At 66.5% G+C, this 56,721-nt stretch carries 51 protein-coding genes and 2 pseudogenes (1 of these 53 only partly in view); 18 read left to right on the top strand and 35 right to left on the bottom strand.

Annotated elements, in window-relative coordinates; translation table 11 throughout:
• The 4 genes from carB to BSIN_RS07625 all read right to left on the bottom strand — a co-directional run.
• On the bottom strand, nt 1–1,219 hold the 5' portion of the coding sequence (carB, locus tag BSIN_RS07640) for a carbamoyl-phosphate synthase large subunit (RefSeq protein WP_089340046.1). It extends 2,036 nt beyond the left edge of the window; 1,219 of the gene's 3,255 nt are visible here — the first part of the coding sequence; its start codon is at nt 1,217–1,219; its stop codon lies off the left edge, out of view.
• Nucleotides 1,220–1,276: 57 nt separating this feature from the next.
• A complete protein-coding gene (leuE, locus tag BSIN_RS07635; RefSeq protein WP_069234671.1) occupies nt 1,277–1,939 on the bottom strand; it encodes a leucine efflux protein LeuE in 663 nt (220 codons plus the stop codon).
• A gap of 33 nt (nt 1,940–1,972) precedes the next feature.
• The gene (gene carA, locus BSIN_RS07630) at nt 1,973–3,121 is read right to left on the bottom strand and encodes a glutamine-hydrolyzing carbamoyl-phosphate synthase small subunit (RefSeq protein WP_059513866.1); all 1,149 of its coding nucleotides are present in this window, start codon (nt 3,119–3,121) and stop codon (nt 1,973–1,975) included.
• Nucleotides 3,122–3,481: 360 nt separating this feature from the next.
• Nucleotides 3,482–4,522: an AraC family transcriptional regulator gene (locus BSIN_RS07625; protein WP_089340045.1), complete on the bottom strand. Its 1,041-nt coding sequence runs from the start codon at nt 4,520–4,522 to the stop codon at nt 3,482–3,484.
• Nucleotides 4,523–4,706: 184 nt separating this feature from the next.
• On the opposite strand from BSIN_RS07625, the gene BSIN_RS07620 reads away from it, so the two are divergent.
• The 4 genes from BSIN_RS07620 to BSIN_RS07605 all read left to right on the top strand — a co-directional run bounded on the left by BSIN_RS07620 (nt 4,707) and on the right by BSIN_RS07605 (nt 10,401).
• A complete protein-coding gene (locus tag BSIN_RS07620) occupies nt 4,707–5,849 on the top strand; it encodes a DUF6670 family protein (protein ID WP_089340067.1) in 1,143 nt (380 codons plus the stop codon).
• A 231-nt stretch (nt 5,850–6,080) separates the two neighbouring features.
• Nucleotides 6,081–7,364: an SGNH/GDSL hydrolase family protein gene (locus tag BSIN_RS07615; protein WP_089340044.1), complete on the top strand. Its 1,284-nt coding sequence runs from the start codon at nt 6,081–6,083 to the stop codon at nt 7,362–7,364.
• 533 nt (nt 7,365–7,897) lie between these two features.
• Complete coding sequence (locus BSIN_RS07610) at nt 7,898–8,839, top strand: glycosyltransferase family 2 protein (RefSeq protein ID WP_089340043.1); 942 nt, start codon at nt 7,898–7,900, stop codon at nt 8,837–8,839.
• Nucleotides 8,840–9,084: 245 nt separating this feature from the next.
• Complete coding sequence (locus BSIN_RS07605) at nt 9,085–10,401, top strand: SGNH/GDSL hydrolase family protein (protein WP_089340042.1); 1,317 nt, start codon at nt 9,085–9,087, stop codon at nt 10,399–10,401.
• A gap of 60 nt (nt 10,402–10,461) precedes the next feature.
• Here the strand turns inward: BSIN_RS07605 and BSIN_RS07600 are convergent, their stop codons facing one another.
• The 3 genes from BSIN_RS07600 to gloB form a co-directional block, all read right to left on the bottom strand.
• Entirely contained in the window at nt 10,462–11,691 is a 1,230-nt protein-coding gene (locus BSIN_RS07600; protein ID WP_089340041.1) for an MFS transporter, read from the bottom strand.
• A 171-nt stretch (nt 11,692–11,862) separates the two neighbouring features.
• Complete coding sequence (locus BSIN_RS07595) at nt 11,863–13,449, bottom strand: transglycosylase SLT domain-containing protein (protein ID WP_089340040.1); 1,587 nt, start codon at nt 13,447–13,449, stop codon at nt 11,863–11,865.
• A 158-nt stretch (nt 13,450–13,607) separates the two neighbouring features.
• Nucleotides 13,608–14,420: a hydroxyacylglutathione hydrolase gene (gene gloB / locus BSIN_RS07590; protein ID WP_089340039.1), complete on the bottom strand. Its 813-nt coding sequence runs from the start codon at nt 14,418–14,420 to the stop codon at nt 13,608–13,610.
• A 19-nt stretch (nt 14,421–14,439) separates the two neighbouring features.
• On the opposite strand from gloB, the gene BSIN_RS07585 reads away from it, so the two are divergent.
• The 3 genes from BSIN_RS07585 (at nt 14,440) to dnaQ (ending at nt 16,679) form a co-directional block, all read left to right on the top strand.
• On the top strand, nt 14,440–15,252 hold the full coding sequence (locus BSIN_RS07585; protein ID WP_059513890.1) for a class I SAM-dependent methyltransferase: 813 nt from the start codon (nt 14,440–14,442) through the stop codon (nt 15,250–15,252).
• Complete coding sequence (gene rnhA / locus BSIN_RS07580) at nt 15,249–15,695, top strand: ribonuclease HI (protein ID WP_059513893.1); 447 nt, start codon at nt 15,249–15,251, stop codon at nt 15,693–15,695. Before BSIN_RS07585 ends, rnhA begins: the two co-directional genes overlap by 4 nt.
• Before the next feature lie 240 nt (nt 15,696–15,935).
• Nucleotides 15,936–16,679 (top strand): DNA polymerase III subunit epsilon, encoded by a 744-nt coding sequence (gene dnaQ / locus BSIN_RS07570; RefSeq protein ID WP_059513899.1) that lies wholly within the window; start codon nt 15,936–15,938, stop codon nt 16,677–16,679.
• Between the two features lie 272 nt (nt 16,680–16,951).
• Here the strand turns inward: dnaQ and BSIN_RS07565 are convergent, their stop codons facing one another.
• On the bottom strand, nt 16,952–17,284 hold the full coding sequence (locus tag BSIN_RS07565) for a YnfA family protein (protein ID WP_059514174.1): 333 nt from the start codon (nt 17,282–17,284) through the stop codon (nt 16,952–16,954).
• Here BSIN_RS07565 and BSIN_RS07560 point away from each other — a divergent pair.
• Nucleotides 17,283–17,552, top strand: a complete 270-nt coding sequence (locus tag BSIN_RS07560) for a hypothetical protein (protein ID WP_069234680.1) — start codon at nt 17,283–17,285, stop codon at nt 17,550–17,552. The genes BSIN_RS07565 and BSIN_RS07560 overlap by 2 nt on opposite strands.
• Before the next feature lie 269 nt (nt 17,553–17,821).
• Nucleotides 17,822–19,333, top strand: coding sequence for a glycine betaine/L-proline transporter ProP (gene proP / locus BSIN_RS07550; protein ID WP_089340036.1), 1,512 nt, complete (start codon nt 17,822–17,824; stop codon nt 19,331–19,333).
• 338 nt (nt 19,334–19,671) lie between these two features.
• Here proP and BSIN_RS07545 read toward each other — a convergent pair whose 3' ends face one another.
• From BSIN_RS07545 to BSIN_RS07475, 14 genes and pseudogenes are all read right to left on the bottom strand, one after another.
• Nucleotides 19,672–20,544, bottom strand: a complete 873-nt coding sequence (locus BSIN_RS07545; RefSeq protein ID WP_089340035.1) for an alpha/beta hydrolase family protein — start codon at nt 20,542–20,544, stop codon at nt 19,672–19,674.
• A gap of 285 nt (nt 20,545–20,829) precedes the next feature.
• Complete coding sequence (mdcH, locus tag BSIN_RS07535) at nt 20,830–21,765, bottom strand: malonate decarboxylase subunit epsilon (RefSeq protein ID WP_089340033.1); 936 nt, start codon at nt 21,763–21,765, stop codon at nt 20,830–20,832.
• The gene (gene mdcB, locus BSIN_RS07530) at nt 21,762–22,928 is read right to left on the bottom strand and encodes a triphosphoribosyl-dephospho-CoA synthase MdcB (RefSeq protein WP_125910338.1); all 1,167 of its coding nucleotides are present in this window, start codon (nt 22,926–22,928) and stop codon (nt 21,762–21,764) included. The genes mdcH and mdcB overlap by 4 nt, the downstream gene beginning before the upstream one ends.
• A complete protein-coding gene (mdcG, locus tag BSIN_RS07525) occupies nt 22,925–23,770 on the bottom strand; it encodes a malonate decarboxylase holo-[acyl-carrier-protein] synthase (RefSeq protein ID WP_089340032.1) in 846 nt (281 codons plus the stop codon). Before mdcG ends, mdcB begins: the two co-directional genes overlap by 4 nt.
• On the bottom strand, nt 23,745–24,470 hold the full coding sequence (mdcE, locus tag BSIN_RS07520; RefSeq protein WP_059513915.1) for a biotin-independent malonate decarboxylase subunit gamma: 726 nt from the start codon (nt 24,468–24,470) through the stop codon (nt 23,745–23,747). The genes mdcG and mdcE overlap by 26 nt, the downstream gene beginning before the upstream one ends.
• Nucleotides 24,457–25,578 (bottom strand): biotin-independent malonate decarboxylase subunit beta, encoded by a 1,122-nt coding sequence (locus BSIN_RS07515; RefSeq protein ID WP_256583689.1) that lies wholly within the window; start codon nt 25,576–25,578, stop codon nt 24,457–24,459. The genes mdcE and BSIN_RS07515 overlap by 14 nt, the downstream gene beginning before the upstream one ends.
• Complete coding sequence (gene mdcC, locus BSIN_RS07510) at nt 25,575–25,892, bottom strand: malonate decarboxylase acyl carrier protein (protein WP_059513918.1); 318 nt, start codon at nt 25,890–25,892, stop codon at nt 25,575–25,577. Before mdcC ends, BSIN_RS07515 begins: the two co-directional genes overlap by 4 nt.
• A gap of 17 nt (nt 25,893–25,909) precedes the next feature.
• Nucleotides 25,910–27,556, bottom strand: coding sequence for a malonate decarboxylase subunit alpha (gene mdcA / locus BSIN_RS07505; RefSeq protein ID WP_089340031.1), 1,647 nt, complete (start codon nt 27,554–27,556; stop codon nt 25,910–25,912).
• 345 nt (nt 27,557–27,901) lie between these two features.
• A pseudogene (locus BSIN_RS07500) lies at nt 27,902–28,042 on the bottom strand (malonate transporter subunit MadM); the annotation flags it as partial.
• Nucleotides 28,043–28,064: 22 nt separating this feature from the next.
• Nucleotides 28,065–28,988: a 3-hydroxyacyl-CoA dehydrogenase NAD-binding domain-containing protein gene (locus tag BSIN_RS07495; protein ID WP_089340030.1), complete on the bottom strand. Its 924-nt coding sequence runs from the start codon at nt 28,986–28,988 to the stop codon at nt 28,065–28,067.
• 285 nt (nt 28,989–29,273) lie between these two features.
• Nucleotides 29,274–31,139 carry a phosphoenolpyruvate carboxykinase (GTP) gene (locus tag BSIN_RS07490; protein ID WP_089340029.1) on the bottom strand — a complete coding sequence of 622 codons (1,866 nt, stop codon included), beginning with the start codon at nt 31,137–31,139 and terminating at the stop codon, nt 29,274–29,276.
• On the bottom strand, nt 31,139–31,348 hold the full coding sequence (locus BSIN_RS25780; RefSeq protein WP_159935895.1) for a hypothetical protein: 210 nt from the start codon (nt 31,346–31,348) through the stop codon (nt 31,139–31,141). Before BSIN_RS25780 ends, BSIN_RS07490 begins: the two co-directional genes overlap by 1 nt.
• 243 nt (nt 31,349–31,591) lie before the next feature.
• Nucleotides 31,592–32,680 (bottom strand): GSCFA domain-containing protein, encoded by a 1,089-nt coding sequence (locus tag BSIN_RS07480; protein WP_089340027.1) that lies wholly within the window; start codon nt 32,678–32,680, stop codon nt 31,592–31,594.
• Nucleotides 32,677–33,510: a WcbI family polysaccharide biosynthesis putative acetyltransferase gene (locus tag BSIN_RS07475; RefSeq protein WP_159935893.1), complete on the bottom strand. Its 834-nt coding sequence runs from the start codon at nt 33,508–33,510 to the stop codon at nt 32,677–32,679. Before BSIN_RS07475 ends, BSIN_RS07480 begins: the two co-directional genes overlap by 4 nt.
• A 531-nt stretch (nt 33,511–34,041) precedes the next feature.
• On the opposite strand from BSIN_RS07475, the gene BSIN_RS07470 reads away from it, so the two are divergent.
• A complete protein-coding gene (locus BSIN_RS07470; protein ID WP_089340026.1) occupies nt 34,042–35,337 on the top strand; it encodes a DUF2242 domain-containing protein in 1,296 nt (431 codons plus the stop codon).
• Between the two features lie 238 nt (nt 35,338–35,575).
• Here BSIN_RS07470 and BSIN_RS07465 read toward each other — a convergent pair whose 3' ends face one another.
• Nucleotides 35,576–36,349 (bottom strand): SDR family oxidoreductase, encoded by a 774-nt coding sequence (locus BSIN_RS07465; protein ID WP_059513939.1) that lies wholly within the window; start codon nt 36,347–36,349, stop codon nt 35,576–35,578.
• A 144-nt stretch (nt 36,350–36,493) separates the two neighbouring features.
• Between BSIN_RS07465 and BSIN_RS07460 the strand changes: the two genes are divergently transcribed.
• Complete coding sequence (locus tag BSIN_RS07460; protein WP_089340025.1) at nt 36,494–37,396, top strand: LysR family transcriptional regulator; 903 nt, start codon at nt 36,494–36,496, stop codon at nt 37,394–37,396.
• Between the two features lie 108 nt (nt 37,397–37,504).
• Nucleotides 37,505–38,179 carry a DUF2239 family protein gene (locus tag BSIN_RS07455; RefSeq protein ID WP_089340024.1) on the top strand — a complete coding sequence of 225 codons (675 nt, stop codon included), beginning with the start codon at nt 37,505–37,507 and terminating at the stop codon, nt 38,177–38,179.
• A 323-nt stretch (nt 38,180–38,502) separates the two neighbouring features.
• On the opposite strand, the gene BSIN_RS07445 is transcribed toward BSIN_RS07455, so the two are convergent.
• From BSIN_RS07445 to BSIN_RS07430, 3 genes are all read right to left on the bottom strand, one after another.
• Nucleotides 38,503–38,760 carry a hypothetical protein gene (locus tag BSIN_RS07445; protein WP_089340022.1) on the bottom strand — a complete coding sequence of 86 codons (258 nt, stop codon included), beginning with the start codon at nt 38,758–38,760 and terminating at the stop codon, nt 38,503–38,505.
• Complete coding sequence (locus tag BSIN_RS07440; protein ID WP_089340021.1) at nt 38,757–40,193, bottom strand: YeiH family protein; 1,437 nt, start codon at nt 40,191–40,193, stop codon at nt 38,757–38,759. The genes BSIN_RS07445 and BSIN_RS07440 overlap by 4 nt, the downstream gene beginning before the upstream one ends.
• Nucleotides 40,194–40,615: 422 nt before the next feature.
• Nucleotides 40,616–41,347 (bottom strand): SDR family NAD(P)-dependent oxidoreductase, encoded by a 732-nt coding sequence (locus tag BSIN_RS07430; RefSeq protein WP_089340019.1) that lies wholly within the window; start codon nt 41,345–41,347, stop codon nt 40,616–40,618.
• A 459-nt stretch (nt 41,348–41,806) separates the two neighbouring features.
• Between BSIN_RS07430 and BSIN_RS07420 the strand changes: the two genes are divergently transcribed.
• The gene (locus BSIN_RS07420; RefSeq protein WP_089340017.1) at nt 41,807–43,009 is read left to right on the top strand and encodes an MFS transporter; all 1,203 of its coding nucleotides are present in this window, start codon (nt 41,807–41,809) and stop codon (nt 43,007–43,009) included.
• Between the two features lie 223 nt (nt 43,010–43,232).
• Nucleotides 43,233–43,838: a TetR/AcrR family transcriptional regulator gene (locus tag BSIN_RS07415; protein WP_089340064.1), complete on the top strand. Its 606-nt coding sequence runs from the start codon at nt 43,233–43,235 to the stop codon at nt 43,836–43,838.
• Between the two features lie 183 nt (nt 43,839–44,021).
• Here the strand turns inward: BSIN_RS07415 and BSIN_RS07410 are convergent, their stop codons facing one another.
• Nucleotides 44,022–44,312: a putative quinol monooxygenase gene (locus BSIN_RS07410; protein WP_089340016.1), complete on the bottom strand. Its 291-nt coding sequence runs from the start codon at nt 44,310–44,312 to the stop codon at nt 44,022–44,024.
• A gap of 167 nt (nt 44,313–44,479) precedes the next feature.
• Nucleotides 44,480–44,884 carry a hypothetical protein gene (locus BSIN_RS25210; protein ID WP_143757378.1) on the bottom strand — a complete coding sequence of 135 codons (405 nt, stop codon included), beginning with the start codon at nt 44,882–44,884 and terminating at the stop codon, nt 44,480–44,482.
• Between the two features lie 474 nt (nt 44,885–45,358).
• Here BSIN_RS25210 and BSIN_RS07400 point away from each other — a divergent pair, with 474 nt between their 5' ends.
• Both BSIN_RS07400 and BSIN_RS07390 read left to right on the top strand, forming a co-directional pair.
• Entirely contained in the window at nt 45,359–47,737 is a 2,379-nt protein-coding gene (locus tag BSIN_RS07400) for a two-partner secretion domain-containing protein (protein ID WP_369828153.1), read from the top strand.
• 697 nt (nt 47,738–48,434) lie between these two features.
• Nucleotides 48,435–49,208 carry an endonuclease/exonuclease/phosphatase family protein gene (locus BSIN_RS07390; protein ID WP_089340012.1) on the top strand — a complete coding sequence of 258 codons (774 nt, stop codon included), beginning with the start codon at nt 48,435–48,437 and terminating at the stop codon, nt 49,206–49,208.
• Nucleotides 49,209–49,333: 125 nt separating this feature from the next.
• Here BSIN_RS07390 and BSIN_RS07385 read toward each other — a convergent pair whose 3' ends face one another.
• Together BSIN_RS07385 and BSIN_RS07380 are read right to left on the bottom strand one after the other, a co-directional pair.
• Nucleotides 49,334–49,558: a hypothetical protein gene (locus BSIN_RS07385; protein ID WP_059513980.1), complete on the bottom strand. Its 225-nt coding sequence runs from the start codon at nt 49,556–49,558 to the stop codon at nt 49,334–49,336.
• 263 nt (nt 49,559–49,821) lie between these two features.
• A complete protein-coding gene (locus BSIN_RS07380; RefSeq protein WP_089340011.1) occupies nt 49,822–50,163 on the bottom strand; it encodes a DUF1488 family protein in 342 nt (113 codons plus the stop codon).
• 93 nt (nt 50,164–50,256) lie between these two features.
• On the opposite strand from BSIN_RS07380, the gene BSIN_RS25205 reads away from it, so the two are divergent.
• Nucleotides 50,257–50,454: a hypothetical protein gene (locus BSIN_RS25205; RefSeq protein ID WP_143757376.1), complete on the top strand. Its 198-nt coding sequence runs from the start codon at nt 50,257–50,259 to the stop codon at nt 50,452–50,454.
• A 23-nt stretch (nt 50,455–50,477) separates the two neighbouring features.
• Here BSIN_RS25205 and BSIN_RS07375 read toward each other — a convergent pair whose 3' ends face one another.
• The gene (locus tag BSIN_RS07375; protein ID WP_089340063.1) at nt 50,478–50,837 is read right to left on the bottom strand and encodes a DUF3022 domain-containing protein; all 360 of its coding nucleotides are present in this window, start codon (nt 50,835–50,837) and stop codon (nt 50,478–50,480) included.
• A gap of 389 nt (nt 50,838–51,226) precedes the next feature.
• On the opposite strand from BSIN_RS07375, the gene BSIN_RS07370 reads away from it, so the two are divergent.
• Nucleotides 51,227–52,546: a cation:proton antiporter domain-containing protein gene (locus BSIN_RS07370; protein WP_089340010.1), complete on the top strand. Its 1,320-nt coding sequence runs from the start codon at nt 51,227–51,229 to the stop codon at nt 52,544–52,546.
• A gap of 15 nt (nt 52,547–52,561) precedes the next feature.
• Here BSIN_RS07370 and ligD read toward each other — a convergent pair.
• The 4 genes and pseudogenes from ligD to BSIN_RS07350 all read right to left on the bottom strand — a co-directional run.
• Nucleotides 52,562–53,650 (bottom strand): annotated as a pseudogene (ligD, locus tag BSIN_RS07365) (non-homologous end-joining DNA ligase); the annotation flags it as partial.
• Nucleotides 53,651–53,757: 107 nt separating this feature from the next.
• Nucleotides 53,758–55,860, bottom strand: a complete 2,103-nt coding sequence (gene katE, locus BSIN_RS07360) for a catalase HPII (RefSeq protein ID WP_089340008.1) — start codon at nt 55,858–55,860, stop codon at nt 53,758–53,760.
• A gap of 150 nt (nt 55,861–56,010) precedes the next feature.
• Nucleotides 56,011–56,313 carry a DUF3022 domain-containing protein gene (locus tag BSIN_RS07355; protein ID WP_256583687.1) on the bottom strand — a complete coding sequence of 101 codons (303 nt, stop codon included), beginning with the start codon at nt 56,311–56,313 and terminating at the stop codon, nt 56,011–56,013.
• On the bottom strand, nt 56,310–56,471 hold the full coding sequence (locus tag BSIN_RS07350; RefSeq protein WP_069234705.1) for a DUF1328 domain-containing protein: 162 nt from the start codon (nt 56,469–56,471) through the stop codon (nt 56,310–56,312). The genes BSIN_RS07355 and BSIN_RS07350 overlap by 4 nt, the downstream gene beginning before the upstream one ends.
• Nucleotides 56,472–56,721 lie beyond the last annotated feature (250 nt).

Below are 56,721 nucleotides of genomic sequence, written 5' to 3'. Positions count from 1 at the left end.
GCAGCGCCTTCTGGAACGACTCCTGGAACGTGCGGCCGATCGCCATTACCTCGCCGACCGACTTCATCTGCGTGGTCAGCCGAGAATCGGCCTCGCGGAATTTCTCGAATGCGAAACGCGGAATCTTCGTGACCACGTAGTCGATCGTCGGCTCGAACGATGCCGGCGTCTGGCCGCCCGTGATTTCGTTTCTCAGCTCGTCGAGCGTGTAGCCGACCGCGAGCTTCGCGGCGACCTTCGCGATCGGAAAGCCGGTGGCCTTCGACGCAAGCGCCGACGAGCGCGATACGCGCGGATTCATTTCGATCACGACCATCCGGCCATCGCGCGGGTTGATCGCGAACTGCACGTTCGAGCCGCCGGTGTCGACGCCGATCTCGCGCAGCACCGCGAGCGACGCGTTGCGCAGGATCTGATATTCCTTGTCGGTAAGCGTCTGCGCCGGGGCGACCGTGATCGAATCGCCGGTATGCACGCCCATCGGATCGAGGTTTTCGATCGAGCAGACGATGATGCAGTTGTCGGCGCGGTCGCGCACGACCTCCATCTCGTACTCCTTCCAGCCGAGCAGCGATTCCTCGATCAGCAGCTCGTGCGTCGGCGACAGGTCGAGGCCGCGTTTGCAGATTTCCTCGAACTCCTCACGGTTGTACGCAATGCCGCCGCCCGAGCCGCCCAGCGTGAACGACGGCCGGATCACCACCGGATAGCCGCTGCCGCCCGTCGCGGCGGTGATTTCCGCGTGGACTTTCGACGCTTCTTCCATCGAATGCGCGATGCCCGACTTCGCGGAGCCCAAGCCGATCTTCGTCATCGCGTCCTTGAACTTCTGGCGATCCTCGGCCTTGTCGATCGCGGCGGGTGACGCGCCGATCAATTCGACGCCGAATTTCTCGAGCACGCCGTGGTGATGCAGATCGAGCGCGCAATTGAGCGCGGTCTGGCCGCCCATCGTCGGCAGGATCGCATCCGGGCGCTCCTTTTCGATGATGCGCGCGACGACCTCCCACGTGATCGGCTCGATGTAGGTGACATCGGCCGTATTCGGATCGGTCATGATCGTCGCCGGATTGCTATTGACGAGAACGACCTTGTAGCCTTCCTCACGCAATGCCTTGCATGCCTGCGCGCCCGAATAGTCGAACTCGCACGCCTGACCGATGATGATCGGACCGGCGCCGATGATGAGGATGCTGTTGATGTCTGTGCGTTTTGGCATGGCTTTCGGGATTCAAAAAATGATTCGTTAATGCGCGTCTTAGCGTGCGCGCGCCGCTCAGCTCAGCGTCGCGAACGCGAGCTTCACGGAAAAACCGACGAACAAGCCGCCCAGGCCGCCCGTGGCGCTTGCCGCGACCTTGCGGCGGCGGCGAAAGGCGGCGGCAAGGCGTGCGCCGGCGAAGATCAGCGTGCTCAGGTACAGGAAGCTCGCGAGCTGCATGATCGCGCCCAGCACGATGAACGACAGCACCGGATGCGCGTAGCCCGGATCGACGAATTGAATGAAGAACGAGATCAGGAACAGGATCGCCTTCGGATTCAAGAGGCTCACGACCAACGCCTTGCGAAACGGCCGCGCGCCGTCGACGGCGCGCCCGGGCGGCGCACTATCGGCCGCGGCCGGCGCGCGCAGCTTGCGCCACGCGCCGCGCAGCATGCCGATGCCGAGGTACAGCAGGTATGCGGCGCCGCCGTACTTGACGGCCGAAAACAGCAACGGATTCGCTTTCAGCAGCGACGCGACGCCTGCCGCCGACAGCACCATCAGCACCGCGTCGCCGGCAAACACGCCGCACGCGGCGCGATAGCCGAGCTTCACGCCGCGCTGCGCGGCGATCGACAGCACATACATCGAATTCGGCCCCGGCAACAGGACGATGAAGATCACGCCGAACACGTAAGTCCAGAGATCGGTGATGCCGAGTGCGTGGCCTATCATGAGCGCGCCTCCTTGATCGATGCGGCGCCGCCGTCAGGCGGCGCTCTTCGCCTTCGCGGCATCCATCAGCGCGGTGAAGCGATCGAACAGATAGCCGATGTCGTGCGGGCCGGGCGACGCCTCCGGGTGGCCCTGGAAGCAGAACGCGGGCTTGTCGGTCAGCTCGAAGCCCTGCAGCGTGCCGTCGAACAGCGATACGTGCGTCGCACGCGCGTTCGCGGGCAGCGAGTCGGCATCGACCGCGAAACCGTGATTCTGCGACGTGATCACGACGCGCCCGTTCGCGAGATCCTTCACCGGATGATTCGCGCCATGGTGGCCCGTCTTCATCTTGAGCGTCTTCGCGCCCACCGCGAGGCCCATGATCTGATGACCGAGGCAAATGCCGAACGTCGGCACGCCGCGCTCGATGAATTCCTTCGCCGCGGCGATCGCGTAATCGCACGGCTCGGGGTCGCCCGGGCCGTTCGACAGGAAGATGCCGTCCGGATTCAGCGCGAGCGCTTCGGCCGCGCTCGACTGCGCGGGCAGCACGCTCACATGGCAGCCGCGCTCGGCCAGCATGCGCAGGATGTTGTACTTAACGCCGAAGTCATACGCGACGACGCGGTAACGCGGCGTTTCCTGCATGCCGTAGCCGCTGCCGAGACGCCATTCGGTCTGCTTCCATTCGAACGGCTTCGTCGTCGACACGACCTTCGCGAGATCCATCCCGGCCAGGCCCGGAAACGAGCGTGCGAACGCAAGCGCCTTCGCTTCGTCGTCGGAGCCCGTCAGGATGCAGCCGTTTTGCGCGCCCTTGTCGCGCAGGATGCGGGTCAGCTTGCGGGTGTCGATGCCCGCGATCGCGACCACGCCCTCGTCGCGCAAATAGTCGCCGAGCGCGCGCGTGCAGCGGAAGTTCGACGCGAGCGCAGGCAGGTCGCGCACGATGAGGCCGGCCGCATGCACCTTGGTCGCTTCGACGTCCTCGCCGTTCACGCCGACGTTGCCGATGTGCGGGTAGGTCAGCGTGACGATCTGGCGCGCGTAGCTCGGATCAGTGAGGATTTCCTGATAGCCGGTGATCGCGGTGTTGAACACGACTTCGCCGATCGTCTGGCCAGACGCGCCGATCGAATAACCGCGAAAAACCGTGCCGTCGGCAAGTGCGAGCAAAGCGGGAGAAAAAGACGGCAACACGGGAGACTCCTTGGGGGACACCCTTGCCGCCGACCTGTCTTCCTGCCGCGCACTGACTTGCGCGCCGGCGCGCGAGCCGCACGCGGCGGCAGCGCGCTCGCTTACCGGCCGGGGCAAAACGCGAAACCGCGCGGACTCGACGGCGCACGCAGGTTTCGCGGCATCGCCCGCGTCAAGCGGCGTGCGGCGGATGAAGGGGTGATGGAGGTAGGCGCTAGGGTGCGAGGTTGATTAGCACAAACTTTCGAATTATAGCGTGAAACAATCATTATCCTCAATCGCCGGACAGCTTTCCCCCAGCGCCTGCGGATGAAAATTCCGCGTACCCGAACCAGGCCGGCGGCCGACGAAACGCGCGCGTCAAGCGGAGCGCCGGTACGCGAGCGGCGAAACGCCCTTCCAGCGCCGGAACGCCCGCGCAAACGAAGACGGCTCCGCATAGCCGAGCCGCTCCGCCACCGAAGGAATCGGCAACGCCGTCGTCACCAGCAGTTCTCCGGCCAGGCGCTCGCGCATCTCACCGACGATCGTCTCGTAATCCGTCCCCTCATCGGCCAAACGCCGCCGCAACGTGCGCGCGCTCATGCCGAACTCGGCAGCGAGCGCCACCATCGTCAGGCACGGCATTGGATCGCCGGCAACGCGGCTGCGCACACGCTCGGCCCAGCCGTGGCCGCGGCCGTCATCGTCGCCGCGGCTGCGGCGCTCGAGCATGCGGCGGCATTCGTCGTCGCATGCCCGCCACGTCAGCGCGTTGCTTTGCGGCAGTTTCGAGCCCAGACACGGCGCGTCGACCGTCAGCGCGTTTTGCGCCGCGCCGAACTCGGGCATCGCACCGAACAGCGCCGCATAGAGATCCGCGTATGCGGGTCTGCGCATCTTGAGCGCAATGCCCTTGACCGGCAGATTCGCCGGGTCCAGATCGAATTGCAGGGTGATAAGCGCGGCGATCGTCATTTCGACCAGCGTGTCGCGCACATCCGCCGGCAAATCGCGGTCATCGACGATCAGCGCGGGATCACCGCCTCGCACGGCCGGGCGGATGCCGCAGAAGGTCGACGTCAGCCGCAGATGGCGCAGGCCGGTCGCGATCGCGTCGCCGAGCGTCGCGCTGCTGAGCAGCGCCAGGCCCCAGATGCCGTATGCGGTCGCGTGATAGCGCCGGCCGATCTCGATGCCGAGCGGAAAGTCCGGCCCCAGCAGCCGCTTCAGATTGCGCACGATGCGCAACTCTTGCGCCGCCGTCGACGCCACGGCCGGATCGCCCGGACCATCCGGCGCCACGCCGCTGCCCGCCAGGCAATCCCGCGTGCTCAACCCCTGCTGCGCGCCGATGTCGAGCAGCACGTCGATCCGGCCGACCGGAAACGCCGGATTCCAATGTGCACGCGCAGTCGTCATGAGTGGCCTCAAATGTTCGGAATTCGCCCAATTTGCCATTGATCAATGTTACGTTCAATGCGATCTTTCCCTCATCGAACCCGGATCGCGAATTGCGGGCCGTCATGCCAGCGAGCAGCGGCTCCGCGACGGCGATGCCCGTGCATCGCATCGCCGGGCGCATCCGGCCAACACAAGGAAACTCATGGACACCTTCCTCGACACGCGCGATTTCCTCGCTCCGCCAAGCCCGCCGCTGATCGACAGCAGGCGGCGCCCGCATGGCCTGCGCGGCCTGCGCAGCCATCTGATGGGAAAGGCGGCCGAGCTGTTGCTGCGGCCCGTGAAGCCGTCCGTGCGGCCCGCGCCGCCCGCACCGTTGATATTCCCGCCGAACGGCGGCTCGTGCCGCTTCGGCCTCACGCATTACGGTGTGACGATTTCGAATCTGCCAGACCCGCATCAATTTCTCGCTTGCAGAGCAATAATCGGCAACGCCGGCATGCGCGCATTCGACACCGATTTCGCAGCCCAGCCGGGCGACGGCCCGCTGCGCACCGCGACGCTCGTGCATGGCACGGCGGCGGCCGTCGACGGCCACTTCACACGCTATTCGATACCGCAAGACGTGGAATTGCGCGACGACGGCAGCCTGCTGCGCTTCGGCAACGAGCTGCTGCTTGCCGGCCGCTATCCCGATTTCCAATTGAAGAGCCGGCGCGCGGGCTTCGCGGTCGACCTGCGGCTGCACGCGACGGGCGACATCACCTGGCTTGCGAAAGGTCCGCTCTTCGACCATATCGTGCTCGTCACCCGCTATCGCGGCAGGATCGAGCACGAAGGCACGTCAATCGGCGTGGCGGGGCTCTGCACCTACGAATATGCACGCGGCTCGTCACCGTACCTGCTGTACAACCGCTTTCTGCCGAAAGCCGCGAAACTGCCGTGGGACGTGCTCAGCTATCACGTGATCGATCTCGATGCGGAGACGCAACTTCTGCTGTCGCACGTCCAGTTCGACGGTCATCCGACAACCTACGCGCACCTGCGCATCCTGGGCGAATGCGCGCATCGGCTCGATGCCGACGTCCATTTCCGGGTGCTGAGCCTGCAATCCGAGCCGGCCGTCGCGCCCGACGGCTCGACGATGCCGCTGCCCAGGCAGTTCATCTGGACGCTGCGCGATACGCAGGGCAACGACTTGTTCGTGATCGAAGGGACCGTCGATACGCCGATGCTGTTCGGCGTCGGCACCGGCTACGTCGGCGGCTACCGGTGGGAAGGGATGCGCGGCGCAGAGCCGATCAGCGGGCGCGGTTACATCGAGTACGTCGATCAACGTCGATGAGCGGTGCGGCACGGCGCAGCGCTTCGTACCCGGCAGACCCCGGCTCGACGGTGCGAACCGGCCGCGCGCCGCGCCCGCGCTGCCGCCGCAACCCGCCCGGACAATACAGCGGACCGGCGCAGTTTCGCTTGCCCGGTCCGATTGAGACGCCCGACGGCAAAGCCTGCTCCGCAGCACGACGGGAGGCGGCCCGTATATATAATCCGGAATCCTCATCGTAGGGCCCGTCCCATGAAAACGATCACGCAACGGCTCGTCGCGATCGCGTGTTGCATCGCATTCGCCGCATCCGCCGCCGCGCTCGCGCAACGCCACACCGCTTCTGACGCCGCGCCGCATTGGGTCGCCGCATGGGCGAGCGCGCTGCACGCGATTCCGGACCCGTCGTATGGCGCAGTGGATGTCGCGGGCCGCACCGTTCGCGAGATCGTTTACCCGACGCTTTCCGGCCACGCCGCGCGCATTCGCGTGAGCAACGCATACAGCGATACGCCGCTCGTGGTCAACGCGCTGCGCATCGCGCCTTCGACAGGAAGCAGCGCCGCGCTCGCGGCACCCCACTCGGCCGTCGTGACGTTCGGCGGCCGGCGTGCGATCGAACTGCCGCCCGGTCAGGATGCGCAGAGCGATCCGATCGAATTCGACATCGACGCAGGCAAGCCTTACGCGCTCAGCCTGTATGTCGGCGAGCGGCAGACGATGCGCGCATGGCACGGCACCGCCATGCAGGTCAATTACGTGTCCGAGCCGGGCGACCATACATCGGATGCGAATGCGCGCGCCTATCCGACCAGCATCACGAATTCCGCTTGGGTGACGGAACTCGCGGTCGCCGCGCCGCCGTCACGACGCGCCGCGGCGATCGCGGCAGTCGGCGATTCGCTCACGGACGGCCTGCACTCCAGCACGAATCTGAATCGCCGCTGGCCGGACGAGTTTGCCCGGCGCCTCGCACAAGCGGGCGAGCGCGAACTCGGCGTCGTCAATCTCGGCATCAGCGGCAACCGACTGCTCACCGATTCGCGCTGCCTCGGCGTCGCGCTCGAAAAGCGCTTTGCGCGCGACGTACTGGCACGCTCCAGCGTGAAGGTCGCAATCCTGATGATCGGCGTGAACGATATCAACTTCATCGCCGCGCCCGTGCCGCTATCGGGCGTCGATTGCTTCGCCCCGCGCATCAAACCGGATGCCCAGGCGCTGATCGACGGCTATCAGCGCATGATCGCCGCCGCGCACGAGCACGGCATTGCGATATTCGGCGGCACGCTGACACCGACGTCAATGCCGCCCGAACGCGAGGCTGTACGCCAAAAAGTGAACGCGTGGATCCGGAGCTCGGGTGCATTCGACGGAATCGTGGATTTCGACGCCGCGGTGCGCGATCCGGCGAATCCATCGGCACTCCTGCCGAATTACAACAGCGGCGACGACATTCACCCGAACGATGCGGGTTATGCGGCGATGGCCAAGGCCGTGCCGATCGACCCAATCACGGCCCGCGCCGAGGCGCGGTGAACCCCGCGGCGTCATGCGACGCGCGGCAAACGTGCGCGTCGAACGGCCGCCCAAATCGAAACGTCCGGATGGCTCGGCGCACACCGCCCTTGCGCCGCCGCGTCCATGCATGCGCGCGCAACGCGCTCGCCACGCAACCGGTTTTATTCGCCGCGCCATTCAGTCATCCGCGTCTCGTCGATATCGCGCTTTTCATGGATTAGACGCTTACGCTTGTCATTATTTTTTTGACAAGCACGGATGCGGCATCAAGAATCGCCGCATCATGATCGCACGCAGGCCCGACTCCGATCATCCGGCAATTGCGAGCCGCTACAATCGCCTACACTTGCATGGCGAACAGGCAATGGATTCAACGCCCGAGCATGCGTCAAACACCAATTAGATTTTGGCGTCTTTCCGCAAAACCGCCTGTGCCGGTCGGCACGCGAGCCGGCGGCACGGCTCTCCGCGCCTTTCGGCCATCGGCGGCGGTAAACATAGATTTATCCAGTTTATTGGAAAAATAAAATCCACCAAATAATGAGCAGGCCATGCCAGCTTACCCTCGGATATCAGTCATCATTCCGGCATTCAACGCAGCACGCTTTATTGGCGAGGCTGTCGAATCCATTTTGACGCAAACGTACCAAGATTTTGAAGTAATCGTCGTCAATGACGGCTCGACCGACAACACAGCCCATCTACTCAATCAATTTCTCGGCGATCCCCGCGTTCGGGTGATTACCTTTGCAACCAACCAAGGAGAGGCCGTCGCCACCAATGTCGCCATAGCCGCGGCGCGCGGGACGTACATTGCCAGGCTCGATGCCGACGATGTTGCACTGCCGGAGCGCCTGGCCTATCAGGTGGACGTGCTGGATCACAATCCGCACGTCACGCTGACAGGAGGCAACGTGAATATCCTCGGTCAGGATAATCGGTCCAGCGTCATGCTGGCGGATGCGGACATCAAGTGTGCGCTACTCGACGGCGGCGGCCATTTTATTACGTCGACGACCATGTGGCGCCGATGCTGGTTCATGGCGCGGAATATTTGGTGGAATCCGGCCCTGCCGTCCGCTCGCGATCATCGTTTTTGGATCGACGCGATGCTGGCCGGCGCACACTTCGCAAATATCGACCGGGTGCTTGCACTTTACCGGCTGCACGAAACCAACATCAGCCGCGATATAGGCGCGATGCGCATTGCCGTGCATCAAAATAGAGCAGTGATTTTGCATGCCTTTTATCCGGAGCTTACGGAAGCCGAACGCAACACCCTGCTTCCGCTCATTGAATGCCAGCAATATGGCGTCGAGCATTTGACCGATATCCGGCAATTAAATGCATGCATCGAATTGCTGCGGCGCATGCATCGCAAAACGACGTCTTATTATGGAGAAAATCCATCGGCATTGATTATATATATTCAGTATTGGTACGACAGCGCGTGCGCGCGCATCGAAGCGTTGCAGGCGGCCGGATCGAGCTGAATGCCGCCGGCGCGAGCGCCCGAAATGCCGGTCCTCCGCCATCGAAAGCCAACGCCCCCCTCACGCCCGCGAGCGGCGGCAATAAAAGATGAAACGCTGTCGGCGCAGCCTCGTCAAGCTTTCCCAATCCTTTCGGCCTACGAAAAGTTTCATCCCTTTTCGGTTTGAGTAAGCATGCGCACAGAACGGTTGACGCAATCCAATACCCTGAGCGCTCGGTGACCTTTTGTGAGAGGAATAGAAGAATGAAACCGACGGCACACAGGCATGCACTCAGGCATTGGTTCTACTCAGTTGTCTATGGCGTCGGCATTGCGCTAGGCGCATCGCACGCGGCCAGCGCAGCTTCACCGAATACCAACCTACTGGCGCCGCACTGGGTCTCCGCGTGGGCGACCGCACTCGAGCCCATCCCCGATAATTCGCAGGCCATCTTCCCGACGCCCGATGTCGGAGGACGCACGTTCAGACAGATCGTCTACCCGACGCTCTCCGGGCAGGCCGTGCGCATCCGCGTCAGCAACGCCTACAGCAATGCGCCGCTCGTGGTCAAAGCGTTGAGGATCGGCCAGTCGGCGGGCGGCGCTGCGCTCACCGCCAACAGTTCAGTCGCGGCGACGTTCAGCGGCGCGACCGAAGTCACGCTGTCGCCCGGTCAAGAACTGGACACGGACCCCATTCCCTATGCCGTGAAGGCGGGCGTGCCGTATGCGCTCAGTCTGTATCTGGGCGATCAGCAGAAAATGACGGTGTGGCACGGTGTGTCGAACCAGGTCAATTACGTGTCCGACGTCGGCGATCACACGAGCGACACGGCAGCCGACGCCTACCAGAACGGCATCACGCATTACGCATGGATGACGGAGCTGGCGGTGCAAAAGCATCTGCCGTTCGCCTCGACGGTTGCCGCCATCGGCGATTCGCTCACCGACAGCGAAGGCTCGAGCGTGAATCTGAACCGGCGCTGGACCGATGCGTTCGCGGCGCGTCTCGCGAAAGTCGGCGCGCGCGAGATCGGCGTTCTCAACCTCGGCCTCACCGGCAACCGGCTGCTGAACGATTCCGTGTGCTACGGCGCGGCCGTGGAAAACCGCTTCGAACGAGACGTGCTCGCGCACCCCGGCGTCAAGGTGGTGATCCTGCAAGCCGGCGATAACGATATCGGCTTCGCGGCAGCGCAGCCGCAGCCTGGGCTCGATTGCCTCGCGCCGCACAAGCAGGGCGACTTCCAATCATTGGTCGACGGCTATCAACGGATCATCGCCGTCGCGCACCAGCACGGCATCTCGGTGATCGGCGCAACGCTCGCGCCGGCGTTGCTGTCGCCCGCGCCGCTCGAGCAAACCCGCCAACAGGTGAATACATGGATCCGGACGTCGGGCGCGTTCGACGGCGTCGCGGACTTCGACGCCGCGTTGCGCGATCCCGCCAATCCGTCGGTCATTCAGGCGCGCTATCTCAGCAGCGACGGCCTGCATCCGAATGATGCGGGCTATGCGGCAGTGGCCAATGCCGTGCCCCTCTGGGAAGTGATCATTCAATCGTTGCGCTATCGCCGTTAAGCCATTGGGCCCGGCCGCCGGCGCGCGCCGCGGCCGGGCCCGCGGCCGGTCACCCGATCCTCACACGACCTCGCGCGCCGGCTTGGCGGGCGTGCGATCCGGCAATGCATACCAGACCGCGCTTGCGAGTTGCAGCGCGATCAGCAAACCCCACGCAGTCAAATGCGCGTGCACCGGATAGTGCGCCGCCTGCGTCGGCCACTGCGACAGCACCGCGCCGACGCCGATTTGAAACCCGAAAATCAACACGAAAATGACCAATGTGAGCGTCGTATTCGCACGGCCGATCAAGTGCGCCGGAAAATATTCGGCGAGCACCGCATAGCTGAGGATGCCGACTCCGCCGAACACGCCATATGCCGACCACAGCAGCGCGGCGGGTAACGGCGCGCGCAGCATGATCGCGAGCTGGGTCGCGACGAACAGCATCATTCCGATCCCGCAGAACGCATACAGCGACACGCCGCGCCGCTCAAGGCCACGCGCAGCCGCGCCGAAACCGACGCACCCCGCCATCATCGCGAAGCCGAGCACCGACACGAGCGCGGCCGCATCGTGCGGCGCATACCCGCCGACGTCGCGCAGATACGCACCGACCCACAGTGACTGCATCGCATAAAACACGCCTTGCGTGACGACCGAGAACGACGCGATTTTCCAAAACGCACGATTCGTGATGATCCGCCAAGTGCCGACGAACTGGCTTGCAATACCCGCATCGCGGCGCTCCTGGTTCGCATCGGGTGCGAACACCCACAGTGCCGCGGCCACCGCGACAGTCATCACGCCGAGCCCTACGCATACCGCACGCCAGCCGGAAAAGCTCAACAACCACGACAGCGGCGAGCCGACCACCACGCCGCCCAAACCGCCCACCGCCATCACGAAGCCGTTCATAAGCGGCAGCCGCGCGATCGGGAAATGCTGCGCGAGCGCCTTGAACGCGCCGCCCAGGCATACCGATACACCGATGCCGATCATCAGCCGCCCGGCCATCATCGCGCCGACACTGTGCGCGGCCCCGAACACCCACGCGCCCGCCGCCGCGACCAACAGCAGCGCGGCGCAGACGCGGCGCGGGCCATAACGGTCGAGCAACACGCCCGCTGGAATCTGCGCGAGCGCGAAACCCAGGAAATAGAGGCTCGTCAACAGCCCGAGATCGGCGGCCGACAGGCCGAGATCACGGGTAATCAAAGGCGCGAAACCGAGATTCACGCCCCGATAGACATAGGAAACGAAATAGCCGATCGCGAACAACGCGAATACGCGGAACTGCACGAAGGACATGGTGGTCACCGACGCAAAAACGCCGGGCCGACGGCGCTCGGCGCAAGAGCGGACACAAGCACGGCGGCCGGGCGCAAACAAAAACGCCGTCACCCAGGTGACGGCGTTTTCCGATGATAGTCGACGCTTGGCCGCGGCGCCGAAAGCCCCTGCCGCGCGCGCCCTTTCGTCTTACTTTTTCTTGCCCTTGCGGCCCGTCGCCTTCGCGGGCGCAGCTTTCACCGCAGCCTTGGCCGAGCTTCTGGCCGGCGCCTTCGCTTCAGCCTTGCGGCCTCGGCCCGTCGCACGGCCGCCGGTATGCAGGCTCGCACGCTCGATCCGGCCGCCCGACGCCGCCGTCGCGATCCGCTGCGGCCCAGGCTCGGCCGGCACCGCGCGGCCGACCGGCACGTGCAGCACGAGCGTCTGGCCCGGCATCACGACCGAGCGGCGGGTGCGGTTCCACGCATGCAATTGCGCGACCGACACGCCGTAGCGGCTCGCCACCATCTCCATCGACTGCTTGCGCCGCACGCGAATCAGCATCTTGCGCGTATCCGGCACATCCGGCTCGATCGCGAGCACACCGTTTTCCGCGACATCGGCGCTGATGTCCTCGTCATCGTCGTCGCCGCGCGGCACGACGATCGTCGAGCCCGGCTTCAGCCGCATGCCGGCCGGAATCTTGTTCACCTGCATCAGCGTGTCCGCGTCGACGCCTATCTTCTCCGCGAGCGCGGCCGGCCGCTCGCGCTCGGTTACGGTGTACGTGGTCCAACTCGACAATTGACCGTCATACGACTTGAGGTTCTTGCCGAACGCGGCGGCGTTGTCGAACGGCAGCAGGATCTGCGGCTGCGTCGCGCCGAGGATCACCGGCTTCGAGAACGAAGGATTGAGCGACTTGAATTCGTCGAGCGGCAGGTTCGCGAGTTTCGCCGCCACCTTCACGTCGATGTCGCGCGACGTCGTCACGGTTACGAAATACGGGTGATTCGGAATCTCGGGCAGCGTGAGACCGTATTGCTTCGGGTTCATCACGATGTTCTTCACCGCCTGCAGCTTCGGCACATAGTTGCGCGTCTCGTTCGGCATCCGCAGGCTCTGATAATCGGTCGGCAGGCCCGCTGCCTGATTGCGCGCGATCGCGCGCTGCACGTTGCCCTCGCCCCAGTTGTAGGCGGCAAGCGCGAGATACCAGTCGCCGAACATGTCGTGCAACCTAGACAGGTAGTCGAGCGCGGCGCTCGTCGAGGCCAGCACGTCGCGCCGCTCGTCCTGCCACATGTTCTGCCGCAAGTTGTACGTGCGGCCCGTGCCCGGCACGAATTGCCACATCCCCGCGGCTTTCGCAACCGACAGCGCCTGCGGGTTGTACGCGGATTCGATGAACGGCAGCAGCGCAAGCTCGGTCGGCATGTGGCGCGATTCGAGCTCCTCGACGATGTGATACAGATACTTCTGCGAGCGCTCGGTCATCCGCTGCACGTAGTCGGGACGCTGCGCATACCACTGCGCCTGCATGTCGACGAGGTCGGTCTGGAGATCGGGAATCTGGAAACCGCGGCGGATGCGCGCCCAGAGATCGCTGTCGGAAGTCGTCAGATCGCCGACCGATTGTTTGTCGACGTCGACGGTTTCTTTCGCGGTGGCGGACTTGCGGATGAAATTCGACGCGGCCTGCGCATCGGACGCTGCCGCCGGACCTTGAGCGGTAGGCCCCGTGCCCGCGCACGCGGCGAGCATCAGAACCAACAGCGCGCTAATGAAGAATCGCATGAAAAATCTCGGCTTCCAACTGCTGGAAATTGCAGGCGATAGTACGAAAGTGCGCCGTTCGCGTCAATAAAAACACCGAAAAAACCTGCTAATTCGGATATTTGGGGCCGATTCTCTAGATTTCGGATGAGCATCCCCCCACTCGAAAGTAGGTTGGATTACCGAAACCGGTTTTTCCACTCGCGCATCAAGGTGAACGCGGTGAGCCGGTCCGGCACGGGCTCGTGCAACTCGGCCGCGAGCGTCGCGCGGATCGACGCGCTGTCCGCGCGCAGGAACGGATTGACGGCACGCTCGTGGGCGATCGTGGTCGGCAACGTAGGCGCGCCGCGCGCGCGGCGCGCGAGCGCGTCGTCGCGCCAGGCCGCGAGCGCGGCGTTGTCCGGCTCGCAGGCGAGCGCGAATCGGATGTTCGACAGCGTGTATTCGTGCGCGCAATGCACGCGGGTGTCGCCCGGTAGTGCGGCGAGCGCGTCGAGCGACGCGAGCATCTGCGCGGGCGTGCCCTCGAAAAGGCGCCCGCAGCCGCACGAGAACAGCGTATCGCCGCAAAAGAGGTGCGGCGCGGCATTCGCCGGCCCCGCCGGCTGGAAATACGCGATGTGCCCGCGCGTATGGCCCGGCACGTCGATCACGTCGAACTCGACGGCCGCACCCGACGCGAGCCCGACCCGCACACGCTCGCCGCCCGCGACGCGCCGCGTCACGTGCTCTATCGCTTCGTTCGCGGGCGCAAACACGGCGATTTCGCGATCTCGAGCGAGCGCGCTCAACTCGGCCACTCCGCCGACATGGTCGCCGTGGTGGTGCGTGAGTAAAATAGCGCTTAGCCGCCAGCCTCGAGCGTCGAGATAGCGGCGCACCGGCTCGGCTTCGCCCGGATCGACGACGAGCGCATCGCGGCCGTCGGATACGACCCAGACGTAGTTGTCGTCGAATGCCGGCACCGGCACGTATTCCAGCTCGTTCATGGGCGCGCACTCACCATATATGTCTGACCGTTCGATTATAGACTGGCCCGCCTGGAGTGCCTCTCCGCCCGGACGCTACGTGCTGGGCTGGGAGCAGGCGCAACTCGACCGCATGGTGTCCGACGTGTTCGGCTTCCACGCGCTGCAGCTCGGGCTGCCGCAACTGGACGCGCTGCGCGAGAACCGGATGCCGTACCGCGGGCTCGTGCTCGACCCTGCCAGCGGCGCGAGCGCGCCGTACCACTACCCGTGGGCGCGCGAAGCGCATAGCCCGGAGCACGCGCCCGCCGGACGCAGCACGGTCTGGTGCGATCTGCTCGATCTGCCGTTCGAATCGCAAAGCGTCGATCTCGTGGTGATGCCGCATACGCTCGAGTTCACCTCCGATCCGCACCGGCTGCTGCGCGAGGTCGAACGCGTGCTGATGCCGGAAGGCCAGCTCGTGATCACGGGCTTCAATTCGTTGAGCCTCTGGGGCGCAAGGCAGTCGGTCGGCAAGATGACGAACCGGCCGTTCGTGCCCGCGACGCTCGAGCGGATCACGTTCATCCGGCTGAAGGACTGGATCAAACTGCTTGGCTTCGATCTCGAACGCGGCCGCTTCGGCTGCTACCGGCCGCCGCTGTCGACCGACAAGTGGCTCAACCGCTACGCATTCATGGAGGCCGCGGGCGACCGCTGGTGGCCGATTTTCGGCGCCGTCTACATGGTGACGGCGATCAAGCGCGTGCGGGGAATGCGGCTCGTCGGCCCGATCAAGGTCAAGAAACCGGTGCTGAAGCCGGGCCTCGCGCCCGCGGCCACCCCGACCACCCACCAAGAACATTCATGACGCAGCAAATTATCGACATTTATACCGACGGCGCCTGCAAAGGCAATCCTGGCCCCGGCGGCTGGGGCGCACTGCTGCGCCACGGCACGCAGGAGAAGGAGCTTTTCGGCGGCGAAGCCGGCACGACCAACAACCGGATGGAACTCACCGCGGTCATCGCCGCGCTCGAAGCGCTCAAGCGGCCGTGCAAGGTGATCGTCCACACCGATTCGCAGTACGTGCAAAAAGGCATCAGCGAATGGATTCACGGCTGGAAGAAAAAAGGCTGGGTGACGGCCGCGAAGACGCCGGTGAAAAATGCCGACCTCTGGCAGAAACTCGACGCGCTCGTCGCGCGGCACGACGTGGAGTGGCGCTGGGTGAAGGGCCATGCCGGCCATCCGGAAAACGAACGCGCGGACGCGCTCGCGAACCGCGGTGTCGCATCGCTCGAATCGGCATGAACCCGGCTGGCCGCGCTGCGCGCCTCGCCGCCGGCTGCCGCCGGCCGTCCCTGCCGCGCCCGGGCGCCGGCCGGTTCGCGCGCCGCGGCCGCCTGCCGAGCGCGGCATGCGCACGAGCGGCCCGGCCGCGCACCGCCACGCCGGCGGCCCAGCGCGCGAGCGATCCGCTGACGGCCTAAGCCGTTCGCAAACCGCTCGCGCGCCCTTGCTTTCACGATTAACCCGAACCTCGCTTCCTCCATGCGCCAGATCATCATCGATACCGAAACCACCGGCCTGAACCCGCGCGCCGGCGACCGCATCCTCGAAGTCGGCTGCGTCGAGCTGCTGAACCGGCGGCTCACCGGCAATAACCTGCACTTCTACATCAACCCCGAGCGCGACAGCGATCCCGCCGCGCTCGCGGTGCACGGGCTGACGACCGAATTCCTGAGGGACAAGCCGAAATTCGCCGAGATCGTCGATGCGCTGCGCGACTTCATCCGCGGCGCCGAACTCATCATCCACAACGCGCCGTTCGACATCGGCTTTTTCAACGCCGAATTCGACCGGCTCAGCCTGCCGCCGATCACCGAAGACTGCGCGGGCGTCATCGACACGCTCGTGCAGGCCAAGCAGATGTTCCCCGGCAAGCGTAATTCGCTCGACGCACTCTGCGACCGCTTCGGAATCAACAACTCGCACCGTACGCTGCATGGCGCGCTGCTCGACTCGGAACTGCTCGCCGAGGTCTATCTCGCGATGACGCGGGGCCAGGAAAGTCTCGTCATTGATATGCTCGACGAAGGCAGTCACGCGCAACACAACGGCAACGCGCCGCGCGTGACGTTCAGCGGACTCGATCTGCCGGTGCTCGCGGCGACGGCGGACGAACTCGCCGAACACGACGCGCAGCTCGATGCGCTCGACAAGGCCGTCAAGGGCGCCTGCATCTGGCGCAGCGCGGCAGCGGCCGGCGACGCGGCGGCAAGCAGCGACGCATAAAATCGCGCGCGGGCCTGCTGGCCTGCTTCCCTGCCAATAGCGGCCAGCAGGCGGCCCGGCAAGCCGCGGCATCCGGCTCATCCGCTCTACCCTGGCCGTTCGGACTATTCGAGCCCGCCAGGGCCGCCCTGCGAACGCGCTCGGGCACACGTTCGCGCGCGTAAGTCAACCGGCGTTTTGTTACCGTGCTCTTCGGCTCTTCGGCTCGCCAGCCGCCGCCCTAACCAGCAGCGCAAGCCTCGCGCAAGCCGCGCGGCCTCTGCGCATGCTTTTCAGCCTCGCGGCTGCAACGCGATCACCGACATCCCGGCAAGCGCAAGCGCCGCGCCAGCGACATCCCAGCGCGACAGCGGCACGCCGTCGACGAGCCGCAGCCACGCAAGCGCCACCGCAATATAAACGCCGCCATACGCCGCATAGGTACGCGCGGCGGCAGCCGGATGCAGCGTCAGCAGCCACGCGAACAGCGCGAGCGACAGTGCGGCGGGCGCAAGCAGCCACGCCGGCTTGCCCGACTTCAGCACGAGCCAAGGCAGGTAGCAGCCGGCGATTTCAGCAAGCGCGGTCAGCACGAAAAGCACGGCGATTTTCACGATCGAAAGCATGGCGCAAGCGCGCGAAGCGCGCGTCGAAAACGCCGCGAAACGCCACGGCAACGAGCGCGATTATGCCCGACGCAACGCCCGCGCGGCTGGGGCTATTCCGGCAATTTGCACGATCCTCAGCCATCGTGCTATCATGTCGCATCTTTCAACAGGCTATTGCCGTCATTTCATTTCGACCGCCGAGGCATACTGTCGCCTGCCGGCCCTCGAAATTTCGTTCACAAGAAAGCGCGCCTCCGCGCTGCTTTTTTCGTTTCAACGCCCTTGATTAGGGCATACCGCCGGCCGCAAACACCACGCGATGCGCCGGTGCGCCGTCCGTCCCGCGAGATGCGCGACGGACTTCTCTCGAGTGCGAGCGTGCGACGGCATCGACCGGTTCGCGCCAGATCCGCTGCGCCGCGAAGCGAGCGCCGCCGCGTCTGTTGTGCTCATGCGCGTCGATTGGCGTCGATCTCGCCCCGCACTCGTCGGCAAACCGTGGCAAAACGCGCGAATCACCGCGCGATTTGGCCGCCGTCACAGGAGCTTTCGACCTTGACCGCAACATCCGCCAATTCGTCTTCCAGTCCGTCTCCCAGTCGATTCGCCGCGCCGGCTCACGACGCGGCAACGTCCGAGCGCTCCGAGATCACCGTCGTCGATCGCAGCCTGTTGAAGCGCGCCGTCGGCGCGATGGCACTCGGCAACGCAATGGAATGGTTCGACTTTGGCGTCTACAGCTACATCGCCGTCACGCTCGGCCAGGTATTCTTCCCGTCCAGCAGCCCGTCCGCGCAATTGCTCGCGACCTTCGGCACGTTCGCCGCCGCGTTTCTCGTGCGCCCGCTCGGCGGCATGGTGTTCGGCCCGCTGGGCGACCGGATCGGCCGCCAGCGCGTGCTCGCGATGACGATGATCATGATGGCGGCGGGCACGCTGGCGATCGGCCTGATCCCGAGCTACGACTCCATCGGCATCATGGCACCCGTGCTGCTGCTCGTCGCCCGCCTCGTGCAGGGCTTCTCGACGGGCGGCGAATATGGCGGCGCGGCAACGTTCATCGCCGAATTCTCGACCGACAAGCGCCGCGGTTTCATGGGCAGCTTCCTCGAGTTCGGCACGCTGATCGGCTACGTGATGGGCGCGGGCGTCGTCGCGCTGCTGACAGCCACGCTGTCGCGCGACGCGCTGCTGTCGTGGGGCTGGCGCGTGCCGTTTCTGATCGCGGGCCCGCTCGGCCTGATCGGCCTCTACATCCGCACGAGGCTCGAGGAAACGCCTGCGTTCAAGCGCGAGGCCGAAGCCCGCGAAGCGCAGGACAAGGCCGTGCCGAAGACGCACTTTCGCCGCGAGCTGATGCGCCACTGGCGCGCGCTGCTGCTGTGCGTCGGTCTCGTGCTGATCTTCAACGTCACCGACTACATGGCGCTGTCGTATCTGCCGAGCTATCTGTCGTCGACGCTGCATTTCGACGAAGCGCACGGCCTCGCGCTGATCCTGATCGTGATGATCCTGATGATGCCGATGACGCTCGCGGCAGGCCGTCTGTCCGACGCGGTCGGCCGCCGGCCGGTGATGATGGCGGGTTGCATCGGGCTTTTCGCGCTGTCGATCCCCGCGCTTACGCTGATCCGCACCGGCGACGCGATGCTCGTGTTCAGCGGCCTGCTGATGCTCGGCGCGCTGCTGTCGTGCTTCACGGGCGTGATGCCGTCGACGCTGCCCGCGCTGTTTCCGACCAAGATCCGCTATGGCGCGCTCGCGATCGGCTTCAACGTGTCGGTGTCGCTGTTCGGCGGCACGACGCCGCTCGCGGCCGCTTGGCTCGTCGACCGAACGGGCGATCTGATGATGCCCGCGTACTACCTGATGGGCGCCGCCGTAATCGGTGCGATTTCGGTGTTCGCGCTGCCGGAGAGCGCGCGCCGGCCGCTCAACGGATCGCCGCCCGCGGTCGCGTCACATGACGAGGCGCGTGCGCTGGCGCGCGAACTCGAACGCGAGCGCCACGCGCGCAAGCAGGATGACGATGGAAGGTACGCTGCGGCGGCGACACTGCGGGCATAAATCGTTATCGGAATCGGCGGGGCCGTGCCGGCACGGAACGGGCGCACTCGACCAGCTCGACTGTCCCGACCGGCTCGGCGGCCGATCGATCCGCCGGTTCGGCAATCGGGCCGGCTCTGCCAGCCGGCTCGCCGATCTGTTTCTTATCGGCTCATCCCCGCCGATGTCAGCGCCAAACCCGGTCACTCTCCACCGCGACCGCCACGCGCCATCCTGCGCCGCACGCTCGAATTCCGGCAACGCGCCAGCCCGTAAGCGCAGCGCGGCGACCGCCGGACAGCGCGCCGAATCGATACGCGCGACGGCACGGCATATCCTTCTCTACGCCGCGCGACGCATCACTGCTCGCACAACCAAGCCGCACCGAGCGGCCACAGCCCTTGGTTGTCGTCGCGGAAATAACCGAAGTGGCCGATCGGTCGCTGCCCGTCGGACGGATCGATCTCCCGGAATTCGATCTGTGCGCTCGAATAAAAGCGATGCAGCGCTTGCACCGCGGTAGGCGGCGCAATCCAATCGTCGTTCACCGTGTAGGCGAGGATGCGTCCACGATAGCCGCGAAAATGATCGCGCAACGGGAAGCCGCCGCTATCGACGAGGTAGTCGGGATGACGGCACCAGCGCGCCCATTCGTGTGCGACACCCGACGGCAGCGAGCAAAGCGCGGCGAGCCCCGGATGACGTCCCGGCCGAACCGGCAGTAGCGCGCCGAACGCACACGCGGCGCCGAGCCACAGCGGCGCCATCATCAGACGCCGCGGCCACGTCCAATGCCCCCAGTAGCCGCTCCCGCAACACACCGACAGCAGCGCCGCCGCGCGGCCGTTGTTGTGCGCGAGGCCGAACATCTGCCCGCCTGCGCCATGGCCGACCGCGACGAGCCGCCTGGCCGGCGTGCGCTGCGCAAGATGATCGAGCGCGGCGGGCAAATCGGCCTCGCCCCAGTCGCGCAACGTCGCGGTGTCGGCGGTGCGCGAACGCAGGCGCGAATCGCCGATGCCGCGATAATCGTAGGTCAGCACTGTGAAACCGGCGGCGGCGAGAAAGCGCGCATATCGCTCGTAGTAAGCGCGCGGCACGCCGAGCGCGCCATTCACGAGCACGCTGCGGCCGTTACTGGCCGCCGGCAAATAGAAAGTCCCAGTCAGCAATCTGCCGTCCAGCGCCGCAAAGCGTGTCGTTTCGGCGGTGATTGGCTGTCGTTCGTGCATGCACCATCCTTTTGTCTTACGGTTATTGTGCAAGCGAATATGTTTGTTCGCCAGCAGCACGGTACTTGGATGGTCGGAGGTTCCCCACGTTCGATGAGAAAAGATGCCGCGAAAAGATATCGCAGCATGGACGTGGCGGCGCCCGCCTGGCGATGGCGCGAACCGCCCGGTCGTCTGCCGGATCGTCCGGGCGATCAATGTGATGGCCGGGGCGGCCGGTTCTGCCACCGGCGCTGTACCGCTATCGTGCGGCTTGCGGCAATCGAATCAATTCCCGGGCGAACGCTAAACGAAATCGACGCGCGCGAGCCACGCTTGCACGCCGTCCCACGACCGGAAATCGGCAAGGCTGCGCGCCGGCAGCGCCGGATACGCCGCGGCGGCCATCTGCGCGAGTGCGCGCCCGGGCCCGAGTTCGACGAACGCGCGCGCGCCCGCCTCCACGCACCCCGCAACGCATGCGGCCCAGTCGATCGGCTCGGCAATCTGACGCGCGAGCTTGTCGAGACCGGCGCCGACGTCGAGCATGGGCGAGCCGTCGAGCCCGCCCAGCAGCCGCGTGCCGGCTGTCGGCGAGCGCGCGACTCGTGCGTGCGCGAGCGCCGCGCGAAAACGCGGCACGGCGTCGGCAAGCCAGCGGGTATGGGACGCCACGCGAACGTCGAGGGACGTGACGCGCTGCGCGTGCTCGGCGCGCGCCGCGCGCGCGAGCGCATCGAGCGCCGCGGGCGAACCGGCCAGCACGTAGGCGTCGCCTGGGTTGACGATCGCCACGGCGGCGGCGTGCGCGGCGCACAGCGCGTCGATCGCGTCGCGCCGCAGGCCGCGCACGAACAACATCCGCGCATCGGCATGGCTCGCGGCGTCCATCGCGCGGGCGCGGGCCGCGGCGAGATCGAGCGCCGCGCGCGCGTCGATCAACCCCGCGACGCTCCAGGCCGCCACTTCGCCGACGCTATAGCCTGCCACGCAACGCCGGCGCGGCAGCAGCGCATCGAGCCGGGTCATCGCGCTCACGGCCTGCAGCGTGCAGACGAGTTGGGCGGCAAAATTTCCGTGCAGCGCCTCAGCGTCGGCGTGACGCACCCAGACACGCGGATCGACACCGAACAAGTTCGCCGCGTGCGCGAACAGCGGCGCCGCTTGCGGCAGGTCCGCCGTCAATTCGAACATGTCCGCGCACTGCCCGCCCTGTCCGGCGCAGAGAATCGCGATCGTCACCGCGAAGGCTCCGTGCGCCGTTGCGGCCGCCGCCGATCCGCACTGACTTCGGCCTGCACGCCCCGCGCCCGATCCGGCGGCGTGCGAACCGTCGCGCTGCGTTCAGGCTGCCGTCGATTCGCGCGGGTTGGCCATGGAGGCTCGATGGGCGGCGCCGCCCGCAAACGGCTGCCATCATAAGCGGCGACGAACAGGCTCATCGCCAGCAGATCGGCCGCGCCGCCCGGGCTCAGGCGGCGCGCGACGAACGCGCGGTGGGCGGCCACCGCGCGCGAATGCCAATCGATCGCCCCCACGCCGCCGCGCGCCAGAAAATCGCGTGCGGTGCGCTGCGCGAAGACGAGTCCGTCAAGGCCGCCGCGATGCAGCAGATTCGTATCGTCGATGCCGGCAATCAACACGAAGCATGCGTGCACGCGCGCTGCCTCGGGGTTGCCGGGCGCCAGTTGCGCGGCGTCGGCGAGCGCGTGCACGCCGAGCGTATAGACGCTCGGAAAACCGCCCGCCGCCTCCGCCCGCGCACCGCCGACGCCATAGCGGCGGCTCGCGCATTCGCCGTGGCTGTCGAGCGCGCGCGGCCCGCGCACAATTGCGGCGCCCCAGCGCTCGGCCACGATCGCGCCGAGCGTCGCGGCGGCGCGATGCGGCACATGGGATGCGGCACGCAAGCCCGCCGCCGCGCACAACAGGCCGAGCCCAAAGATCGCGCCGCGATGCGTGTTCACGCCATGGGTCGCGTCGAGCATCGCAGACTCCGCGCGCAAGCCGATCCGGCGCAGCGCGGCCATGTTCGCGTCGCGCGCGCCCGCGTCGGCCAGCTCGGCGAAGAATGGGCGTAACGCCGCCGCGCTGCGGCGGAATGTATCGGCACTCATGTCGTCGTGACTGCCGGAGTCGACATGGCTCACGAGGCCGGGCTTCGGCCATGTGTCGATTTCGACGAGCAGGCAGCGTGTCGCCTGCGCGGCGATTTCCGCTGAAACGGACGCGGTTGCCGCAAGCGGGCGTTGCGGCGCGTCGCGCAATGCGGCGGCCGGGCTCGACGGGCTCGTCAGCGCATACGCGCTGCCCGCGCCGTCAAGCGGCTGCGTTGCCGGCATCCGGTCCGGCTGCGTGTCGTGCAAACGGACCCCGGCATGCGCCGAGCATCGGCATGCGCTCATCGCCACGTCTCCAGAAAAACGTCCGGCGCGCACAATACGACACCGTCCGCCGTTTTCACCGCGATCTCGCGCGCGCGCGCATGCAGCTCGCGCCAGTTCACACCTGCGCCGTCGGCCCGTAACAGCTCGCCGTCTATGCGCATCGGCGCGCGCGTATCGAGGTCGGCGAGCGCCGCGACGAGTGCCGCGATCGATGCGCCGGTCTCAGCGCAATCCGCCCAATCCGACGACTCCTGCGACTCCCCCGCCGATGCGTCACGCCCGCACGCCGCCTCGGCATCGTCTGCCGGCCACCCCGATTCCCGCCCGCGGCCCGGCCCGTCGCACGCGATCCGTGCCGCCGCGTCGCGCGCCGTGTCGCACGCGCGCCGTGCCGCGCGCGGCGTCAGCACGATATCGAGATCCGATTGCCCGTGCAGATAACGCAGTCCCGTGAGCGCCTGCCACCCAAGGCTGCCGAACACGCGGCAATCGACCCAATGCGCGTCGGCAAGTATGCGCAAATTCGCGAGCGTCGGCCGCCACGCAGGCGGCGCATCGCGTTCGACCTCCGTGAGCGTCGGCAACGCGCGGATGGCGGCGATCTGCGCGGGCGCCGCGGCCAGCGCGATACGCCGCTTGCCCGCCGACGGCGGCAACGGCAATCCGAGCGCAACGCCCGCCTCGCCCGGCATGCCGCGCCGCACGATCAGCGGCCAGCCGCGCGCGGCCCAGTGCCGCACATCAGGCAGATGCGCCGCGTCGCCGTGCGCGGCAAGCAAGCCGGGCCACGCATCGGCGCGCACGCGCACGAGCGTATGGCGGCGCAGCGGCGCGTCAGCCGCCGGCGCGCGCCAGCTCATACACGCGTTGCGCGACGTCGGCCGCAACCGGCCGGCCGCCGCGTTCGCGGCCCACTCTGCCGCGCCGGTCCGTGCGATCCACGGGCCGCGCGATCAGTTCGGCCAGCTGCTCGGCCAGCGAACGCGACGGATCGAGCACCTCGTCAATCGCGCCCGTCTTCGCGAAGTTGTCGAGCCCCGGTGCGAACACCGCCGTCGAGCGGGCCTTGTCGCTCAATACGTCCAACGGCAGCTTCGTCACCCGCGCCATCGCCTGCAAATCCATCACCTCGGGCTGGGCACCCGGCAGCGCCACCAATGTGCGGGTCGCCAGCGCGGTCGCGATGAACGCGCCTGCGGCCGCATGCCCGTAAAGCAGTCCGATCGTCCGATGGCCGAGTGCGTCCGCGCGCTGCAGGCATTTCGCGAGATGCGCGAGATATTCGTTCAGGCCGAGCAGTTCGTCGCGTCGGCTCATGCGCTGGCTGTCGCCGTCGACGAGCACGAGAATCGGCGTGGCGCCGCCGCGCGCGATCGTCGCGAGCACGTGCGCGGCGAGCTTGAGCGCGCCGTGCACGCCCAGCGCCGCGCCTTGCGTGACGCCGATCACGTCGATCGCGCCGAACGCGGCCGCGCCGCGCCCGGACAGCAGACCGTGCGCATCGACATCGATATCGTGGCCGGCCGGAAACAGCGACGCCAGCACGTCATCGAGCACCATCGCTCACCTCCGAGAGTCGATCGGCAAGCGCCGTGAACGCCGGGTAATCGAGTGCGGGAATCGAGGCCGCGTCGCTCGCGCCGAGCGCGTGCCACATATCGAGCGCGTCGTGGCAGCCGCGAAAGCGCTCGATGCGCTTCGCGAGGCGCGCGTGTTCCGCCTCGAGCGTCGCGATGTCGAATGCGACGGCGCTCGTCTGCGCCACGAGTTCGATCGCCGCGTGGCGAAACGCGTCGATGGTATCGTCGACGAAACGCTCGGCGCCGCCGCTCAAGCGCCGATGCTTGCCGCCCATCGTGCGCCACACGAGCGCGCGGTCGCGCGAATCGAATTCGTCGACGCCGTGCCGGCTTTCGATCACCTCCGGCCCGGACACGCCGATGCGCCCGGCCTCCGACACCGCAAGCGCCGAGCAGCACGCGGCGATGATGCCGCCGCCGCCATAGCAGCCCGCGCGCCCGCCGACGAGCCCGACGACGCTCACGCCCACCGCACGTGCATCGAGCATCGCGCGGATGATCTCGGAGACCGCGATTTCGCCCGCATTCGCTTCCTGCAGCCGCACGCCGCCGGTATCGAACAGGATCACGACGGGCTGCCGCACGTCCCGCGCGGCGCGTAGCAACCCGGTCAGCTTCGCGCCGTGCACTTCGCCGAACGCGCCGCCCATGAAACGGCCTTCCTGCGCGGCGACCAGCATCGGCTGGCCCGCAAGCCGCGCGCGGCCGACGATCATGCCATCGTCGAATTGTCCAGGCAGCTCGAACAGCGGCAGATGCGGGCTCGTCATACGCTCGCGCGGGCCGACAAACTCGCTGAACGTGCCCGTGTCGACCAACCCCGCGAGACGCTGCCGCGCCGATGCTTCATACCAGCTCGTGCCGGCGGCCAAGCGCCCGGCATTGGCCGAACCGATTGGCGGACGGGTTGCGGCGTTTGCGGGCGGATCGGCCGTCGCGCCCGTTGCGGCGCCTGCCGGCACGCCTGCCATATCTGCCGCAACACTCGCCGGCGCGCCCGCCGCCCGGCTTACCGTGCCGCCGGCGCCACCCGTGGCCGGCTCGTCCGCCGCTTCGAGCGTTGCCCCACCCGCCGTGCCGATCCTCATCGCTCGCCTCCCTCGATCGCGCGTACCGCCTGTGCGAGCCGCAGCGACACCATGTCCGGCCGCGCGCCGCCGTCGTTGACGGACAGCCGCAGCCCGCCCGGCGAGCGGCGCTCGACAAAATCAGCGACCACTGCCCGCCAGACCTCGCCGAAGCCCTCGGCGGCGGTCCGGATGTCGACCTCGCATTCGGTGTCGGGCAGCACGCGCTCGACGAGCACCTCCAGATTGCCCGACGCGACCACGCCGACGATCGCCCACGGGGCATCACCCTTGGCCCGTTCGCGTGCCGCATGGCGGTAATAAAGCTGTTCCATCGCTCCCCTGCTCCTCTTCACCAATTACGGAATCGGGACGGCGGCGCATACAGCCCGCCCGACCAGTGAACCAGATCCTTGATCGAGCGTGCGGCGAGCAGGCGCCGGTCGGCGTCGAGCGGATCGATGTCCAGATCCTCGGGGCGCACGATCACCCCGCGCTCGCGCAAGCACTCGACCAGCTTGCGATCGCGCCCGCGGCCGATCTCGGTATAGCCCGCGACGCCGCGGATCGCGTGCTCGCGCTCGTCGGCGTCGCGGCACATCAGCAGGTTCGCGATGCCTTCCTCGGTCACGATGTGCGTGACATCGTCGCCGTATACCATCACCGGCGCGAGATCGAGCGACAACTGGTCGGCCAGACGCAGCGCGTCGAGCCGCTCGACGAACATCGGCGCGTTCTTCTCGCCGAACGTCTCGCCGATCTGCACGACGAGCTTGCGCCCGCGCCGCAACGCGGCGGGCGTGGCCGGATCGGCCTGCGCGCCCGCCGCGAGCCACGGCCCGCTCGGATGGCGCCGGCCGCGCGCATCGCTGCCCATGTTGGGCGCGCCGCCGAAGCCCGCGATCCGCTCGGCCGTCACCGTCGACGAGTGGCCCGCGAGATCGATCTGCAGCGTCGAGCCGATGAACATGTCGCACGCATAGAGGCCCGCCATCTGGCAGAACGCGCGGTTCGAGCGCAGCGAGCCGTCCGCGCCCGTGAAAAAGACATTGGAACGTGCGCGGATGTAGTCGTCCATCCCGACTTCGGAGCCGAAGCAATGGATTTGCTCGACCCAACCCGCTTCGATCGCCGGGATCAGCGTCGGATGCGGATTCAGCGCCCAGTGCGTGCAGACCCGGCCCTTCAGGCCGAGCCGCTCTCCGTAGGTGGGCAGCAGCAATTCGATCGCCGCCGTGTTGAAGCCGATGCCGTGATTCAGCCGCTTCACGCCATAGTGCGCATAAATGCCCTTGATCGCGAGCATCGCGGTCAGGATTTGCGTTTCGGTGATGCCCGCCGGATCGCGCGTGAAAAGCGGCTCGACATGAAACGGCCGGCCCGCGTCGACCACGAAATGCACGCGATCGCCTGGAATGTCCACGCGCGGCACGCGCTCGACGATACGCTCGACCTGCGCGATCACGATGCCGTCCTTGAACGCGGTGGCCTCGACGATGGTCGGGGTGTCCTCGGTGTTCGGGCCGGTGTACAGATTGCCGTCGGCGTCGGCGCTCACCGCGGCGACGAGCGCGACATTCGGCGTGAGATCGACGAAGTAACGCGCGAACAGCTCGAGATACGTATGCACCGCGCCCAGCTCGATCTTGCCGCCGAACAGCAGCTTGGCGATGCGCTGCGACTGCGGGCCCGAGTACGCGTAATCGAGCCGTTTGGCGATGCCGCGCTCGAATACGTCGAGATGCTCGGGCAGCACGACGCCCGACTGGACCATATGCAGATCATGCACCTTCGTGCGGTCGACGGCGGCGAGCGCCGCGGCGAGCAAGTCCGCCTGCTTCTGGTTGTCGCCCTCGATGCAGACGCGGTCGCCCGGGCGCAGCACTGCCTCGAGCAGCGCGGTCGCATCGCGCGCGTCGACCCGCTTGCGCCGCGCCAGCGGCGCGGCCTCGGCAACGCGCGCGGCGCGCGCCGCGCGGGCATAGTTCCATCCCGTCATACGGAGTCTCCTGCGTCGAACCGTTCGATGGAGTTTGCAGCATTGTAAGCCGGAGCGTCGCGGCAATTGATGATATTGCGCGATATGACTCAGTGATGCAGGCGATGAACAGCGCGTTCGCACGCAGGCCGCGTTGCCGAGCCAGTGTCGGTCGACGCGGGCAAGCGCCGCATCCCGCGAACAGGCCGCGCCGCCTGCCGCAACGCAGCCGCTGCGTTCGGCCGCTTATGGCTGCGGGATGCAGGGTTCACGCCTCGCGCGCCGGTCAGGCCGAGGGCACCCGCGCGTGGGCGAAATCCGGCAAGCACCCGGCATCGCGCGCCCTCCGCCATCGCGCCGCCCCACTTAGCCACCGACCACTGCGCCCGTCGCGAAACACCGCAGCGACAATGGCCTGAGCAGGCAACCCACGCCGGAATGAAACGTCACGATCAGCGCGCCGTATGGCACGAGCCGCCGGCCGGCCGCCGCGAGGCCCGCAACCACCGCATCGCGTAACGCAACGCCCTCACGGCAAAAAGCTCTTGCGCCGCGCTTCGATCAACTCGACGAGCAGGCGGTCACGTTCCGCGCCGAGCGCCTCAATCGAGCGCTCGCCCTGGATCTCGCGCAGCGCGTCGATCAGCTTGCGATCGACGTCCGGCGAAAACGACGGCGTGCCGAGATCGTCCCACCATGTCGTCATCGGCCCGGACAGATGTTCGAGGAAATGAGCGATTCCGCCGTCGCCGCCGCCGAGATGGTAGATGAGGCTCTGCCCCATCAACGCCCAGCGCAGGCCCGGCCCCCATGACACCGCCTTGTCCGCGTCCTCGACGCTGACCACGCCCTCGCCCTCGCCCACCAGGTAATACACCTCGCGAAACAGCGCCGCCGCGAGCCGGTTTGCGACGTGGCCCGCCATCTCCTTGTTGAGCACGATCGTGACCTTGCCCAGTTCGTCGTAGAAGCGCTTCGCCCGTGCGATTGCATCGGCGGACGTCGCCGCGCCGCCGGCCAGCTCGACGAGCGGAATCAGATGCGGCGGATTGAACGGATGAGCGATCAGGCAGCGCTGCGGATGCCGCTCGCACGCGCCCTGGATGTCCGACATCTTGAGCCCCGACGAACTCGACGCGACAAGCACATGCGCCGGCAGCCGCGCGTCGATCCGGCGATACAACTCGCGCTTGACGTCGAGCCGCTCCGGGCCGCTCTCCTGCACGAAATCGGCGTCGTCGAGCGCCGCATCGAGTTGCGGCTCGAATGCAAGCCGCGCGGCGAATTCGGCGGCGCGCTCGCCGGCAAACCTCGCCAGCGCGGCATCGAGCCGCGCGCGGGCATCGGGGGCGGGGTCGGTCACGGTCACGTCGAAGCCTTTGGACAAATAAAACGCCGTCCAGCTTGCGCCGATCACGCCCGCGCCGATCACGGCGATCCGTTGTGCGTCCATCTTGAGGTCTCCTTTGATTTGATTCGATTCGATTCAAGCCGGCGAACCGCCCAGCCGTCATGACGCGGCTGACTGCACCCGGCAAATGCGCACGCCACGCCACCACAATAGCGGCCCCGAGCGATTCCGCATCGAATCGCGGTCCTGCGCCTGAGCGTCGGCACGCGCGCACCCGACGCAAAAACGCCGCATCCGCGCCAATCGCGTGATGCGGCGTTGCCGCTGATCCGGCTGCGGCGCCGGCGCTTCGCGCACAGCACCGCCCGCGTACTGGCCCGGCCAGTATCAGCGCGCGAAGCGCGCGTCGAGCTTCGCCTTCGTCTCGGCAAGCGCACGCGGCAACCGCGCGCCCAGCTTGTCGAACCACTGCGCATGCAGCGCAAGCTCGTCGCGCCATTCGTCCGCGTCGATCGACGTCACCTGCTCGAACCGCTCAGGCGAGAACGCCAGGCCGTCCCAATGCAGATCCTCATAGCGCGGCGTGACGCCGAACGCATGCTCGACGCCCGCGCCGCGGCCGTCGATCCGCTCGAGCATCCACTTCAGCACCCGCATGTTCTCGCCGAAGCCCGGCCATACGAACTTGCCGTTCGCATCTTTGCGGAACCAGTTCACGCAATAGATCTTCGGCAGCGATGCGCCCGCCGCCGCGAGTTTCTCGCCAAGCGCGAGCCAGTGCGCGAAGTAGTCGCCCATGTTGTAGCCGCAAAACGGCAGCATCGCGAACGGGTCGCGCCGCACCACGCCCTGCTGGCCCACCGCCGCCGCGGTGGTCTCCGAGCCCATCGTCGCCGCCATATAGACGCCTTCCACCCAATCGCGCGCCTCGGTCACGAGCGGCACCGTGTTCGAGCGGCGGCCGCCGAAGATGAACGCGTCGATCGGCACGCCGGCCGGGTTCTCCCAATCGGCGTCGATCGACGGACATTGCGACGCGCTCGCCGTGAAGCGCGAGTTCGGATGCGCGGCCTTCCTGCCGGTTTGCCTGCCGATCTCGGGCGTCCACGGGTTGCCTTGCCAATCGGTGAGCTTCGCGGGTGGCGTGTCGGTCAGCCCTTCCCACCAGACGTCGCCGTCTTCGGTCAACGCGACGTTGGTGAAAATCACGCCTTCCTTGAGCGTGGCGATCGCATTCGGGTTGGTTTTCTCGCCGGTACCCGGCGCGACGCCGAAGAAGCCGGCCTCGGGATTGATCGCATACAGGCGCCCGTCGCGGCCGGGTTTGAGCCATGCGATATCGTCGCCGATCGTCGTGACCTTCCAGCCTTCGAAGCCCTGCGGCGGGATCAGCATCGCGAAGTTGGTCTTCCCGCACGCGGACGGGAACGCGGCGGCGACGTGATACTTGCGCCCCTCGGGCGAACTTACGCCGAGAATCAGCATGTGCTCGGCCAGCCAGCCTTGGTCGCGGCCCATCGTCGACGCGATGCGCAGCGCGAAGCACTTCTTGCCGAGCAGCGCGTTGCCGCCGTAGCCGGAGCCGAAGCTCCAGATCTCGCGCGATTCGGGAAAATGCACGATGTACTTGGTCGGATTGCACGGCCACGGCACGTCCTTCTCGCCGGCGGCCAGCGGTTTGCCGACGCTGTGCACGCACGGCACGTAATCGCCGTGCTCGCCGAGCGCGGCAAGCACGTCGCGGCCCATGCGCGTCATGATCCGCATGTTCACCGCGACATAGGGACTATCGGACAGCTCGACGCCGATATGCGCAATCGGCGAGCCGAGCGGCCCCATCGAGAACGGCACCACGTACAGCGTGCGGCCGCGCATCGCGCCGCGAAACAGGCCGTCGAGCGTCGCACGCATTTCGGCGGGCGCGATCCAGTGATTGGTCGGCCCGGCGTCGTCGCGCGATTCGCTGCAGATGAACGTGCGGTCCTCGACGCGCGCGACGTCCGACGGATCGGACAGCGCGAGAAACGAGTTCGGCCGCTTCGCGGGGTTCAGCCGGATCATCGTGCGCTGCGCGACCATCTCGTCGCATAAGCGATCGTATTCCTGCTGCGAGCCGTCGCACCAGACGACGCGCTCGGGCTCGGTCAGCTCGGCGATGCGCGCGACCCAGTCGATCAGGCCGCGATGTTTGACGTATTCGGGTACATCGAGCGAAACGGTGCGCGTGGCCGCGACCACGTTGCTTCGGGTCATTAGCGTGTCTCCAGGTTGTTGAATCGGAATATCGTGTTCGGTGCGCCGCCGCAACGGGAGCGGGGCCGCAGGCGGGACGCGCGCGCGGCGGGCAGCGCGCCCGCCATTTCGGCGCCGAAGCATTCGCATTCGTTCTTCTTAGAGTAATGGAACAACGGCTCCGACATGCTTGCTGATACGCCTGCCATACGATCAAGGTAATCCAGCATACCATCGCCACGCATGCCGCTCGCGCTGCGCCGCAGCAACGCGCGGCCCGGCAGGCCGGGCACGCGAGCCCGACGTGACAGGCTTGTGGCGGCGCATTCACGATCCGCAATGGGTGCAATCCAGCATCGGCGGACTGCTCGAAGCCGAGGGTTTTCACCGACGCCTGTGTGCGATCGCGGCGGCCCAAGCATGGCTTAACCGGATGCGCGCGCCGGAGCTGCCGGCGCGCGCACGGCCACCGGTCAGCGGGAAACCCGCTCGATCAATTCCTCGTCGCAGATGACGCTGCCGATCGACGGCGCCGCGTGCGCGTCGTCGAGCGGCGCATCCGGGAGCGCCGGCTGCACGGCTTGCGCGAACTCCGCGGCGGGCCGTGCGCCGCTCGTCGTGTAGTGCTTGAGAAAACAGCGCATCGCGTGGCTCACGCCGAGGTTGTTGACTTCGCGCAGATCGCTTTCGTAGTAGCGCCCGGCGTTGTAGTGGCCGGTGATGATTTCGTAGGAAGGGAAATAGTCGACCCAGTCGAACTCGTTGCATGCCGTCTGCGCGGCGACTCTCAGCACCGATTTGCTATAGGTGGTCGCGACGAGCACGTTCTGGTTCTCGTAGGTGGCGATGAGCGGCACCGGCGAGACCGTCAGCAGCACGTTGACGCGAGGGTTCACCTGCTTGAGCTGAAGCAGGAACGAGCGCAGATCGCTCATCACGTCGAACACGGTCAAGTTCGTGAAGCGGTATGCGGCTTCGTCGTAAGCGCCGCCGGCCACGCCCGGCGCGAGCGGAAACACCTCGCCGTGCGCGCGATTGGACCAGCTCTCGGTCAACCCGAGCGTAAATACGAAAACGTCCATCTCGGTGAACATCTTCCTCACATGCGGCAGATGCTCGGCACGCGCGGCCAGCACCGCGTCCGGGCTGCCGTAGCCTTCCGGTGTGACCGCCGGGCGGAACGCATCGACGTACCGTCCGTCCGGCCGCCGCCAAACGGTTTCGGTCTTCGTGCGCCGTCCCATCGATTCCTCGAACAGCTGCAACAGCTGCCGCACGGTATAAAGGTTGCCGAACCGCGCGGAAAATACGCCGTAGCCAAGGCGCTTGCGCTCGCTTTCTGAAAAATCGGCGCCCGATTCCGGCACGAAATAATTGAATCCGATTCCGGCCAGACGCCGCGAAATATGCTGGGCGAAGCAACTGCCCGCGGTGCCGACCTTCTGCTGCGCGCTGATCGTGAATTTGGGCGCGACCACCGGATCGAACGCGTGCATCTCGGTGTTGGCGACGGCCTTGCGCCAAAACTGATGCGCGGGAAGATGCTTGTAGGGATTCGTCATAGTTCGCCCCCGATCATTTGCAAGGCTCGGGTGAGATGCGGGCTGTTTCCGTACAGTTCGCTCTTGCCGAAGTTCGCATATGCGGCGAACGACGCTTCGATGAATTCGTCGAGCGTCAGCAAATCGTAATCGGCGCCCTTGAACAGATAGCTGCCGTGCTCGACGCCGAAACGCTCGGCCAGCTCCGGGAAGATCGGAAACACGGGCAGCCGCACGAGCGTGTCGTGAGGAACGATGCCCGACTCGACCACCGCATCGCCCGCCACCTTCTTCGCGACTTTCAACGCGACGTCATGCAGCGCATGCGCCTTCGGATGATTGACGCTGTGCATGAACGCGCCGGCGCGCGTCCATCTGCTCAGTTCGGGCGAGAAATCGAGGTCGTACTCGGCATATCGGTCGAGGAAGTCTTTTTTCTCGCGCTCCCACTGGGAAAAGTAACAAAGCGCGTCGTAGGTTTTTTCGTTGAAGAGCGCCTTGGTCCGGGCCACCGAGCACCCATGCTGGTACGCGGCAAAAACGATCGTCGAATGATAATCGTCGAGCGGGCTTTTAACCGGCTTGCCGGCGTGAAACACGTATTGCAGATCGGGATGGTATGCGCGGAAGTAGACCGCGGGCATCATGAGCACGTTCGGCATCGCTTCGAGATCCACGATGCCGAGGCGCTGAAATTCGGGAATCGCAATAATATGATCGTAAACGCGAATATGCTGGCGCCAGAAATCGGCGCTGTGCTGAAAACCCCAATAATCACATGATTCGACTTTCGCGTGAGGACAGATCAGCGATAGCGAATGAGTCATCCCCGCAACTTGGCAATTCGACATGACCAGCCATCTTTCTTTCACGGTCATTTCATTCTCGATTGAAATATTGTTAATGAATCAATCTATCTGGCTGCGCATAGCGTAGCAGAAAGATAATCAGTTTTTACAAAAATCGCCAGAATGCGGATAGAAGCATCGATCGGGAATCAATTCAAATGGAATCGCTCCCAGCGCGCCCATCCGGAACAAATTTCCCTGGCAATCGCGGTATTCGTCTGCCTTGCAGGTAATTTTTTCTAAAGCACGGAACCGCAATCATTCATCGCCTCGAAGCGCCAATGATCACATTTATAAGATTTAAATTCCGGAAGATTGAAAATCCCAAGAAAACATTCAACAAATATTCTCTCGAATAATCACTGCGATTGACGAAATGCCGTAATTTAGGAATTTTCCGATTCCGCCGCGCGGCAGGCGGCGTGACTGCACGGCGGCGCGTGATGCTGCCCTGCACCAGGAAAAACTATAATGACCGGCTTGCCACGCGATATCCGGCGCCCGACACGGCGGGCGCCCCCTTTGACTGACGCCATGCAGAATCGAATCCGACCGTTCCCCGCTGCGTGCGCCATGGCGACCGCAGCCTTGCTCTGCGCGTGCTCGAGCACGCAGAAACCGCTGTATCAGCAGGAGCAGTTCGACGCGGCCGCCAGCCCATATGCGCGCACGTTCCACGACAAATCGGCCGCCACGTGCGAGGCCGCGCGCCGCGCGCTGCTCAGCCAAGGCTATATGGCGAGCGCGACGCGCCCCGACGCGATCGACGGGAGCAAGAACTTCCAGCCGAGCAACGATTCACACGTCGTCATCGAATTCCATGTCGTGTGCGCGGACGCCGATGCAGACGGCGCATCGAGCGTCGCCTACGTGAACGCGGTTCAGGATCGCTATTCGCTGAAGAAAACCAACACGTCCGCGAGCGTCGGCTTGAGCGTGTTCGGCTCGCTGTCGCTGCCGATCGGCTCGAGCGACGACGCGATGGTCAAGATCGCGAGCGAAACCATTCCGGCCGGTATGTTCTATGAGCGCTTCTTCAATCTGGTCGATCATTTCCTGAAGATCGACCCGACGCGGCGCGACAAGGCCACGGTCGCCGCGGCGCAGAAAGAACGCGTCGCGCCGCTGCCCGAGCCCGCCGCGACGGCCGATGAAACGCCGATGAAGTTGAACACGCCGAGCCCGCCGCCTGCTGCAACGGGCTCGAACGAGCCAGCGTCGGACGCCGCGGCAAACGCCGCGCCGGCGGCTGCGGCGTCCACGCCGGCCGCCACGCCGGCGCCGGCGTCGCCGAATACTCTGACGCATCCGCCCGCGCCAGCCTCGACGCTTACCCCGGCGCCCGCGCCGCCGCCGGCGTCGATGCGTGCGGCGCCGCCCACGCCGATGCCCGCTGCCGTTTTCGCGCCCGGGTCGAAACCGGCGCCCGATGCGGCCTCCATGCCGGCTGCGCCGCGAGCCTCGACGCCACGCGTCGACGCGGCACCGTCGGCCGCGCCTGCGTCATCGTCATCGCCCGCGCCATCGCCTGCGCCCGCTCCATCGCAATCCCCCGCGCCGGCTTCGCCGGCGTCCGCCCCTTCGTCGCAAGCCCTGCCGTCGGCTGGCGTCGCCGCGTCGATGTCGGCGACAGCGCCAGCCAACCCGCGCGCACCGATTTCGATGCCCCCGGCGCGCCAACCCGCCACGAGCGCTCCGGTCTCGGCGGTCTCGTCAGGCTTGCCGGTCTCGCCCGACGCCAACGCGGCAATATCGTTGCCGGGCACTCGGCTGCAAGCGGATACGGCCAGCGACATCGCGGGCCGGCCGGCTACCGGCGACTGGCATTGACCGCCCGCTCCGGTCTTTCGCCATCGCGCCCCCGCTGCGCCGCCACGGCCGCTCGCGTGAAAACAAAAAAACGCGCCCGGAATGATCGTCGCCGATCACTCCGGGCGCGCCACTGGACCATAACCCGGGCGAATACTGCGGCAAGCTGCCCGGCGATGATTTTTGCGCTGACGGTTGACGAATGGCGCCCTTACGTGGCCACCAATCCGGCCACCTATCCAACCGCTGATTCGATCGCTTATTTGGTCGTATATCCGCCGTTGATCAAAATCGTCTGCCCGGTCACCCACCAGCCATCGCTGACGAGATGCCGAATGAACGGCACGACATCCTCGATATCGGTCAGCCCAGTCTTCGAAAACGGCGACAGCGCCGCGGCCGTCTTGTGATACGCGACGGCATCCTCGCCTTCGGCCGGATAGAAGAACGGCGTATCCATCGGCCCCGGCCCGACTGCCGTCACCGAGATTCCGCGCGCGCCCAGTTCCTTCGCCGCGGCGCGCGTGAAGTGCTCGACCGGCGCCTTCATCCCCGCATACGCCGCGTAGAACGGCGTGAACGCGCCAAGCAGCGACGTCACCAGCGTCAGGATCTTGCCGTTGTCGTTCACGTGCTTGCCCGCCTCCTTCAGGAAGAAAAACGCGGCCTTCGAATTGACCGCCGACATCTCGTCGTACTCCGCCTCGCTGATCTGCGCCATCGGCTTCTTCAACACCTTGCCCACCGTGTTGATCGCGATATCCGGACGGCCAAACGCGGCCACCGCATCGGCGAACAGCTTTTCGACCGCGCCGGCCGTCGTCAGATCCGCCTGCAGCGCCACGGCCTGCGCGCCCTTCGCCTTCACGTCGGCCACGGTTTTTTCGGCGTCCGCCTTCGAGCTCGCGCTGTTGTAGTGAACCACCACCGCCTTCGCGCCATGCGCGGCAAGATCGCGCGCGATCAGTCCGCCCAGATTCTTCGCGCCGCCCGCGATCACGACAGTCTTGCCCTGGATGCTGTGGTCAGCCATGAAGGCCCTCCCTTTTGTTGGACAGAAGCGGCCCAGTGCCGCCTCTTGCATCTTCGGATGATATATTCCAAAAAATCTCCATAAAGCCATGTTCTCTGACATCAGTCGTCAGAATTTCTGGACAATCACGTCGCGCCCAAGGTCATGGACCGGATCGATTTGTTTCGCGTTTTCGCACGCGTCGTCGAATGCGCGAACTTCACGCGCGCCGCCGATACGCTCGGCCTGCCCCGCTCGTCGGTATCGGCCGCCGTGCAGGAACTCGAAGGCCGCCTCGGCGCGCGCCTGCTCAACCGGACCACGCGCCGGGTCACCGTGACACAGGACGGCGCGGCGCTTTACGAACGCTGCCTGCGCCTGATCGCCGACGTCGAGGAAGCCGAGAACCTGTTTCGCCATACGAGCATCGGGCCGAGCGGCACGCTGCGCGTGGACATGCCGGGCCGCATCGGCCGCCTGATCGTCGCGCCGGCGCTGCCCGCCTTCCTCGACCGGTATCCGCAGATCAACATCGATCTCGGCGTCACCGACCGCGCGGTGAACCTGATCGAGGAGCGCGTCGACTGCGTGCTGCGAGTCGGCACGCTGAGCGATTCCGGGCTGATCGCACGCACCATCGGCAATTTGCCGCTGATCAACGTCGCGAGCCCCGCGTATCTCGCGCGCCACGGCATACCCGCCACGCCCGCCGATCTCGAGCATCATCAGCCGATCAACTACGCATCGCCATCCAACGGGCGGATCGCCCCGTGGGAATGGGTCGAGCACAACGAAGTCAAGCGCCTGTCGCGGCGCGGGCGTGTCACCGTCAACAGCGCGGAGGCGTATATCGCGTGCTGCGTCGCGGGACTCGGGCTGATCCAGGTTCCCGCATACGATGTGGCCGCGCATTTGCGCGCGGGCGAACTGGTCGAGGTGATGCCGGACTATCGCGCCGCACCGATGCCGATGGCGCTGCTGTATCCGCACCGGCAGCATCTGTCGCGGCGCTTCCAGGTGTTTGCGGAATGGCTCGACGCATTGCTGCGCGAACAGGTGTTGCTGTAGCGCTGGCGGGCATCCGCCGCATGGCCGCACAATTATTACCCGGATATTATTGACGTTCTATTTATATCCGGGTATAAATTCGCATTCTCCCGCCATTCGACACATGCGATGACACATCTTCCTCTTCCTTCTCACACGGCTTTTGACGGCTATCGGCTGCTTGCGTCGGGCTCGCTGCAAAGCGTCGCGCTGGCAGTCAAACGCGCGGCCGACAACCCGTCGGCCGGCCCGATCCTGATCTTCGACAATGCGACCGGCCGCTCGATCGACATCGACACCCGAGGCTCGGACGACGACATTGCCGCGCGCTTTGCCCGCGTGCAGCCCGCGCCTGCCGGCGCATCCCGTGCCGGCAAGGGTACGGACCCGGCGTCTGAGACGCCCGATATGCACGGGGGCGGCGCGGGCGCGGCGCACGGCTCGAACACCGGCGGCGCCGAGCCGCGCGGGCGCGGCCGGCCCAAGCTCGGCGTGATCGCGCGCGAGGTCACGCTGCTACCGCGTCACTGGGAATGGCTGTCGACGCAGCCTGGCGGCGCGTCGGTCGCGTTGCGAAAGCTCGTCGACGAAGCGCGGCGCACCCATGCGCAGCAAGATCTGAACCGCCAGGCCCAGGAGCGCGCTTATCACTTCATGTCGGCTATCGCGGGCGATTTGCCCGGCTTCGAGGAAGCAGCGCGCGCGCTCTTCGCGAACGATGCGGACCGTCTGCACGCATCGATCACCTCGTGGCCCGACGACGTGCGCAGCCATACGATCGCGCTCGCATACGGCCATGAGTAGACGGGCGGTGCCTCGCGTCACGGCGCTTGATCGGCATGCCGGTGCGCTCGCGCCCGCTTGTGTGCAGGATCGGCGTCGCCCGAGCTGCACGCGACGGGCGCGATGACGAGCAAGTTCGACCGCGTGCCGGGACACAACGGCACGATCCGCCACGCGGCCGCTTCGAACGCAGCAGCGGACCGCCCGGCTGCGCCCATGCCGCGACGCCGCATGCGATCTCGTTTGGCGGTGGCCACGCGGCGGGCTCGGGTTACCGGGTTACCGGTTGTGCCTGTCGTCCGCGCCGGCCACTCGTGATCGGCTGGTCGTATTCGCCGGCCGCATCAGCGAGCGTCGCCCAAGCCGCCGACTTCGATCGGACTGAACGCCCGGCAACCGTCGCCGGGCGATACGATCCGCTCGCAGCGTCTGCATAGCCGGCTCTCGGCCACGCTCGCTCCATAAGCCGAGCCGAGCGCGCCCAGCCCGGCGATCGCCGCTTCGAGGCCGCCGCGCGCCGCGTCCCAATATCGGCATTGCGCGCAACGGCCCGGCGGATCGCCGCCGTCGGCGTGCGCGCGCGACGATGGCATTGCGCTCATTGTCCAAGGCTCGCCCAGTAGCCGCCGAACACATAGACCGACAGCAAATAGCCGACGATCACGTTGACGGCCACGCCGGCGGTGAACGCGGCAAACGGCCTCGCACCGGTTGCCGACAACGCCTTGAGCCGCGTCGTCAGGCCGATCGAGAAAAAGCAGAAAATAAATGCCCAGGTGCGCAATACGGTGATCGGCGCAACAAGCTCTGGCGTGACGATCTTTCGGTAATCCGCGAGCGTGTAATGGCTCGCGACCCACGTGACGAACGCCGACGCCACGACAAAACCGATCACGAACTTCGGAAAGCGCGCCCAGATCTCGCTTGCGCGCGGCTGCGCGCGCACGCCGTCCACGCGTTCCCAACGCGTCGTCGCGACGATCGCGAGCGCGAATGCCCAAATGCCGATCCAGATATCGCGGCCGACCACCTTCATCAACGTGAACGCCTGCAGCGCCGCCTCCGGCGCACCGGCGATCGCGCCCGCGCCGTGTTTGGCGAAATCGCCATAAGCCTGCGCGGCGGCAAGCCCCGCCGCATCGGCAAACTCCGACGTGCCGATCCAGGCGCCCGCGATGCCGGTCGGCAGGCCGAGCGCGCGCGACGCGAACGGCAACGCGAAAATCATCACGATCGCCCACAGAATCACGAGCGTGATCGAGATCGCCGCGTCCTCGCGCCTCGCGCGCACCGCGCCCGCAATCGCAATCGACGCCGACACGCCGCACACCGCGCCGCCCGCGCCGAGCACCGCGGCAAACCGTTTGTCGAGTCCGAGCGCCCCCGCCACCGCGAAGATCGTGAAGAACGTAACGAGCGACACGAGGCTCGCCTGCACGACGGCGATCGGGCCGGCCCAGACGAGCAGCGTGAAAGGCAGCGTCGCGCCGAGCAGCACGATGCCGACCTTGATATAGAACTCGACGCGCAGCCCGGCGCGGAACCACTCGGGCAACGCAAACGCGTTCGACAACACGAGCCCCAGCGCCAGCGCGACCAGCGGCGGCTCGAGGTTGTACTTCGCGGCGTCGGACCACGCGCCGAGCGCATAGATCAACGCCGATGCGACGAACACGATCGCAAACGACGGCACGAAATGCGCGAGCTTCTGGCCAAGCGCTGCGACGCTGATCGAAAACAGCACGCCGAACACTGCGAACAACGCGACGTAGCGCGTCAAATGCGTGCCGAGATCGCGCGCGGCTTGGCCGACGTCCGACCATTTCGCCGGCGCAACCGCCAAGCCCTTGATGCTGCCGCCGAACGCGAACAGCAAATAGGCGGCCAGCACCAGGCCGAGCCCGATCCAGATTGACCACCAGTCTTCATTCGAAATCAGCGCACGCCACCAGCCGGACCGCGCCGGACGATGGCCGTCGGCACCCCGTTTGTCCAGCGCGCCCGCAGGCGTCGTACCCCGTTGTGATCCGCCCATGAACCCTCCTCCTTGCGAAGCCATCCCGAACGCCTGCCGCCGAGCACGCGACGGCGACGGTTTTTTATTATTGGCAACGGCTTCGCAAATGGAAAGGTCGCTTTCGACTATGCATATCACGTCAATCGCGCAAGATTCGCGCGCCGCCGCCGCGGACACTGGCGCGACGCCCGCCGGCCGGACTTCGCGCGCGTGCTCGGCGTGCGGTGCGGGCAAATCGGGCGGCCCGATCGTTTCGCCCGCCGTCGCGTTATTTCGCACAGCCCGCGCGCTCGGCGCGCGGCGAACCGCCCGGCGAACATTGATTCGATATCCGAAGCAAATGGCCTCGCCGCTTACGGTTGCGTGAACCGCAACCGGCTCGCGAAACGCACGCGGCAAGCGCGATCGGCGCGCTGCGTCGATTCAGGCGGCGCGTGGCGCTAGCTCATGTACCAGCCGCCGTTCGCGTTGAAAGTCTGCCCTGTGATGTAGCCGTTTCCCGCCAGCAGCACGGCGATATCGGCCACTTCGTTCGGCTTGCCGAAACGGCCGACGGGAATCAGTTCCTTGCTGACATTCGGATTGCCTGCGAGCATTCCGGTGTCGATCAACGCGGGCGCGATGGTGTTGACCGTCACGCCCGTCTTCGCCAGCGCCGACGCATAACCATGCGCAAGGCCGATCAAGCCCGCTTTCGATGCGGCGTAATGCGGCCCAACCACGCCGCCCAACTGCGCCGCGACAGACGACAGCATAATGACGCGCCCCCACTGCCGCGCCGCCATGCCCGGAACCAGCGCCTTGGTCACGAGAAACGCCGACGAGAGATTCGTCGCGATGACATTGTTCCAATCGTCGACCGTCAGATCCTGCCACGGCTTCGGCAGCGTGATACCGGCATTGTTCACCACGACGTCGACCTGCCCGAACGCGGCATGCGCCTGCTCGATCATGCCGGCGATGCTCGATTCACGTGAGACGTCCACCTGTAATGCCTGCGCGTGGCCGCCCAGCGCCTCGATCATGCCCACGACCTTGTCGGCCGATGCCTTGTCGCGCATATAGGTGAGCGCGACCTTCATGCCCTGCGCGCCGTATGCAAGCGCAATCGCGCGGCCGATGCCCTTGCTGCCGCCCGTGACGAGCGCCACTTTTCCGTTCAACCGTTCCATTTCTCCGCTCTCCGATAGGGTAAGGTCAGGCCCGCGCCGCCCGTGCGGGCCTCATGCCGGCATTCGCCCCGGCGACGCGCGGTCCGCGTCGTGAAAATCGAACGGCGGCGATGCGAAATGCTCTTCCGGCCTCGCCACGCGGCGCGTTCTCGCAATGACGGCAACGTGCTCGGACGCACCCGCACGCTGCGCACGCAGAGAACGCCTTGACGCACTTGCGCACGAGATCGAACGCTTCTTACCGCTCGTTTGCCGCTCGTCTGCCATCGCACGGATCGATGCGGACATGCACCGGCATGTTCGCGACGCCCCGCGCGGCGGGCCCGATGGATCATATCGTAGATTGCACTGCACAGTGCAGTATAAAATTATCCGCACGTCCTTCCCGCCGAACCGCGCGCATCGCCGCCACGTCCCGCGTTCCGCCGGCTCAATCGGCCTTCACATTCAGGAAACGTCATGCCAGAAAACCGGCCGTCCAGCGCCTCCCCCGCGGCCATCCCCACGATGGCCGCCGCTTGCGCGATCACCGTCGCCAACGTGTACCTCTGTCAGCCGCTGCTCTCGGCGATGGCGGACAGCTTTCACACCACGCCGTCCGCCGCGGCCAGGGTCGCGTCCGCCGCGCAGATCGGCTATGCGCTCGGCATCCTGCTCGTCGTCCCAAGCGCCGACCGGGCGGACCCGAAGCGACTCGTGCGCGGCTTGCTCGCGCTCACCACGCTCGCACTCGCGCTCGCCGCCGTCAGCCCGTCGATGCAATGGCTCGCGCTGATGTCGCTGCTGGTGACGATGGCAACCGTCGTGCCCCAAGTGTTGATTCCCGTTGCGGTGTCGCTCGCGCCGCCGGACCAATCCGGCCGTGTCGTCGGAACGATGCAGACCGGGCTGATTGCCGGCATTCTGCTGTCGCGCACCGCGTCGGGCGCGATTGGGCAATGGAGCGGTTCGTGGCGCGCGCCCTATGCGGCGGCCGCCGTGCTGACCGGCGCGTTGCTGTTGATCCTGCCTCGCTTCGTGCCGAGCCGCGCGCATGCCGCACCAGGCGCACCGAAGGCCTACGCTGCGCTGCTCGGCTCGCTGCCGCGGCTTTTGCTGACCTGGCGCGATCTGCGCTTTTCAGCGTGCCTCGGCGCGGCGATGTTCGGTGCGTTTTCCGCGTTCTGGGCAACGCTCGTGTTTCACGTCGCCCAACCGCCGTTCGGTCTGGGTCCGGCGCAGGCCGGCCTGTTCGGCGTGTGGGGAGCGGCCGGCGCGCTCGTCGCGCCTCGCTGCGGCCGCCTGTCGGACCGTTTCGGCCCGACCTTCGTCAACGGCCTGTCGATATGCGCTGCCACACTGGCGTTCCTCGTCTTCCTCATCGCCGGCGACACCTCCGCGCTGGCGCTCGTGGCCGGCGTGAATTTGCTCGACTTCGGCAATCAGGCCGGGCAGATTGCCAATCAGGCGCGCATCTTCCGGCTCGATCCGGCCGCGCGGGCGCGGCTGAACACTGTCTACATGGTATCGACATTCGCGGGCGGCGCGCTCGGCACCGCCGCGTGGAGCATCCACGGATGGCGCGGCGTATGCATGACGGGATTTGCACTGCTCGGCGTCGCAGGCGGCTTGTTGTTGAGCCGATCGCTGATCCGGCGCCGCGCCCCGGCGAGCGCGAATTGACGGGATGCCGCGACGCAAACGGACACGAAAACGGCCGCATATGACCGCATGCCGCCGCGTGCGAGGCGCGATTGCGTACAATCGGACGCTGAGTATTTTCCGGGATACGCCGATCATCGTGGCAAAGACAGCCCATACCCCTACCGCTCGAAAAAAAACCCGTCCCGCTGCGGCGCGCGCCCGCTCCCGCGCGCGGGACGATCTCGCGCAAAACAATGCGGCGATGCCGTCCAAACGCGATCAGATTCTCGACGCGGCAACCCGCGTGTTCCTGCAATACGGATACGAAGGCACCAGCATGGATCGCGTCGCGGCCGAATCCAGCGCGGCGCGGCGCACGCTGTACAACCAGTTCGAAAGCAAGGAGGCGCTGTTCGAAGCGATGATCGCCAGAATCTGGGCGAGCTTTCCCGTCTTCGACATCACCCGCGACGAAGAATCGCTTCATGATCCGCGGCTGGGGCTCACACGGCTGGGTCACGCGGTCTCCGAATTCTGGATTCCGCCGTCGGCCGTCGCGTTTCTGCGGATGGTGATCGCGGAAGGCCCCAGATTTCCGGGCTTGACGAACACGTTCTTCGAAAAGGGCAAGGCGCCCGCGATGGGCGCCGTGGCCGATTACATCGGCGCATTGGCCAAGCGCGGGCTGATTTCGGTCAAGAACCCGAAACTCGCCGCCAGACAATTTCTCGGGCTCATCGACGAGCCGCTGCTGTGGGTGCGCGTCGTCGGCCTGGAGGAGACCTATACCCGGCAGGAACGCGATCTCGTGGTCCAAAACGCCGTCGACATGTTTCTCGGCTTCTATCTGGTCAAACGGCCCGCCTAACGTCCTTTTCGCCGGTCGCGCGCGAACGGCGAAAAGGACGGCAACGCGCGCGCCATTCGGCAAGCGCCGCAAGCCGCCGCGTCTAGACCGTGCCGACGCGCGGGGCTGCATTGCGCGTATCGGCTCGAACGCCGCGGAGCGTCACCGCAGGCGCCGCTCGCGCGGCGCAGTCGCGCGGTTCAGTCACGCAAGCTCGTCCCACAATTCGAAGTTCAAAGCCACATCGTTGGCCTGCACCCATGCGACGAACGAGCGCGTGTGCGCGTACTCGAGATGCGCATCGAATGCGTCGCGATTCTGAAATTTCTCGTACACCACAAACCGATTGGCGATTTGCGCATGCCGATGCGCGGTAAAGGCCAAGCAGCCCGGTTCCGCGCGGGTGGCCGGCACCAGTTCGCACAATCGCTCGAACAGCGCCGCTTCGGTGCCGATCGGCGCACTCAAAAACGCAACGACAGTAACTGACTTCATAACCGATTCCTCGATCGTAGCGCCTCACGCAACGGGCGCTATAAATGGAAGAGACCCGGAACGCCCGCGAACCCGCAAATCGCATTCGCCGACGTGCGTGGCCTCGTATGCGTGAATTGCACTGCACTGTGCAATGCACGCGAGTTTAGGCATCGGACATCGCGCCGTCAATCAGGCTTCGCATTATTTTCAGCACTCACACAGGCCGCGCCGTCTGCAACGCGCACGCCCGCCATCGCGCTCGGCCAAGCAAGCCACGGCGAATGTCGCACGGCATGTGCGGATAACGCCCCTCTTCTCTTTTCAACAATCCCGCATTGAGGACAATGCGATACGAGATGCTGCACGATCGCACGACCGGCGCGCAGAGCGTGCGAAACGAATGGACCAACAAACCGCCAACAACCTACGGCAACAAAAAACGCCGCGCGGCTCGATGCCATTGCGGCATCCGATTTTGCGAAACCCTCTGTCTGAAATTCACGAACGCAAACCGACGGCAATACGTATAACCCCGCATCCGTCGCCAGGTGCGATGTGAAAGAGAAAATGGAAAAAGGCAGGCGTCGCATGAACGCTTGCCACCTTTCATCGCGCCAAAGCGCAATATAAACATCGCCTCGGATAACAATCGAATCGATTTCGCGCTAATTGGTGAATCGGCAGTTACCGACGCTGATGAATCAATAAGCGCCGCTATTATTCGATTTAAATCGCCAAATGATGCAAGCCCGAGCGGCGGCGCAATACATCATCAAAGTGTGAGCATTCGCACATTCGCCCCGGGTGCGACTTATTACGCTGCATAGCGCAGTAAGCGTTCGCGTGAAATTGCCGCAGAGAAGCAGACTTCAGTTTTGGGGAAAAACGGCATTGTCCCGCGCTCCGATTTCGCGAGCGCTTCACGATGAGCCTGCGTTTCCGTTCGACTGAAGCAAGAAGTCAAACCTTCCGTCCTTCTCTTTTGCTCACGCCTCCCATTCGCATATCCTGACTATTCCGGGGGGGAAGTCATGTCGTTTTATATATCGTCGTCACGCGTGCCCGTGCCTAAAACCCTTTCAATGCTGGTTGCGCTCGCGTGCTCGCTCGCCTATACCGGCACCGCATGCGCTCAATCGGCGCTGCCTGCCGGCGGCGCGTTCGTGTCGGGCACCGGCGCGATCTTCGGCGGCGGCACGTCGTTGACGGTCAATCAAAGTTCGGCGCGCGGCGTGATCGATTGGCGCAGCTTCTCGATCGGCAGCGGCCGCAGCGTGACGATCAACAACGGCGCCGGTGCAACGCTCAACCGCGTGACGGGCGGCGATCCGTCGGTGATCCTCGGCTCGCTCAAGGCAACCGGCAGCGTTTATCTGCTGAACCCGCAGGGCGTGCTGATCGGGCCGGGCGGCGTGGTGTCCACGGGCGGACGCTTCGTCGCCTCGGCGCTGAACATCGACAAGGATGCATTCATGCAGGGCGCGCCGCTGACGCTGTCCGGCGCAGGCAACGGCGCGATCGTCAACCTCGGGCAGATCAGCTCGACGGGCGGTGACGTGTTGCTGGTATCGCGCACGCAGGTGTCGAACCAAGGCAGCATCAATGCGCCGAAGGGCACGGCCGAACTGGCCGCGGGCCAACAAGTGCTGTTGCAGGATTCGGCGACGGGGCCGCAGGTGTTCGTGCAAGCGGGCAGCGGCGGCAGCGTGCTGAACGCGGGGACGATCCGCGCCGCGCAAGCGAACCTGCAAGCGGCGGACGGCAACATCTACGCGCTGGCGGGCAACAACGCGGCGATTCGCGCGACCGGCACGGCGGTGCGCGACGGCCATGTGTGGCTGGTCGCGGATCAAGGCAGCGTACAGGCGCACGGCGTGATCTCGGCGGCCAACGCGAACGGCGCGGGCGCCGTGGTGGAAACGCGCGGCCAGTCGCTGAACGTGTCGGGCGCGACGGTGCAGGCGGGGCAGTGGACACTCGGTGCGCCGGCGTTCACGCTGGACGGCGCGAACGCGAGCACGGTCGCGGACAATTTGAGCGCGGGCACGCCGGTGACGGTCGAGGCGAACGGGGCGAACGGAGATCTGACGGTCGGCTCGAGCGTGCGCTGGAACGGCAATGCGCCGCTCACGCTCAGTGCCGCGCATAGCGTGGCAATCGCGCCGAACACGATAATCGGCAACACGGGCGGCGCGAACCTGACGTTGCGCGCGGATGCGGGTGGCGTGAACAATGGCGGCAGCGTGGTGAACGGCGGCACGATCGATTGGTCGTCGAGCACGGGCCTGGTCAATGCGTTCTACGACATGAACGGCCAGTACAGCGCCGGGACGATTCTGACCAACAGCGGCTGGAGCGCGGCGCCGTTCAGCGGGCTCGTGACGCAGGCAACGGCATACAAGCTGGTCAACACGCTGACGGATCTGCAAAACGTATCGCACGATCTGACGGCGAACTACGCGCTCGGCCGCGACATCGACGCATCGTCGACGTCGGGCGCGGCGGCATTCCAGCCGATCGGCGCGGGCTCCGATGCGCCGTTCGCCGGGCAGTTCGACGGCTTCGGACACCTGATCAACCACCTGACGGTCAATGCGCCGGCCGGCGCAACGCAGAATACCTACGTCGGGCTATTCGGCCTGGTCGGCGCGACGGGCGTGATACGCAACGTCGTGCTGACGGACGAAATCGTGAGCGGCGCGCACGGCACGCTCGGCGCGATCGCCGGCCGCAACGACGGGCAAATCGCCAATGCGTCGATCGCGGGCTACAACAGCCGCATCGGCCCGATCGCGCAAGACCCGGCAACCGGCGGCTGGACGACGGCGGAATTCGCCGGCGGACTGGTGGGCATCAACAACGGTACGATCGATCGCTCGTCGACTTATCAAACCTCCGTTTCGGCCTACCAGATGGCGGGCGGATTGGCGGCCGTCAACAACGGCACGATCCGCCAATCGGTCGCCTGGTCCACGTCGGCCGGCTCACTGCCGCCCTGCTGCAGCGCCGGGCTCGTCGGCATCAACAACGGTCTGATTGCCCAATCGTATGCGACGGGCTCGGCCCTTTCGGGCGGGGGTCTCGTGTTCCAGAACAATGCAAGCGGCGTGATCGATCAATCGTATGCGAATGTGCAGATCGCAAGCAGGGGCATCGGCATGGGCGGCAATGTCGCTTACAGCAACACCGGCGTGATCGCCAATAACGTGTACTGGAATGCGCAAATGTCGGGATTGACCTATGGGATGCCCGCGGTCACGTCAGGCTCCGGTGCGCAACCGCCGCTCGCGAACGGGTTGAACAACGCGCAGATGGCCCAGTCGTCGAATTTCGCTTCTTGGAATTTCGGCCCGAACGGAACCTGGGCGATGCCGGCGGGCGCGACGTCGCCCATGCTGGCGTGGCAGCTCAATTCGCAAGCGTGGAAAACCGGCTCGCATTGACGTGAACCTTTTCGGCCGCATACGGTTGGCGTGATGCGCGTGCGGCGCTGATGTTTTCGAATACGGCTCCGCACTGCCGGATGCGATTGTATCAGCGCTCGTCGCGCCGGATGCCGGATCGGCACACGCGCGATCCATCGTCGCCGGCCGAACAGTCGCAGCCGCTGGAACGGGGCAGGTCGCGCACGACGCGCGCGCGTGCGTCTACCCCCGCACGTTGCCCCCCGATGTGCGGCGATCGTCACGCCGCGTCGCGCCGCGCAGGCGGCACCGATCTCGCAGTCGCGATATGTGGCGCGCACGTGGGCGTCTGAGTCTGATCGAGGTTGCACGATGTCCTCCCGTGCGCATCTGCCGATGACGATGTAAAAGGCGCGTGACATGAATCCGCTGCGCGTCCGCATTTGCATTCGTTGTCGCATCCCCAGTATCCGCGCCTCGCCGCATTGCCATTTGCCTCATCCCCACCCGCCTCTACATCCACCCGCACTTACACACTAACGACGCCCAGTCCCGGCCGGCTCGGCACGCGGCTTGCGCCGCCGTCCCCGGCTCGTCCGCCGAGCCCTCACTGATTACCCATGCGAAACCGTCACATGTACGCCATGTTCAAACACTTCAGGCGGCTTTTGCGCTTCGTGCCCGCCTCGCGGCCCGGCCCGCCGGCGTTGCTCGCGAGCGCGCCCGGACGATGACCATGACGACGAGCCGGTATGCGCCTTCGCCCGAAGTCGTGATGGCCGACGAGCCGCCCGATGGGCGTGGGTTGCGAATCGCCACCTACAACGTGCACGGCGGCCGCCGCGTCTGGTCGGCACGGGCGGTCGAGCGCATCGTAGCGGTGGTCGGCGAACTCGATGCGGACGTCATCGCGTTGCAGGAGGTGCCGCTCGGCGGCACGCGCACGCCCGACGTGCTCGCACCGCTGCGCGCGGCATTGGGCATGCACATGGCGGTAGGCGCGACGATCGACACGCCCGAACGCCGCCAAGGCAATGCGGTGCTATCGCGCTGGCCGATCCGCGCGGCGCGCGCACTGGACTTATCGCTTCGCAAGCGCGAGCGGCGCGGCGCACTCGACGTCGACATCGACTGCCGCGCGGGCTGCATTCGCGTGGTCACGGCCCACCTCGGGCCGTGCGTGATCGAGCGCAGCGCGCAGGTGCAGCGGCTGCTCGCGGCATTCGATACCGGCGCGTCGCCGGTGATCCTGCTGGGAGACATCAACGAGCGATGCGTGCACGGCCGCGCGCTGCAAGCGCTTGTCACGGGGTTCCGGCGCGCCCCGGCGCCGCGCACGTTCCCTACGCTGTGCCCGGCGCTCTCGTCAGAGCGGATCTGGGTTCATCCCGGCGAGCTGCTGATCGACGCGCTCGTGCATCGCAGCGCCCGTGCGCGGCAAGCGTCGAACCACTATCCGCTCGTCGCCCGGATACGAACGGCGTTGGAGCCGGGCGTGAAGCGATCGTGACGCAATGTGCCGGAGCCTCGGCCGACGAGGCGGCGGGCCCGGTGCGCCCCGCGACCCCGGCTGCGCACGGCGCTATCGCGCAGGCGCGTGCGAACGCGCGCGTCGACGGCGCTCTTCCGTCGCGCTCACCCGTCGCTGTCGCGCAGCGGGCCATCGTCGTTGCGTTGCATGCATTGCAGGATCGACAGGCCGTCGTCCGTGAGCGCGGGCCGGTTCTCGCCCGCCGCGTCGCATCGCATCACGATGAGGCGCCGTTCGAACAGCGCGACGACATCGTCGCGATCGAGCTGGATCTGTTCCGGCGCGCGATGGATCAGGAACAGCGCGGCAAATTCATGAGCGCTCAGCATAGTCGTTTCCCCGTTGAAGGCTTGGCGCAATACGGCGGTGGCACGGACGCATCCGGCGCTGCACGCGAGAACGAAGACGCGTGCACGGAACATGCCAAAGCGGGCCGGCCGCCGCGCACACCGGCGGCGCACGGCGCGGGCCGACGATGTGCCGTGCGCCCGCCTGGTCGCGCGCCCGTTTTGCTTGGAAAGTTTTCAATCGCATGTAAAGCCGGATGCCGCCCCTGGACGGACGATGCGGCAACGGCATTGCGCGCGAGCGGTCATCGCCGACGCGGCTCGACGGCGCGCGCCTTCGCGAGCGCGGCCACCGCACGGTCCCGGCTGCGGAAATAGCCGCTGTGCAGCACCACGCCGCCGTTGTCGTGCGCGAGCACGTCCGCGCACGCGGCGCGGATGCGCTCGCGGCCGCGCTCGAACGCGGCGCGCAGATCGCCTTCCAGCGCGCCACGCGCACCGAAATGATCTTCGAGCGCCTCGGCCGTGATCGCGCAAGGCACGCGTCGACCGTCGACGTCGGCCCAAAAGCGCAACAGCAGTGCAGCGCCGTCGAATTCGGGTGGCTCGCCCATCAAGCGCACGCGCGCAACGGATTCAGCCGGCATCGGTCAATGTCTCCTGCTCGTCAGCGCCGTTGGCCGGCGCGCCGTCGAACGCGCCGAGCGTGAGCGGCACGCGGCGCGCATCGCCATGACGCCATGCGCCGATTGATCGCTCATCCCCTTCTCCTGATGCATCGCGGCACGGAACGCGCCGCCATCGTCACGTCACCCATCCCGCGCCTCGCGAAAACAACATGCGTGACACTGCCCGAAGTGAACCGGCCGGCGCGGCTTGGCGCCGATGGCAACCGCGCAACGCCGCGCGGCGTCTGTAAAGATTTCAACGGCATGTAAGCGCGCGCCGCGCCCGCCGCCCGTCACTGCAAACGGCGGACCGCATCGAGCATCGCATCGCTCAGCTCGACGCTCAGCGTCTGCGCTTGCCCCTCGGGCAGGCGCTCGAGCTTTTGCTGCACGGTTTCGTGCAGCATCGCGTGCACGCGGCGCCGAGCGCCGTCATCGAGATCCGCGTAGCGCGCCATCGTGCTGCAGTCGAGCGTGAGCACGACCGAGTGGTGCGTCGACACAGGCGGCGCATCGGCCGCCACGGCCCACGCCGCATGAAAGATGATCCTGCCTGTTTCCACATCGAGATGAACGGTCGTATCGAAACCGCCGTCGTCCACACCGTCGTCGATCTCGGCCTGTGCAAGCCGGGACTGGAAACTCGATTGCATGGTGTTCTCCTGGATGAGGGCCGCGCGCCCATCGGCAAGCGCGGGCCACGGTGCCGTGCCGGTGCGCCGGCGCGAGCATCGATAGCCAACCGGCGAGCCGGGCCGCTCGACGCCGGTGTCGCTCATGAAAACCGATGAATTGCGCCGTTTTTCAGCAAACGCCATTCCGGCGCGCGGCCGGACCGGACCTGACTGGACCGGGCGGCGCGGACGCTGCACGCGGCACGTGCATTGCGGCGCGGCTTTTCGTCGGCCATTCATCGGCGTTGTTTCATCGATGTGCAGCACGCGCGCGGCCGAGGCATTCGCGTTGCCCGCGTCGCGGTACGGCGGCGACGTCGAAGCCGGAGTCTGCCGCGTTGCGCACCCTTCCGCCCCGGCTTGTTCTCATGCACGAAATTCTTTGGTATTTGACCGTCGGCACGGTGTTGATGGGCATGGGCATCGTGGCATCGGCGCTGCGGCACCTGCCCATCAGCGCCGCCATGATCTATCTGGCGCTCGGCGCTGCGCTCGGCCCGGCCGGCATCGGACTGCTGCGGCTCGACATCGAACGCGACGCGCGCCTGCTGCGCATCGTCGTCGAGATCGCGCTGCTCGTGTCGCTGTTCGCGATCGGGCTGCGGCTGCGCGTGCCGCTGTCAGACCGGCTCTGGCTCGTGCCGTGCCGCCTCGGCTTGCTCGCCATGGCCCTCACCGTGCCGCTGCTCGCGGCCTGCGCGATGCTCGCGCTCGGGCTCGGCTGGGGCCCGGCGCTGCTGCTGGCCGCGATCCTCGCGCCGACCGATCCCGTGCTCGCGCACGACGTGCAGGTCCGCGATCCGGGCGACCGCGACCTGGTGCGCTTCGCGCTGTCGGGCGAAGGCGGCATGAACGACGGCATCGCGCTGCCGTTCGCGCTCGCCGGTCTCGCGCTGTGCGGCGCGCCGGCCGCCACGCACGGGCTGCCGCCGCTGTCGGCCGCGTTCGGACTCGCCGTGCTATGGGGCATCGCCGGGGCCGCCGCGATCGGCGGCGGTCTCGGCTGGTCGGCAACGAAAATGATCGGCTGGCTGCGCACGCGGCACGCACAAGCGCTCGGCCTCGAAGGCTTTTTCGCGCTCGCGCTGATCGTGCTGTCGTTCGGCGCGGCGCAGCTTGCGCAGACGTTCGGCTTCATCGCGACGTTCGCGGCAGGCGTCGCGATGCGACGCGTCGAGCACCGTGCGAGCGGCGAGCGTGCGCCGCGCGAGGTGATCGGCCAAATCGATTCGGGGGACGTCGTGGCAACCGAAAAGCATCCCGGCAAAGCCCATGCGTTCATGGCCGAAACCGTGCTCGGCTTTACGATCGAACTCGAACGGATCGCGGAAGCGCTGGTGATGACGATGGTCGGCAGCGTGCTCGCGACGCTGCCCGGCCCGCTCGTCACGTGGCGCAACGCGGCGCTCGCGATCGCGCTGCTGGCTGCCGTGCGGCCGCTCGCGGTACAGCTCGCGCTCGCGGGCTCGCGCGCGACGCACACGCAGCGGCGCCTGATGGCCTGGTTCGGCATTCGCGGGATCGGCTCGTTCTACTACCTGTTGTTCGCACTCGAACACGGGCCCGCCGACGCGGTGCGTCCGCTCGCGGCGCCAACGCTCGCGGCAATCTCGGCGTCGGTCATCGCGCACGGCCTGTCCGCAACGCCGCTAATGAAGTGGTACCACCGGCTGCCGCACCGGCGCTGATTGCCGCTGATCGCATTACGCCGGCGCGAGCCGCGCAAGCATCTTCGCGGTGATGCGGCGCCGCGCATGCGCATAACCGTCCCACGGATCGCGCGCGAGCGCGTCCAGCCACGCGCGCAACGTGCCGATCGTCCATTGCGCGCCACCCGTGGTCGCGGGCACCTCGTCCCAACGGATCGGCACCGATACGCCCATCCCGGGCCGCGCGCGCGCCGAATAGGCCGCGATCGTGCTCGCGCCGCGGCTGTTGCGCAGATAGTCGACGAAGACCTTGCCGTGCCTATGGCGCGGGCCCATCGTCGCGGTGAAGCGATCGGGCAGCGCGCCGGCGACATGCCGCGCGAGCGCGCGAGCGAACGCCCTTGCGTCGTCCCACTGCGTGTGGCGCGTGATCGGCACGACGACGTGCAGCCCCTTGCCGCCGCTCGTCTTGCAGAACGATGCAAGCCCGAGTTCGTCGAGCAGTTCGTGGAGGATTTGCGCGGCTTCGATCATCGCATGCCAACGCAACCCCGGACCGGGATCGAGATCGAACACGATCCGGTCGGGCCGCTCGATTCGGCGCACCTGCGCATTCCACGTATGCAGTTCGATCACACCCATCTGCGCGGCGCCGAGCAGCGCCTCGACGCTATCGATCGTCAGCAACGGCCTGTGGCCGGGATCGAGCCCGGCATGCTGGGTGACGAATGGAATCTCGCGGCGCCCGGCATGCCGCTGGAAAAACAATTCGCCTTCGATATCCTGCGGAGCGCGCACGAGCGACACGGGCCGGCCTGCCAGCTCGGGCAGCAGCCACGGGGCCACCCATTGCCAGTAATGCACGAGATCGATCTTGCGGATGTGATGCCGCGGATCGAGCATGCGCTGCGGATGCGTGATGCGCACAGGGTCGGCCGTGCCGGCCCGCGATTCGTCGTGTGCCGCGCGAGCGCGCGCGGGCGATCGATGCGACCGGCCGCCGTGGTCGCGCTGCGCGGGTGCGTCTTGCGTGCGCGAGGCGCCAGCGCGGCGGCCTGCGTGAGTATGGCGAGCGCCCATCGTCGCCTCCGTTGCGGGTTGAGAATGGCGGGTTGCGGATATCGGCCGAGCGGGCGATTTTTCTGACGATTCGTGGCCGGCTCGGCCATCACGTCCGGCCATCACCGTCGGTCATCACCCATACGCTCGGCCGTCGCCCTCCGATCGCGCGCTGCCCGAACGGCGCGGCGCTAAGCATCCAGTTCGGCCGCCTGCGGCTCGCGCGCCCACGCGCGATGCTCGCCGAGCGCGTCGGCGAACGCGCGCAGCACCGCGTCGAGGTCGCCCTGCTGCCCCACGCACACGCCGGGCGCCGATTCGGACAGATGCGCGGCGCTCAGCAGTTGACGCCCCGAGCCGATGGCCGCGATCGGTTTCAGGTGCTTGAACGCCTCGCGCACGAAGTGGCGCGCGTCGGCGCTGTGCGTGAGATCGCAGCCGTCGCCGCCGCATACGAACACGGCGTCGAACATCACCGACGGCATCCCTGCGAAGCTCGCCTGCGGCACGATGTGGCCGATCGGCGCGAGCGTCGGCGCGACGACGCTCGGCACGGCGTGTCGCGCCAACAGCGCGTCGCGCACCTGTTCGATGAGCGCCGGGCTCACGCCCGGCGTGGCGACGAGCGCGATCTTGCGCGAGCGCATGCCCGGCTTCGCCCGCTCGATCAGGCTCAGCGCGGGCGAACGCTGCGCGACGGCCAGCGTCACCGCCGCGCTTGGCACAGGCAGGCCCAGCCGTTCGGCGACCTGCGCGGCGAGCCCCGCGTCGAAGCGCGCGAGGATCTGATTGACCACGCGCTCGCGAATCTCGAGCGCCGTCACCTTGCCGAGTTCGAAACTGTACGCGTCGCGGATATGCCGCTGCTCGACATCGCTCATGCTTTGGTAAAACAGCGCGGCCTGCGAGAAATGATCGGCGAACGATTCGCTGCGCACGCGCAGCTTTTCGCCATCGACCCGCTCGCGCACGGTCTCGAAGCCGCCGTTGGACGCCGCTGCGGGCGTCTCGCGCGGCCAGCCGCCGTCGACCGAATTCGGCTCATAAGATGCGTGGCCTGCCGCGATCGTCTGCCGGTGCATCCCGTCGCGCTGGTTGTTCGCGAACGGACACAGCGGCCGGTTGATCGGAATCTCATGGAAGTTCGGCCCGCCGAGCCGGCTCAATTGGGTGTCCGTATAGGAAAACAGCCGCCCTTGCAGCAGCGGATCGTTCGTGAAATCGATGCCCGGCACCACGTGTCCGGGGTGAAACGCAACCTGCTCGGTCTCGGCGAAAAAATTGTCGGGGTTGCGGTTCAGCGTCATCCGGCCGATCGGCCGCACCGGTACGCGCTCCTCCGGAATCAGCTTGGTCGGATCGAGCAAGTCGAAATCGAACGCGTCGGCGTCCTCGGGCTCGATCATCTGCACGCCGAGTTCGTACTCGGGATAGTCGCCCCGCGCGATCGACTCCCACAGATCGCGCCGGTTGAAATCCGGATCGTGCCCGGCGATGCGCTGCGCCTCGTCCCACAACAGCGAATACGCGCCGTTCACGGGCCGCCAGTGGAATTTCACGAAGCGCACGGCACCGGCCGCGTTCACGAAGCGGAACGTGTGCACGCCGAAGCCGTCCATCGCGCGAAAGCTGGCCGGCAACGCGCGGTCGGACATCAGCCAAAGCACCATGTGCGTGGCCTCGGGCACGAGCGAGACGAAATCCCAGAACGTGTCGTGCGCGGACGCGCCGGTCGGCATTTCGTTGGGCGCCTCCGGTTTCACGGCGTGCACGAAGTCGGGAAACTTGATCGCGTCCTGAATGAAGAACACGGGCATGTTGTTGCCGACGAGATCGTAGTTGCCCTCGCCGGTGTAGAACTTCACCGCGAAGCCGCGCACGTCGCGCACCGTGTCGGCCGAACCGCGCGGCCCCTGCACCGTCGAGAAGCGCACGTAGACGGGCGTTTGCACGGCCGGGTCCTGCAGGAACGCGGCTTTCGTGTATTCGGCCATCGACCGGTACACGCGGAACACGCCGTGCGCGGCCGAGCCGCGCGCGTGCACGACACGCTCGGGAATGCGCTCGTGATCGAAGTGCGTGATCTTCTCGCGCATGATGAAGTCTTCGAGCAGCGACGGGCCGCGCGCGCCGGCGCGCAGCGTATTCTGGTTATCGGCAATGCGCACGCCCTGGTTGGTGCGCAATGCCTCGCCGTCGGGATGCGCGCGGTATGTGTCGAGTTGACGCGATTTCGCGCTGTCGGGCTGCGGCGCGGGGTTCGACGGCGGATGGCCGCGATGGGAATTCGTCATCTGAAGCTCCTCGTCAGGGTCGCAAGGCAGCCGCGACGCAAACGCACCTGCGCCGCGGCCCGGGGGTCAACGCAAACGCAGTGCGGCGTCCAATTCGGCCGCCGTCACCTCGAGCGCCACGCGGCATTCGATCGCGGCGTCGTCGGCATGCTACTGGCGCTCGTCCACGGCGCGGCACGCCGCGTTGTACAGATGCATACGCACACGCCGGCGCTCGGCCGCGTCCAGCGTCGTATAGCGGGCAAGCGCGTCGGCTTGGAACGCCAGATCGACCGTGCAGCGGCAATCGCGCACACGGGCCGATGCCGACGCGCGCACCCACGTCACCTGAATCGTCAACCGTCCGGACGTTTCGTCCGCATACACGGCGACGCTCGTGTGCGACGCCGATGCGCTCGCACACGCAGGTCCGAGTGCCGCGATGCAGACCGGCCGGCCATGGGGCGCAGTCATCGGCGCACGATGCCCAGCAACAGCGTGACGATGAAGATCACGGCGAACAGGTAGAACAGAATCTTCGCGATCTCGGCCGCGCCGGCCGCGATGCCGCCGAAGCCGAACACGGCCGCGACGATCGCGACGATAAAAAAGATCAGGGCGTATCGAAGCATGAATTCCTCCTTGGAAACATTGATCGCCGCCACTGATCCGGCAGCTTGATCGGGCGTGGTGCGCCCGGGGTGCGGCGGGGTTCTCGCGCTGCGTGTTGCTTTGCGGTTCTGCGGTTCTGCGGTTCTGCCGTTCTGCGGTTCTGCGGTTCTGCGGTTCTGCGGTTCTGCGGTTCTGCGGTTCTGCCGTTCTGCCGTTCTGCCGTTCTGCCGTTCTGCCGTTCTGCCGTTCTGCCGTTCTGCCGTTCTGCCG

The sequence above is a fragment of the Burkholderia singularis genome, assembly GCF_900176645.1.
Taxonomy (GTDB): Bacteria; Pseudomonadota; Gammaproteobacteria; order Burkholderiales; family Burkholderiaceae; genus Burkholderia; species Burkholderia singularis.
This window is presented reverse-complemented; position numbering and strand designations above follow the sequence as displayed.

Excerpts from the sequence above, each read along its gene's own strand:
- BSIN_RS07375 (WP_089340063.1), bottom strand. The coding sequence starts at position 50,837 with ATGCAATCGAGTTTCCAGTCCCGGCTTGCACAGGCCGAGATCGACGAC.
- BSIN_RS07380 (WP_089340011.1), bottom strand. The coding sequence starts at position 50,163 with ATGCCGGCTGAATCCGTTGCGCGCGTGCGCTTGATGGGCGAGCCACCC.
- mdcC (WP_059513918.1), bottom strand. The coding sequence starts at position 25,892 with ATGGAACAGCTTTATTACCGCCATGCGGCACGCGAACGGGCCAAGGGT.
- BSIN_RS07445 (WP_089340022.1), bottom strand. The coding sequence starts at position 38,760 with ATGAGCGCAATGCCATCGTCGCGCGCGCACGCCGACGGCGGCGATCCG.
- BSIN_RS07390 (WP_089340012.1), top strand. The coding sequence starts at position 48,435 with ATGACGACGAGCCGGTATGCGCCTTCGCCCGAAGTCGTGATGGCCGAC.
- mdcA (WP_089340031.1), bottom strand. The coding sequence starts at position 27,556 with ATGACGGGATGGAACTATGCCCGCGCGGCGCGCGCCGCGCGCGTTGCC.
- rnhA (WP_059513893.1), top strand. The coding sequence starts at position 15,249 with ATGACGCAGCAAATTATCGACATTTATACCGACGGCGCCTGCAAAGGC.
- BSIN_RS07410 (WP_089340016.1), bottom strand. The coding sequence starts at position 44,312 with ATGAAGTCAGTTACTGTCGTTGCGTTTTTGAGTGCGCCGATCGGCACC.
- BSIN_RS07355 (WP_256583687.1), bottom strand. The coding sequence starts at position 56,313 with ATGACTGCGCCCCATGGCCGGCCGGTCTGCATCGCGGCACTCGGACCT.
- BSIN_RS07460 (WP_089340025.1), top strand. The coding sequence starts at position 36,494 with ATGGACCGGATCGATTTGTTTCGCGTTTTCGCACGCGTCGTCGAATGC.
- BSIN_RS07465 (WP_059513939.1), bottom strand. The coding sequence starts at position 36,349 with ATGGCTGACCACAGCATCCAGGGCAAGACTGTCGTGATCGCGGGCGGC.
- BSIN_RS07415 (WP_089340064.1), top strand. The coding sequence starts at position 43,233 with ATGCCGTCCAAACGCGATCAGATTCTCGACGCGGCAACCCGCGTGTTC.
- BSIN_RS07610 (WP_089340043.1), top strand. The coding sequence starts at position 7,898 with ATGCCAGCTTACCCTCGGATATCAGTCATCATTCCGGCATTCAACGCA.
- BSIN_RS07440 (WP_089340021.1), bottom strand. The coding sequence starts at position 40,193 with ATGGGCGGATCACAACGGGGTACGACGCCTGCGGGCGCGCTGGACAAA.
- mdcG (WP_089340032.1), bottom strand. The coding sequence starts at position 23,770 with ATGAGCTGGCGCGCGCCGGCGGCTGACGCGCCGCTGCGCCGCCATACG.
- BSIN_RS07595 (WP_089340040.1), bottom strand. The coding sequence starts at position 13,449 with ATGCGATTCTTCATTAGCGCGCTGTTGGTTCTGATGCTCGCCGCGTGC.
- BSIN_RS07495 (WP_089340030.1), bottom strand. The coding sequence starts at position 28,988 with ATGGACGCACAACGGATCGCCGTGATCGGCGCGGGCGTGATCGGCGCA.
- gloB (WP_089340039.1), bottom strand. The coding sequence starts at position 14,420 with ATGAACGAGCTGGAATACGTGCCGGTGCCGGCATTCGACGACAACTAC.
- BSIN_RS07480 (WP_089340027.1), bottom strand. The coding sequence starts at position 32,680 with ATGACGAATCCCTACAAGCATCTTCCCGCGCATCAGTTTTGGCGCAAG.
- BSIN_RS25780 (WP_159935895.1), bottom strand. The coding sequence starts at position 31,348 with ATGCTGGATTACCTTGATCGTATGGCAGGCGTATCAGCAAGCATGTCG.
- BSIN_RS07625 (WP_089340045.1), bottom strand. The coding sequence starts at position 4,522 with ATGACGACTGCGCGTGCACATTGGAATCCGGCGTTTCCGGTCGGCCGG.
- BSIN_RS07455 (WP_089340024.1), top strand. The coding sequence starts at position 37,505 with ATGACACATCTTCCTCTTCCTTCTCACACGGCTTTTGACGGCTATCGG.
- BSIN_RS25210 (WP_143757378.1), bottom strand. The coding sequence starts at position 44,884 with ATGCGACGCCTGCCTTTTTCCATTTTCTCTTTCACATCGCACCTGGCG.
- BSIN_RS07545 (WP_089340035.1), bottom strand. The coding sequence starts at position 20,544 with ATGCACGAACGACAGCCAATCACCGCCGAAACGACACGCTTTGCGGCG.
- katE (WP_089340008.1), bottom strand. The coding sequence starts at position 55,860 with ATGACGAATTCCCATCGCGGCCATCCGCCGTCGAACCCCGCGCCGCAG.
- BSIN_RS07585 (WP_059513890.1), top strand. The coding sequence starts at position 14,440 with ATGTCTGACCGTTCGATTATAGACTGGCCCGCCTGGAGTGCCTCTCCG.
- BSIN_RS07370 (WP_089340010.1), top strand. The coding sequence starts at position 51,227 with ATGCACGAAATTCTTTGGTATTTGACCGTCGGCACGGTGTTGATGGGC.
- BSIN_RS07620 (WP_089340067.1), top strand. The coding sequence starts at position 4,707 with ATGGACACCTTCCTCGACACGCGCGATTTCCTCGCTCCGCCAAGCCCG.
- mdcB (WP_125910338.1), bottom strand. The coding sequence starts at position 22,928 with ATGAGCGCATGCCGATGCTCGGCGCATGCCGGGGTCCGTTTGCACGAC.
- BSIN_RS07475 (WP_159935893.1), bottom strand. The coding sequence starts at position 33,510 with ATGTCGAATTGCCAAGTTGCGGGGATGACTCATTCGCTATCGCTGATC.
- leuE (WP_069234671.1), bottom strand. The coding sequence starts at position 1,939 with ATGATAGGCCACGCACTCGGCATCACCGATCTCTGGACTTACGTGTTC.
- BSIN_RS07430 (WP_089340019.1), bottom strand. The coding sequence starts at position 41,347 with ATGGAACGGTTGAACGGAAAAGTGGCGCTCGTCACGGGCGGCAGCAAG.
- BSIN_RS07490 (WP_089340029.1), bottom strand. The coding sequence starts at position 31,139 with ATGACCCGAAGCAACGTGGTCGCGGCCACGCGCACCGTTTCGCTCGAT.
- BSIN_RS07615 (WP_089340044.1), top strand. The coding sequence starts at position 6,081 with ATGAAAACGATCACGCAACGGCTCGTCGCGATCGCGTGTTGCATCGCA.
- mdcE (WP_059513915.1), bottom strand. The coding sequence starts at position 24,470 with ATGGTGCTCGATGACGTGCTGGCGTCGCTGTTTCCGGCCGGCCACGAT.
- BSIN_RS07605 (WP_089340042.1), top strand. The coding sequence starts at position 9,085 with ATGAAACCGACGGCACACAGGCATGCACTCAGGCATTGGTTCTACTCA.
- BSIN_RS07515 (WP_256583689.1), bottom strand. The coding sequence starts at position 25,578 with ATGAGGATCGGCACGGCGGGTGGGGCAACGCTCGAAGCGGCGGACGAG.
- dnaQ (WP_059513899.1), top strand. The coding sequence starts at position 15,936 with ATGCGCCAGATCATCATCGATACCGAAACCACCGGCCTGAACCCGCGC.
- BSIN_RS07350 (WP_069234705.1), bottom strand. The coding sequence starts at position 56,471 with ATGCTTCGATACGCCCTGATCTTTTTTATCGTCGCGATCGTCGCGGCC.
- BSIN_RS07560 (WP_069234680.1), top strand. The coding sequence starts at position 17,283 with ATGGCGCAAGCGCGCGAAGCGCGCGTCGAAAACGCCGCGAAACGCCAC.
- BSIN_RS07565 (WP_059514174.1), bottom strand. The coding sequence starts at position 17,284 with ATGCTTTCGATCGTGAAAATCGCCGTGCTTTTCGTGCTGACCGCGCTT.
- BSIN_RS07420 (WP_089340017.1), top strand. The coding sequence starts at position 41,807 with ATGCCAGAAAACCGGCCGTCCAGCGCCTCCCCCGCGGCCATCCCCACG.
- BSIN_RS07470 (WP_089340026.1), top strand. The coding sequence starts at position 34,042 with ATGCAGAATCGAATCCGACCGTTCCCCGCTGCGTGCGCCATGGCGACC.
- BSIN_RS07600 (WP_089340041.1), bottom strand. The coding sequence starts at position 11,691 with ATGTCCTTCGTGCAGTTCCGCGTATTCGCGTTGTTCGCGATCGGCTAT.
- BSIN_RS07385 (WP_059513980.1), bottom strand. The coding sequence starts at position 49,558 with ATGCTGAGCGCTCATGAATTTGCCGCGCTGTTCCTGATCCATCGCGCG.
- BSIN_RS25205 (WP_143757376.1), top strand. The coding sequence starts at position 50,257 with ATGCGCCGATTGATCGCTCATCCCCTTCTCCTGATGCATCGCGGCACG.